The organism is Mesorhizobium sp. M0189, from assembly GCF_040322135.1.
Taxonomy (GTDB): domain Bacteria; phylum Pseudomonadota; class Alphaproteobacteria; order Rhizobiales; family Rhizobiaceae; genus Mesorhizobium.
Genome location: NZ_JAMYSW010000003.1, coordinates 109131 through 165693, shown reverse-complemented (window position 1 = coordinate 165693; position 56563 = coordinate 109131). Strand labels below are relative to the sequence as shown.

General features: G+C 63.6%; 51 protein-coding genes, 1 tRNA gene and 3 pseudogenes (1 of these 55 running past the window's edge). 18 read left to right on the top strand and 37 right to left on the bottom strand.

Annotated features, from left to right (window positions below):
- Positions 1 to 77 precede the first annotated feature (77 nt).
- Positions 78 to 479 (top strand): annotated as a pseudogene (locus tag NKJ09_RS06530) (hypothetical protein); the annotation flags it as partial.
- Positions 480 to 577: 98 nt separating this feature from the next.
- Here NKJ09_RS06530 and NKJ09_RS06525 read toward each other — a convergent pair.
- Both NKJ09_RS06525 and NKJ09_RS06520 read right to left on the bottom strand, forming a co-directional pair.
- Entirely contained in the window at positions 578 to 2665 is a 2088-nt protein-coding gene (locus tag NKJ09_RS06525; protein WP_031194628.1) for a PAS domain S-box protein, read from the bottom strand.
- 39 nt (positions 2666 to 2704) lie between these two features.
- Positions 2705 to 3484, bottom strand: a complete 780-nt coding sequence (locus NKJ09_RS06520) for a response regulator (RefSeq protein ID WP_352494233.1) — start codon at positions 3482 to 3484, stop codon at positions 2705 to 2707.
- A 46-nt stretch (positions 3485 to 3530) separates the two neighbouring features.
- Here NKJ09_RS06520 and NKJ09_RS06515 point away from each other — a divergent pair, with 46 nt between their 5' ends.
- On the top strand, positions 3531 to 4217 hold the full coding sequence (locus NKJ09_RS06515; protein ID WP_023721317.1) for a response regulator transcription factor: 687 nt from the start codon (positions 3531 to 3533) through the stop codon (positions 4215 to 4217).
- A gap of 78 nt (positions 4218 to 4295) precedes the next feature.
- On the opposite strand, the gene NKJ09_RS06510 is transcribed toward NKJ09_RS06515, so the two are convergent.
- On the bottom strand, positions 4296 to 4463 hold the full coding sequence (locus NKJ09_RS06510; RefSeq protein ID WP_023721318.1) for a hypothetical protein: 168 nt from the start codon (positions 4461 to 4463) through the stop codon (positions 4296 to 4298).
- Positions 4464 to 5065: 602 nt separating this feature from the next.
- Here NKJ09_RS06510 and NKJ09_RS06505 point away from each other — a divergent pair.
- Entirely contained in the window at positions 5066 to 5530 is a 465-nt protein-coding gene (locus NKJ09_RS06505) for a L,D-transpeptidase (protein ID WP_023721319.1), read from the top strand.
- Between the two features lie 70 nt (positions 5531 to 5600).
- Here NKJ09_RS06505 and NKJ09_RS06500 read toward each other — a convergent pair whose 3' ends face one another.
- Both NKJ09_RS06500 and NKJ09_RS06495 read right to left on the bottom strand, forming a co-directional pair.
- Positions 5601 to 8684: an efflux RND transporter permease subunit gene (locus NKJ09_RS06500; protein WP_352480983.1), complete on the bottom strand. Its 3084-nt coding sequence runs from the start codon at positions 8682 to 8684 to the stop codon at positions 5601 to 5603.
- Positions 8681 to 9958, bottom strand: coding sequence for an efflux RND transporter periplasmic adaptor subunit (locus NKJ09_RS06495; protein WP_502895831.1), 1278 nt, complete (start codon positions 9956 to 9958; stop codon positions 8681 to 8683). Before NKJ09_RS06495 ends, NKJ09_RS06500 begins: the two co-directional genes overlap by 4 nt.
- 150 nt (positions 9959 to 10108) lie before the next feature.
- On the opposite strand from NKJ09_RS06495, the gene NKJ09_RS06490 reads away from it, so the two are divergent.
- The 5 genes and pseudogenes from NKJ09_RS06490 to NKJ09_RS06470 all read left to right on the top strand — a co-directional run bounded on the left by NKJ09_RS06490 (position 10109) and on the right by NKJ09_RS06470 (position 14712).
- The gene (locus NKJ09_RS06490; protein ID WP_352494105.1) at positions 10109 to 10645 is read left to right on the top strand and encodes a TetR/AcrR family transcriptional regulator; all 537 of its coding nucleotides are present in this window, start codon (positions 10109 to 10111) and stop codon (positions 10643 to 10645) included.
- A gap of 120 nt (positions 10646 to 10765) precedes the next feature.
- A pseudogene (locus tag NKJ09_RS06485) lies at positions 10766 to 12369 on the top strand (inorganic phosphate transporter).
- An 84-nt stretch (positions 12370 to 12453) separates the two neighbouring features.
- Positions 12454 to 13479: a transporter gene (locus tag NKJ09_RS06480; RefSeq protein WP_352494104.1), complete on the top strand. Its 1026-nt coding sequence runs from the start codon at positions 12454 to 12456 to the stop codon at positions 13477 to 13479.
- A gap of 167 nt (positions 13480 to 13646) precedes the next feature.
- On the top strand, positions 13647 to 14291 hold the full coding sequence (locus NKJ09_RS06475) for a carbonic anhydrase (protein WP_023721324.1): 645 nt from the start codon (positions 13647 to 13649) through the stop codon (positions 14289 to 14291).
- Between the two features lie 10 nt (positions 14292 to 14301).
- Positions 14302 to 14712, top strand: coding sequence for a nuclear transport factor 2 family protein (locus tag NKJ09_RS06470; RefSeq protein WP_352494103.1), 411 nt, complete (start codon positions 14302 to 14304; stop codon positions 14710 to 14712).
- 115 nt (positions 14713 to 14827) lie between these two features.
- On the opposite strand, the gene NKJ09_RS06465 is transcribed toward NKJ09_RS06470, so the two are convergent.
- On the bottom strand, positions 14828 to 15256 hold the full coding sequence (locus tag NKJ09_RS06465) for a hypothetical protein (protein ID WP_352494102.1): 429 nt from the start codon (positions 15254 to 15256) through the stop codon (positions 14828 to 14830).
- Between the two features lie 218 nt (positions 15257 to 15474).
- Here NKJ09_RS06465 and NKJ09_RS06460 point away from each other — a divergent pair, with 218 nt between their 5' ends.
- A complete protein-coding gene (locus tag NKJ09_RS06460) occupies positions 15475 to 17529 on the top strand; it encodes a M3 family metallopeptidase (RefSeq protein ID WP_352494232.1) in 2055 nt (684 codons plus the stop codon).
- Here the strand turns inward: NKJ09_RS06460 and NKJ09_RS06455 are convergent.
- From NKJ09_RS06455 to NKJ09_RS06425, 7 genes are all read right to left on the bottom strand, one after another.
- Complete coding sequence (locus tag NKJ09_RS06455; protein WP_023721327.1) at positions 17526 to 17747, bottom strand: hypothetical protein; 222 nt, start codon at positions 17745 to 17747, stop codon at positions 17526 to 17528. The genes NKJ09_RS06460 and NKJ09_RS06455 overlap by 4 nt on opposite strands.
- On the bottom strand, positions 17744 to 18430 hold the full coding sequence (locus NKJ09_RS06450; RefSeq protein WP_352494101.1) for an LOG family protein: 687 nt from the start codon (positions 18428 to 18430) through the stop codon (positions 17744 to 17746). Before NKJ09_RS06450 ends, NKJ09_RS06455 begins: the two co-directional genes overlap by 4 nt.
- A gap of 51 nt (positions 18431 to 18481) precedes the next feature.
- On the bottom strand, positions 18482 to 18697 hold the full coding sequence (locus tag NKJ09_RS06445) for a hypothetical protein (RefSeq protein WP_352515619.1): 216 nt from the start codon (positions 18695 to 18697) through the stop codon (positions 18482 to 18484).
- Between the two features lie 21 nt (positions 18698 to 18718).
- On the bottom strand, positions 18719 to 19321 hold the full coding sequence (locus NKJ09_RS06440; protein ID WP_352494099.1) for a hypothetical protein: 603 nt from the start codon (positions 19319 to 19321) through the stop codon (positions 18719 to 18721).
- A gap of 65 nt (positions 19322 to 19386) precedes the next feature.
- Positions 19387 to 20016: a LysE/ArgO family amino acid transporter gene (locus NKJ09_RS06435; protein ID WP_352494098.1), complete on the bottom strand. Its 630-nt coding sequence runs from the start codon at positions 20014 to 20016 to the stop codon at positions 19387 to 19389.
- On the bottom strand, positions 20013 to 20912 hold the full coding sequence (locus NKJ09_RS06430) for a DMT family transporter (RefSeq protein WP_352494097.1): 900 nt from the start codon (positions 20910 to 20912) through the stop codon (positions 20013 to 20015). The genes NKJ09_RS06435 and NKJ09_RS06430 overlap by 4 nt, the downstream gene beginning before the upstream one ends.
- 629 nt (positions 20913 to 21541) lie before the next feature.
- A tRNA-Ala gene (locus tag NKJ09_RS06425) sits at positions 21542 to 21617 on the bottom strand.
- A gap of 164 nt (positions 21618 to 21781) precedes the next feature.
- On the opposite strand from NKJ09_RS06425, the gene NKJ09_RS06420 reads away from it, so the two are divergent.
- The 3 genes and pseudogenes from NKJ09_RS06420 (at position 21782) to NKJ09_RS06410 (ending at position 23410) form a co-directional block, all read left to right on the top strand.
- The gene (locus NKJ09_RS06420; protein WP_023678162.1) at positions 21782 to 22072 is read left to right on the top strand and encodes a YggT family protein; all 291 of its coding nucleotides are present in this window, start codon (positions 21782 to 21784) and stop codon (positions 22070 to 22072) included.
- A 13-nt stretch (positions 22073 to 22085) separates the two neighbouring features.
- Positions 22086 to 22407: pseudogene (locus NKJ09_RS06415) on the top strand (DUF167 family protein).
- 289 nt (positions 22408 to 22696) lie between these two features.
- A complete protein-coding gene (locus NKJ09_RS06410; protein ID WP_023721334.1) occupies positions 22697 to 23410 on the top strand; it encodes a haloacid dehalogenase type II in 714 nt (237 codons plus the stop codon).
- Positions 23411 to 23426: 16 nt separating this feature from the next.
- Here the strand turns inward: NKJ09_RS06410 and NKJ09_RS06405 are convergent, their stop codons facing one another.
- From NKJ09_RS06405 to NKJ09_RS06375, 7 genes are all read right to left on the bottom strand, one after another.
- Entirely contained in the window at positions 23427 to 24395 is a 969-nt protein-coding gene (locus tag NKJ09_RS06405) for an ABC transporter ATP-binding protein (protein WP_352494096.1), read from the bottom strand.
- Positions 24395 to 25405: an ABC transporter ATP-binding protein gene (locus NKJ09_RS06400; protein WP_352494231.1), complete on the bottom strand. Its 1011-nt coding sequence runs from the start codon at positions 25403 to 25405 to the stop codon at positions 24395 to 24397. Before NKJ09_RS06400 ends, NKJ09_RS06405 begins: the two co-directional genes overlap by 1 nt.
- Positions 25402 to 26319, bottom strand: coding sequence for a dihydrodipicolinate synthase family protein (locus NKJ09_RS06395; protein ID WP_352494095.1), 918 nt, complete (start codon positions 26317 to 26319; stop codon positions 25402 to 25404). Before NKJ09_RS06395 ends, NKJ09_RS06400 begins: the two co-directional genes overlap by 4 nt.
- A gap of 18 nt (positions 26320 to 26337) precedes the next feature.
- Positions 26338 to 27243, bottom strand: coding sequence for an ABC transporter permease (locus NKJ09_RS06390; RefSeq protein WP_502896308.1), 906 nt, complete (start codon positions 27241 to 27243; stop codon positions 26338 to 26340).
- Positions 27240 to 28199: an ABC transporter permease gene (locus tag NKJ09_RS06385; protein ID WP_352494094.1), complete on the bottom strand. Its 960-nt coding sequence runs from the start codon at positions 28197 to 28199 to the stop codon at positions 27240 to 27242. The genes NKJ09_RS06390 and NKJ09_RS06385 overlap by 4 nt, the downstream gene beginning before the upstream one ends.
- Before the next feature lie 66 nt (positions 28200 to 28265).
- The gene (locus tag NKJ09_RS06380) at positions 28266 to 29846 is read right to left on the bottom strand and encodes an ABC transporter substrate-binding protein (RefSeq protein WP_352494093.1); all 1581 of its coding nucleotides are present in this window, start codon (positions 29844 to 29846) and stop codon (positions 28266 to 28268) included.
- Between the two features lie 32 nt (positions 29847 to 29878).
- Complete coding sequence (locus NKJ09_RS06375) at positions 29879 to 30592, bottom strand: FadR/GntR family transcriptional regulator (RefSeq protein ID WP_031194640.1); 714 nt, start codon at positions 30590 to 30592, stop codon at positions 29879 to 29881.
- A 97-nt stretch (positions 30593 to 30689) separates the two neighbouring features.
- Between NKJ09_RS06375 and NKJ09_RS06370 the strand changes: the two genes are divergently transcribed.
- Genes NKJ09_RS06370 through NKJ09_RS06360 form a run of 3 tightly spaced genes read left to right on the top strand, consistent with a single transcriptional unit; the run spans position 30690 to position 33593 of the window.
- Positions 30690 to 31661, top strand: a complete 972-nt coding sequence (locus tag NKJ09_RS06370) for a Gfo/Idh/MocA family protein (RefSeq protein ID WP_352480996.1) — start codon at positions 30690 to 30692, stop codon at positions 31659 to 31661.
- Positions 31658 to 32653 carry a Gfo/Idh/MocA family protein gene (locus NKJ09_RS06365; protein ID WP_023721344.1) on the top strand — a complete coding sequence of 332 codons (996 nt, stop codon included), beginning with the start codon at positions 31658 to 31660 and terminating at the stop codon, positions 32651 to 32653. Before NKJ09_RS06370 ends, NKJ09_RS06365 begins: the two co-directional genes overlap by 4 nt.
- The gene (locus NKJ09_RS06360; protein ID WP_280940428.1) at positions 32643 to 33593 is read left to right on the top strand and encodes a dihydrodipicolinate synthase family protein; all 951 of its coding nucleotides are present in this window, start codon (positions 32643 to 32645) and stop codon (positions 33591 to 33593) included. Before NKJ09_RS06365 ends, NKJ09_RS06360 begins: the two co-directional genes overlap by 11 nt.
- A 36-nt stretch (positions 33594 to 33629) precedes the next feature.
- Here NKJ09_RS06360 and NKJ09_RS06355 read toward each other — a convergent pair whose 3' ends face one another.
- Together NKJ09_RS06355 and NKJ09_RS06350 are read right to left on the bottom strand one after the other, a co-directional pair.
- Positions 33630 to 34577 carry an LLM class flavin-dependent oxidoreductase gene (locus NKJ09_RS06355; RefSeq protein ID WP_352494092.1) on the bottom strand — a complete coding sequence of 316 codons (948 nt, stop codon included), beginning with the start codon at positions 34575 to 34577 and terminating at the stop codon, positions 33630 to 33632.
- Positions 34578 to 34707: 130 nt separating this feature from the next.
- Positions 34708 to 34863, bottom strand: coding sequence for a hypothetical protein (locus NKJ09_RS06350; RefSeq protein ID WP_023678176.1), 156 nt, complete (start codon positions 34861 to 34863; stop codon positions 34708 to 34710).
- 266 nt (positions 34864 to 35129) lie between these two features.
- Between NKJ09_RS06350 and NKJ09_RS06345 the strand changes: the two genes are divergently transcribed.
- The gene (locus tag NKJ09_RS06345; RefSeq protein ID WP_023721347.1) at positions 35130 to 35897 is read left to right on the top strand and encodes an SDR family NAD(P)-dependent oxidoreductase; all 768 of its coding nucleotides are present in this window, start codon (positions 35130 to 35132) and stop codon (positions 35895 to 35897) included.
- Between the two features lie 14 nt (positions 35898 to 35911).
- Here the strand turns inward: NKJ09_RS06345 and NKJ09_RS06340 are convergent, their stop codons facing one another.
- The 10 genes from NKJ09_RS06340 to NKJ09_RS06295 form a co-directional block, all read right to left on the bottom strand.
- Positions 35912 to 36856 (bottom strand): ABC transporter permease, encoded by a 945-nt coding sequence (locus tag NKJ09_RS06340; protein ID WP_352480999.1) that lies wholly within the window; start codon positions 36854 to 36856, stop codon positions 35912 to 35914.
- Entirely contained in the window at positions 36853 to 37908 is a 1056-nt protein-coding gene (locus NKJ09_RS06335) for an ABC transporter permease (protein ID WP_352494091.1), read from the bottom strand. Before NKJ09_RS06335 ends, NKJ09_RS06340 begins: the two co-directional genes overlap by 4 nt.
- A complete protein-coding gene (locus tag NKJ09_RS06330) occupies positions 37908 to 39413 on the bottom strand; it encodes an ABC transporter ATP-binding protein (protein WP_502901312.1) in 1506 nt (501 codons plus the stop codon). The genes NKJ09_RS06335 and NKJ09_RS06330 overlap by 1 nt, the downstream gene beginning before the upstream one ends.
- A 183-nt stretch (positions 39414 to 39596) precedes the next feature.
- A complete protein-coding gene (locus NKJ09_RS06325; protein ID WP_023721351.1) occupies positions 39597 to 40628 on the bottom strand; it encodes a BMP family protein in 1032 nt (343 codons plus the stop codon).
- Positions 40629 to 40795: 167 nt separating this feature from the next.
- Positions 40796 to 42001, bottom strand: a complete 1206-nt coding sequence (gene pcaF, locus NKJ09_RS06320; RefSeq protein ID WP_352494090.1) for a 3-oxoadipyl-CoA thiolase — start codon at positions 41999 to 42001, stop codon at positions 40796 to 40798.
- Between the two features lie 140 nt (positions 42002 to 42141).
- The gene (locus NKJ09_RS06315; protein WP_023721353.1) at positions 42142 to 42903 is read right to left on the bottom strand and encodes an SDR family NAD(P)-dependent oxidoreductase; all 762 of its coding nucleotides are present in this window, start codon (positions 42901 to 42903) and stop codon (positions 42142 to 42144) included.
- Positions 42904 to 42914: 11 nt separating this feature from the next.
- Entirely contained in the window at positions 42915 to 43727 is an 813-nt protein-coding gene (locus NKJ09_RS06310) for an ABC transporter permease (protein ID WP_023721354.1), read from the bottom strand.
- On the bottom strand, positions 43727 to 44590 hold the full coding sequence (locus NKJ09_RS06305; protein WP_352481004.1) for an ABC transporter permease: 864 nt from the start codon (positions 44588 to 44590) through the stop codon (positions 43727 to 43729). Before NKJ09_RS06305 ends, NKJ09_RS06310 begins: the two co-directional genes overlap by 1 nt.
- Positions 44591 to 44666: 76 nt before the next feature.
- Positions 44667 to 45830 carry an ABC transporter substrate-binding protein gene (locus NKJ09_RS06300; protein ID WP_023721356.1) on the bottom strand — a complete coding sequence of 388 codons (1164 nt, stop codon included), beginning with the start codon at positions 45828 to 45830 and terminating at the stop codon, positions 44667 to 44669.
- Complete coding sequence (locus NKJ09_RS06295) at positions 45811 to 46941, bottom strand: ABC transporter ATP-binding protein (RefSeq protein WP_023721357.1); 1131 nt, start codon at positions 46939 to 46941, stop codon at positions 45811 to 45813. Before NKJ09_RS06295 ends, NKJ09_RS06300 begins: the two co-directional genes overlap by 20 nt.
- A 114-nt stretch (positions 46942 to 47055) precedes the next feature.
- On the opposite strand from NKJ09_RS06295, the gene NKJ09_RS06290 reads away from it, so the two are divergent.
- A complete protein-coding gene (locus NKJ09_RS06290) occupies positions 47056 to 47868 on the top strand; it encodes a response regulator transcription factor (protein ID WP_352481005.1) in 813 nt (270 codons plus the stop codon).
- An 8-nt stretch (positions 47869 to 47876) separates the two neighbouring features.
- Here the strand turns inward: NKJ09_RS06290 and NKJ09_RS06285 are convergent, their stop codons facing one another.
- The 5 genes from NKJ09_RS06285 to NKJ09_RS06265 form a co-directional block, all read right to left on the bottom strand.
- On the bottom strand, positions 47877 to 49946 hold the full coding sequence (locus NKJ09_RS06285) for a 3-hydroxyacyl-CoA dehydrogenase NAD-binding domain-containing protein (protein ID WP_023721359.1): 2070 nt from the start codon (positions 49944 to 49946) through the stop codon (positions 47877 to 47879).
- Between the two features lie 120 nt (positions 49947 to 50066).
- Positions 50067 to 51014 (bottom strand): ABC transporter permease, encoded by a 948-nt coding sequence (locus NKJ09_RS06280; protein WP_023721360.1) that lies wholly within the window; start codon positions 51012 to 51014, stop codon positions 50067 to 50069.
- Between the two features lie 2 nt (positions 51015 to 51016).
- Entirely contained in the window at positions 51017 to 51991 is a 975-nt protein-coding gene (locus NKJ09_RS06275) for an ABC transporter permease (protein ID WP_352494089.1), read from the bottom strand.
- A gap of 1 nt (position 51992) precedes the next feature.
- Positions 51993 to 53447 carry a sugar ABC transporter ATP-binding protein gene (locus NKJ09_RS06270; RefSeq protein ID WP_352762488.1) on the bottom strand — a complete coding sequence of 485 codons (1455 nt, stop codon included), beginning with the start codon at positions 53445 to 53447 and terminating at the stop codon, positions 51993 to 51995.
- 113 nt (positions 53448 to 53560) lie between these two features.
- Positions 53561 to 54574 carry an ABC transporter substrate-binding protein gene (locus tag NKJ09_RS06265; protein ID WP_023721363.1) on the bottom strand — a complete coding sequence of 338 codons (1014 nt, stop codon included), beginning with the start codon at positions 54572 to 54574 and terminating at the stop codon, positions 53561 to 53563.
- Between the two features lie 218 nt (positions 54575 to 54792).
- Here NKJ09_RS06265 and NKJ09_RS06260 point away from each other — a divergent pair, with 218 nt between their 5' ends.
- Positions 54793 to 56563 carry the 5' portion of a glucan 1,4-alpha-glucosidase gene (locus NKJ09_RS06260; protein WP_352762486.1) on the top strand. Its footprint extends 668 nt past the window's final position, so only the first 1771 of its 2439 coding nucleotides appear in the window; it begins with the start codon at positions 54793 to 54795; its stop codon lies off the right edge, out of view.

The following is a 56563-nucleotide window of genomic DNA, read 5'->3' as shown; positions in this document are numbered from 1 at the left end:
CCATCATCGTTGGCCCGTTACAAGGTGCGGTTAAGTTCGTTTCAACAGGGAAAAGAAGAACACCGAAGGAAACGACGATGCCTACGAAAACCCAGATCACCGACAACGACCATCGCCTGCAGGGTCCGCAGCGCAACGACCGGCGCCCGAAGCTGGCGCTGCGCCAGCGCGCCAGCGATCACCCGATGGCGATGTTCCTGCTGCTTGCCGCTGCCGCGTTTGCCGGCATGGCGTTCACGCCGACCGTCGGTCCGGCCTTCGCCTCGCTGAACCCGCCGGTCAACCTCATCGACGGCGCGACGACCACGACCAAGACGGCGCGCCTGCCGATCCCGGACATCGATTTTGCCTGCAAGGGTCAGGCCTGGGGCGCCGAGAGCCTGGACTGCCTGCGCGCCATCGCTGCCCAGTCGGGCAAGGCACGGCCCGTCCGCATGATCGCCAACGCCGCCCCGCTGGCCGATACGCCGAACGTTTTTTTTGATCTTTTCGCGAGCGCCCTCCAGCACTCCAGTCAGGCTCCCGCCGCAATGTCGGCTGGGAGCCTTTTTTCTTTCCTTTTTGTCTCTCTGGGAGTCTAGCCGCCCAAAGCGACCTGCTCGGCAATGGCCGAGAGCACGCCGCGCACATCCAGCGTGCTGAACGGCTTTTCGAGGATTGGCGGCCGCTGCGGCGCCGGCAGCGCCTCGATTTCGCCTTTTGCGCCGATCAGATCGCCGGTGACAAGCACGAAACGCCGCGCCAGATCCGGCATTTCGGCAAGCAGCTCGCGATAGGCGGCTATGCCGCTGGTGCCGGGCATGCGCAAATCGGAAAACACGATGTCCGGCGGCATGTGGCCGCTCAGGGTCGCGGCGGCCGAGACCCAGGCCGGCACGATCCGCGACTTGATGCCCATCAACTCCAGAATGTCGGACAGCGACGCCGCGACATCCGGCTCATCGTCTATGATCAGCGCGTGACGCAAGCCGCTCGACCGCGACGGACTGTCGCCGGCGGCGACCGCGCCGGCAGCGATCGCCGGCAACTGCACGACAAAACGCACGCCTCTCGGCGAAACCTCCTCGAACCAGATATTGCCATTGTGCCGCTCGATGATCGATTTGGAAATCGACAGGCCGATACCGGTACCGACGCCGACTGGCTTGGTGGTGAAATAGGATTCGAATATGCGTGAGCGTATCGCTTCCGGCACGCCTGGCCCGTTGTCCTCGACCGAGAACCCGGGATTGCCGCGGTCGCTGCGAAACGTCCGGACCTTGATCCGCCGGTCGCCGGCAATGCCGGCCAAGGCATGCTGGCTGTTGATGAGGAAGTTGGCGGCTACCTGCGTCACGTGGTCGGCATCGGCCATGGCCAGCAGCGGGCCGCCGGCGAAATCGGTGTCGATGATGATGCCGCTTGATCGCGCGCCATAGGCGGTCACTTCGAGTGCCGCGCGGATCACCTGGTTGAGGTCGGTCTCGGCCTGCGCCGTCGGGTGCAGGCGGACCATCGACAGGAAGCTTTTGACGATACGGCCGCAGCGCTCGGCAGCGGCGCGCACCTTTTCGGCGCGTACTTTGGTCTGCGGATCGGCGGCGAATTCATGCAGCAGCGTCGACTGGGCGACGACCACGGCCAGCGGGTTGTTGAGCTCGTGCGAAACGCCCGCAAGCAGCGAGCCCATCGCCGCCATCTTCTCGTTCTGGTGCAGTTTTTCGCGCTGACGGTTGATTTCCTCCTCAGCGCGCAATCTGTCGCGCAGGTCGCGGATGGAGCCGAAGATCAGATGGCGATCGGCGACCCGCATCTCGGTCGCCGTCAGCTCGATCGGAAAAACCTCGCCGGCGGCATTCTGGGTGACCGTTTCGAGCCGCTGGCCGACCATCGGCGCGCCGCGGCCCGACATGTATTCGGCGCCCGACGCATAGCCTTTGCGGTAATATTCCGGCACGACCGTGTCGAGCAGGTCCTTGCCGAGGATATCGCTGCGTCGATAGCCGAACATCTTCTCGGCGGCCGGATTGAATTCGATGATCGAGCCGGTCTCGTCGATGACGATGATGGCGTCGAGCGAGGCCTGCAGCATGGTGCGGCGAATGACGTCACTGGCATGCGCGTCGGAGGGCGACCGTTCGATGGCGTCGCCAATGGCGAGTGCCACCATGTGCAGCGCCGCCTCTTCCTGGTCGGTCCATTCGCGTTCGTTGACGCAGTCGTTGACCGCCAGCGTGCCCCACAAATTGCCGTGCGAAAAGACCGACACCGACAGGAACGACTTGATGTTCTGCTTTTCGAAATCGGTCCGCAGAAAGCCTTCGAGATCGCGTGTGTGCCCGGCGAATATCTTGCCTTGGCGCTCGTCCTCCGCCAGCTGTTCCAGCAATGGGTCCGAATCGACGACCGACTGCATGATGACGGTCGGTGACGCCAGCTCGCCGCCAAACCGGGGGGCGATCCAATAAGCGGCGACCGACTGGGCGAAGCCCTGGCCGGGCAGTTCGCGCAGGCGAAACAGGATGCCGCGGTGACAATCCATGGCTTCGCAAAGCGTTTGGAGGATACCCTCCATCTCGCGCTGCCAGTCGCCGGCTTCGCGCAGCCGGCGAACCACATGCACGGCCGCCATCGCCGCGCCCTGCCTGGCGCCCTGCGAGTCCGCGCGTGCTGTTTCAGCCGTCATGGTCATTTCCTGGCCGTGGCTTGCTCAAGCCGCCAGGCCTCAGTTATTTTCGCCGGCTGGCAGCGAGAAGATATAGCCTTCGCCGCGCACCGTGCGCAGGAATTTCGGATTGGCCGGATCCGCCTCGATCTTCTTTCTCAGCCGCATGATGCGGATGTCGACGGCGCGGGACGATTCCGCGTCCTCGACGAAACCGATCGCCTCGGAGATCGCCGCCCGCGTCAACAGCCGGTTGGCGCGGGTAAGGAACACCTCCAGCACGTCGAACTCGCTCTTGGCCATGTCGATGACCGCACCGTTGGCGCCGGTGACGAGCCTGCCGTCGAGGTCGGCGTGAAAGGCGCCGAAGCTCACGGACCGGCGGCCACCGGATGTTTCAGCCTTGGCTTTTTGTGGTTCGGTCGGCTCCGGAACGCGGCGCAGCACGCTGCGCACCCTGGCCAGCACTTCGCGCAACTCGTAAGGCTTGACGATGTAGTCGTCAGCGCCGAGCTCCAGTCCGACGATGCGGTCGAGCGCGGTACCGGCGGCCGTCGCATAGATGATGCCGATCGGCATTTTCGACCGCATCCAGCGGCCGAGCGACAGGCCGTCCTCGCCCGGCATGGCGATGTCGAGAATGGCCAGATGGAAGGACTGGGCTTCCAACAGGTCGCGCGCCGCCGCCGCACTTTCGGCCGTGGCCACATCATAGCCGCTGGCGCCGAGATACTCGGCGACCGCGTCCCTCAGGTCGGGCTCGTCCTCGACAATGACAATTCGTGGCCGCACGATGCGTTCGCTCCCGCTTTCAGCGGAAAGTAGATTGGGTATAAACATGATGTCCAGCACTCTTCTTGGGTTGCCGTATGCGGGGTAGAAAAACATGGCTGCACGATCCGTCATCGCGCTTGTTTCCGTCGCTGAAGTAATTGCGACCGATCTCGCCGATCATCTCAAGCGACGCGGTCATGACGTCCGCGCCGCGCGACAGCCGTGGGAAGCCGAATCGCTGCTTTCGGAAAAGGGCATCGATGTCGTGGTTGTCGGCGACAGCGTCAGCCAGGCGGAGGGGCGCGACCTGCTCAGGCGACATGGCGGCGAAGGTGGACCGGATTTCATCCTGATCTGCCGCCCGGCCGATCTGGTCGACAAAGTGCTGGCGCTCGAGCTCGGCGCCGCCGACGTCGTCGAAAGCCCGCTCAATGTCAGGGAGCTTGCCGCCCGCGTTGGCGGCCTGCTGGCTCGGCGCGGCAGGAGCGCCGGGGAATTGATCGTGCTGGAGAACGCGACCGTCGATCTCCGGTCGGCCATCGTCATGCACCGCTCGGGCACGGAAGAACAGCTGTCCCCCGGGCAGGTGGCGCTGCTCAGGCTGTTCCTGGCCAGCCCGCGCAAGGTGCTGACGCGCGACGACATCATCGCCGCCGCGCCCGCCGAAAATGCCGAAGCCTTCGACCGGTCGATCGATTCGCGCATCGTGCGGCTGCGCCGCAAGCTCGACACCGAAACCATCACCACCATACGGGGTGCGGGTTACCGGTTCGATCCGCCAACGCAATTCGCCGATTGAATGCAGGACAGCCACCCCTTTTTTTGAGTATCGGATTTTCCCAAAACCGGTTCCCACTTTTGGTCCGATGCTCTTTCCTCAGCGCACCACGAGAAGCGACGGGCCTGACGGCATGTCACTGTTCGTGCTGACCTCGCCGGCATGCGCACGTTCCTTCAGCAGCACGGTTGCGAGGCCGGCAATGCCGAGCAGGCCCTGCACGTAGAGCAGGGCAGAAAGCACGGAAGCGGCGAATTTCGTTTTCATCCTGTTCTTTCCTCAAAATTGGGATTTACGGGCGCTTCAGGGGAACCCCCGAAGCGCCCGCGCCGCCAGCGGAGCCCCCCGTTGCGGCGCGGGCCTTCGGTCCTCTCGGCTGCAAGTTGCCGGAGGCGCCGCGCATCCTCAACGACTCTAAGCCGCCCCCGCCAGAGGGGCTTGAGCCGGTCGACGCGCAGGCTGGAAACTGTCCAGACAATCCAGACCGTAGCGAAAACAGTGTTGGCTTCCGATCGTTCGTTGCCCGCTGTTTTCGTTACGTCAACTTTGCCCGTTCGCTGTATCCGGATCATGCCGCCGAGGCCGCGCTTTGTTGCAGCTCGGTTTCGGAGTCAGGTGGAATTCCTCTCAAACGAAAGACAATCGCGTATTCGTGCCGCGGTTTGGCTGATCCGCTTAGGCAAACACGCCGCCGCTGTCATGACGACGTCCAACAGCTGTAAGCCGCTTTGCACGGCGTTTTCTGTTAACCAGGGGAAACAGAATCGAAACACAAACGAGCATCTAGCGAAATCGACTTGAAACAGGATGCCCCGATAAGCCGGTCATCGAATTGAGCCGGCCCCGACCGGCAGAATAGGGGAGACATCATGTACACCGCCATTTCCGCCAAGCTCATCAACATCGCCGCCGCCGTCATCACCGGTGCTGCCTTGCTTGTCAGTGCCGGCAACAGCGCAGCCCACGCCGCCGCCAACAAGATCGTCGCGCGTGTGTCGCTATCGCAGCAGACCATGGAAATCCTGGTCGACGGCCGGCCGACATTCGCCTGGAAAGTCTCGACCGGCGACAGGACGCACGTCACGCCGACCGGTTCGTTCAAGCCGACCCGCATGCATGAAATGTGGTATTCGAAGAAATACGACAACGCCCCGATGCCGCATTCGGTGTTCTTCAGCGGCGGCTACGCCGTACATGCGACAAGCGCCATCAAGCGCCTCGGCCAGCCGGCCTCGCATGGCTGCGTGCGTCTGCATCCGGACAACGCCGCCGATTTCTATCAGCTCGTCGAGGTCTTCGGCCCGGCCAACACCAGCATCGTCATCGTCAAATGAGCGATGCTTTTCGTAGCTCCCAAGAAAGGCCGGAAATCCGGCCTTCTTTATTGTGCAATGTTAGTACAATCTAATCCGGCATCACCGGCATCAGCTTGGGGTCCGGCTTTTCGGCGTGATGCGGCAGGTCCTTGCTGGCGATAAACGTGTAGAACATCGGCACCACGAACAGCGTGAACATGGTTCCGACCAGGATGCCGGTGAAGATCACCAGGCCCATCGAATAGCGTGCCGCGGCACCAGCGCCGCTGGAGATGATCAGCGGCACCACTCCGAGCGCCATCGCCGCCGTCGTCATCAGGATCGGCCGCAGCCGCACCTTGGCCGACGCGATGATCGCATCGCGCCGCCGCATGCCGTGCATTTCACGCTGCTGGTTGGCGAACTCGACCAGAAGGATGCCGTGCTTGGTGATCAGGCCGATCAGCGTAATCAAGCCGACCTGGGTGTAGATGTTGAGGGTGCCGAGCCCGACATTAAGCGGCACGATCGCGCCGAAGATCGAGAGTGGCACCGCCATCATGATGATCAACGGATCGCGGAAACTTTCGAACTGCGCCGCCAGCACCAGATAGATGACGAGAACGGCTGCCGCGAAGGCGATGATGATCGTGTAGCCCTGTTGCTTCTCCTGCCGCGACTGGCCGGTATAGTCGATGAAGAAAGTGTCGGGCAGGCTCTCCTTGGCGATATCCTCGATCGCTTTCAAACCGTCGCCGGTGGTGACGCCAGGCAGCGGCAGGGCGGAAATCGTTGCGGAATTCAACTGGTTGAACTGCTCGATCGCCGCCGGCGACGCGTTGGTCGAGATCTTCACCACCGCAGAGAGCGGCACCATCTCACCCGAGACGCTGCGCACGAAATACTCCCCCAGTTTTTCGGGATTGTCGCGAAAGCTCTGCGGCACCTGCGGGATGATGTCGTAGCTGTTGGATTCGCGGTCGAATTGCGCCACCTCGGCGCCACCGACCAAGAGGGTCAGCGTCCGGCCGATATCGGCGATCGGCAGGTTGAGTGCCGCGGCGCGGTCGCGGTCGATCGTCACCGTCACTTGCGGCGCATCGTAGGACATCGAATTCTGCACGGCGAGGAAGCGACCGGAGGCCTGCGCCTTGTTCTTGATGTTCTCGGCCGCCTCGTACACTTGGGAGGCCTCGCCGGTCGAGCGCACCACCATCGTGATTGGCAGGCCGCCGCCGGAGCCGGGCAGTGTCGGCGGTGCGAAGACGAAAGCCTCGACGCCCGCCACCTTGGCAAGGCGGGCAGTGATGTCTTCCTGAAGTTCCTTCGAGCTGCGCGCGCGCTCGGCCCAGTCCTTGAACGCAAAGCCGACGAAAGCGCTGTTCGTCGGGCCTTGGAACGCGACGGCGGAGAACCGCGCCCTGGTTTCGGGGATATCATTCACCAGCCCGAGAATCTGGTTCACATAGGTCTCGGTGTAGTCCGACGTCGCATAGCGCGGTGCGTTCACAATAGACAGCAAGAAGCCCTGGTCTTCTTCCGGCGCCAGTTCGCTCGCGGTCTTGGTGAACATGAAGCCGGTCGTGGCGACCAGTGCGATGACGATCATCAGCGTCACCGGGCGATATTTCAGCGAGCCGCTGACCAGCCGCTCATAGACGTTTTCGACGCGCCCGAACGTGTTGTCGACAATGCGCTGGAAGCGGCTGTGCGAGCCGGCCCTCAGGATGCGTGCCGACATCATCGGCGTGACGGTTAGGGCAACGACACCCGAAAGGACCACCGAGCCGGCAAGCGTCACCGCGAATTCGCGAAACAGTGCGCCTGTCAGGCCGCCGGTGAAGGCCAGCGGCGCGAACACGGCGGCCAACGTTATCGTCATGGCGACGACGGCGGAAGAGATCTCCCGCATGCCGTTGAAAGCCGCCTGCATCGGCGACAAGCCGTCTTCCTCCATGTGGCGGTGGATGTTTTCCACCACCACGATGGCATCGTCAACAACCAGTCCGATCGCCAGCACCATGGCCAACAACGACAAAAGGTTGATCGAATAACCCAAAGAAAACAGCAGGAAACAGACGCCGATCAGCGACAGCGGAATGGTCACGATCGGCATCAGCACCGAGCGGAACGAGCCGAGGAAGAGCAGGATGACGACGATGACGATGGCGACCGCCTCGCCGATGGTCTTGAACACCTCCTCGATCGACGCGCTGATCTGCTCGGTCGAGTCATAGACGATCTCGATCGTCATGCCGAGCGGCAGCGTCTCCTGGATCGTCGGCACAATCTTGTGGATCGCCGCCGCGGTGGTCAGTGGATTGGCGGCCGGCGTCGGAAAGATGGCGAGAAAGATGCCGGGCTTGCCGTTGAAGGTGACCCTGGTGTCGGTGTTCACCGCGGCGAGTTCGACGCGGGCCACGTCGCGCAGTCTCACCACATTGCCGTCTTTCGAGCGGAGCGGAAGGGCAGCGAAAGCCTCCGGCGTCTGCAGGGTCGAGCGAACCGTGATCGAGGAAGCCACATATTCGTTTTCGGTATCGCCGGGCGCGGAGAGGAAATTCGATTCGTTAATGGCGGTCAGCACTTCCGCCGCCGTCACACCGCGCGCCGCCAGTTTGATCGGGTCGATCCAGACACGCATCGAATATTCGGCGGCGCCGAAAATCTGCACGTCGGCAACACCTTCGACCGTCGACATACGCGGCCGCACGACGCGCTCGATATATTCGGTGAGCTGTTCCGGCGTCATGTTCGGGTTCTGCATCGAGATGTACATCATCGCGAACTGCTGGCCGGTGCCCTTGACGATCACCGGGTCTTTGGTTTCGTCCGGCAGATCGCCGCGAACGCTCTGAACCTTCGACAGGACTTCGTTCAGCGCAACGTCGGGGTCGGAGCCGAGTTTCATCTGCACTGTCACGGTGCTGGATGACGGCCGGCTCGCCGACGTGACATAATCGATGTTTTCGGTCGAAGCGACAGCACGCGCGATCGGCGCGGAAATGAACCCCTGGATCAGGTCGGCGCTGGCGCCGGGATAGGCCGTGGTGATCGTGATGGCCGTTTCTTCAACCTCTGGATACTGCCGGATCGAAAGGTTGAAGATGCCCTGAAAACCCAGAAGCAGGATCATGCAGGCAAGCACGGTCGAAAGGACCGGGCGGCGGATGAAGAGGTCGGAAAAGCTCATTGCTGGGCTGCCTGCTGGTTCCCCGGCTTGCTCGGATCGATTGTGTTGTCGACGGCAACGGACATGCCGTTGGAGAGCCGGTTCTGGCCGGCGGTAACGACTTCGTCGCCGGGCTGGATGCCTTCCAGGATCTCGACCAGGCCGGCGTTGTGGCGGCCTGGCTTGACGAACACCTGGGCGAGCACGAGCTGCGGCTTCTGTTCTTCCGCTGCCGGTTTGGCTTCCGCTGCCGGTTTGGCTGGGGTAGCGCCCGGCTTTTCTTCGGGTTTTGCCGCGGGTGCTTCGGCAGCGGGCTTGGCAGCATCCGCGGCTGGTTTTTCTTCCGGCTTTGCCTCGGGAGCCGCGCCGTTGACTTCTGCGGATTTGGCCGGGCGCACCACGAAGACGAAGTCACCGTACAGGCTGGAGGTCAGCGCAGTCTGCGGCAGCGCCAGCACGTTGTTCTCCTCCGGCAGTTCGACACGCACCTGGACGAACTGGCCGGGCGTCAGCTTGCCTTCAGGATTGGCGACCTCCGCCCTCACCGTCACCAGCCGGCTCGTCGGGTCGATCTTCGGATCGATACCGCGGATGCTGCCGGCGAACGGCATGTCGCCGCCGCCAATGCCCAGCCGCACCGTCTGTCCGATCTTCAGCAGCGGAAGCTGCTGCTCCGGCACGGTGAAATCGACACGCATCGTGTCCATGTCCTGCAAGGTCACCACGGCGGTGCCGGGTGTGAGATACTGGCCAATGTCGATTTTCGGAATACCGACGGTGCCCTTGAAAGGGGCCGTCAACTGCTTTTGGTCGAGCACCGCTTGCAGCTTGTTTACCTGCGCGGAGGAGACCGATGCTGCCGCCTGCGCCGTGTCCAGCGTAGCGTCGGTGCCGACCCCGCGCTTCTGCAGCTCAAGAGCGCGCATCAGCGTCGTCTGGTCGGATGTGGCTTGCGCCTTCGACGCCACGAGGTCGGCCCGCTCGACGGCATCGTCGAGCTGCAGCAGCACGGCGTTGGCGGCGACCTTCTGATTGGCATGAAACTGGATGTCCTTGACGATACCCGCGGTTTCGACGGTCAGGTCGACGCCGCGCACGGCACTGACAGTACCGATCGCCTCGACGCCGGGCGTCCAGGACATCGGTTTGACGATGACCGTCGACACGGTCGCGGCCGGCGGCTTCATGGTGGCGAAAAACTGTTTGATCGCATTGTCGCGGAACAGGTTGAATCCGACGATGCCGCCGCACACCAGCACGAGCAGAATGAAGGCGATGATGAAGCGCTTGATCACGAACAGTCCCCTCGGCCATGGCCCAGCATAACGGTCGGATGACCGGAACACATACCTGTGACTGGTCCCAATTTCAAATGACGGCAATCTTACTGTACCGTCTGGACGGTCTTGTCAATTCCGCTTAAGCTAATGAATGGGGAACGATTGATGAAGGCCCGCAGAACAAATTCGCGCGAGAAGATCCTCGCCGCCGCCGCCGACGTGGCGCGCGAGACGGGTCCCGGCAGCCTGTCGCTGGATGCGGTCGCCAGCCGTGCCGGCGTGTCGAAGGGTGGTCTTCTCTACAATTTCCCGACCAAGGCGAAATTGATGCAGGCGCTGGTGGAGGATTACCTCAGCGCGTTCCAACAGGCGCTTGAGGCCGCCCGCACCAACGGCGTCAGCGGCGAGAGCCCGCTTGCGGCCTATATCAGGCTTTCGGCCGAGCATGCCGAGGAGTCGAAACCGTCGGCATCCTGGATATTTTCGGCGATTGCCGAGGATCCCGATTTCCTGACGCCGATAAAATCGTTCAGGCGGCAAGTGTTCGAGCGGCTGAAGCAGGAGACGCCGAATCTCAAGGCGCTGCTGGTCTGCTATCTCGCCATCGAAGGGCTTCGCAGCATGAACCTGTTCGGTTCGGACATTCTCTCCGCCGACGAGCGCCGGCTGCTGATATCGACCCTGCTTGAGATCGCGGAATAGATCCGGACCCCCCGTCCAGCACTATCTACTCCAATCTCAAAGTGCCCTGCTGTCACACAGGCTTCATTGTGCCGACCTAGCGTCCTCCCATTCTTTGCTGCAATGCAAGAGGAGGGGGGTATGGTCGATATTGTTTCCAGCGAAGCAGGAATTCCAAGGCCGGAGCATCCGCTCGACCGGCCGAACAGCACCGGCAAATGGTTTCTGCCGGCCTTCGCCGTCATCATCCTGGGCGGCCTTGCCTATGTCGGCTACGCGCTCAGCCAGGACCTGACCAGCACCGTCGCGGTGCCGTGGATCCTGCTTGGCCTGGCGCTGCTGATCGCGCTCGGCTTCGAATTCGTCAACGGTTTTCACGACACCGCCAATGCGGTGGCAACGGTGATCTACACCCATTCCATGCCGGCCGAGCTTGCAGTGATGTGGTCCGGCTTTTTCAACTTCCTCGGCGTGCTCACCGCCACCGGGGCGGTCGCCTTCGGCATCATTTCGCTGTTACCGGTCGAACTGATCCTTCAGGTCGGATCAAGCTCCGGGCTGGCCATGGTCTTCGCGCTGCTGGTCGCAGCGATCATGTGGAACCTCGGAACCTGGTATCTCGGCCTGCCTGCCTCGAGCTCGCACACGCTGATCGGTTCGATCATCGGCGTCGGCCTCGCCAACCAGTTCACGGCGCCGGCCGGTTCCATCACCAGCGGCATCGACTGGTCGCAGGCAAGCAATGTCGGCCTGTCGCTTCTGATCTCGCCGCTGGTCGGGTTTTGCCTGGCTGGGCTGCTGCTTCTGGTGATGAAGCTGCTGGTCAGGAACCGCGAGCTTTACGAGGCGCCGAAGTCGAGCGCTCCGCCGCCGCTGTGGATCCGGGCGCTGCTCATCTTCACCTGCACCGGCGTCAGCTTTGCCCACGGCTCCAATGACGGGCAAAAGGGCATGGGCCTCATCATGCTCATCCTGATCGGCGTGGTGCCGACCGCCTTCGCGCTCAACCGCACACCGGACGTGAACTATCTCGAAGCTTACAAGTCCGCAGCGACGCAGGTCGAAACGGTACTGGGCAAATACGTCAAGCCCGGCGTCGCCGTGACCGACGCGGCAACCGTGGTCGGTGACGCCGTTCGCACCAAGACCTGGAAGGACGAAACCACGCCTGCCCTGCAGAGCTTCATCCACGACACTAGCGCAATGTTGTCGCCCTATCCGTCCGTGGAAAAGCTGCCGACAACGCTGGTCAGCAACGCCCGCAACAACATCTATCTTATCGGTGAAGCGCTGAAACTGATCGACAAGAAGAAGCTGCTGCCGATGGAGGTCGACGACCTGAAGGCGGTGACGACCTATCACAAGGCGGTCGACAACGCGACGAAGTTCATCCCGCTCTGGGTCAAGGTCGCCATCGCGCTGGCGCTCGGCCTCGGCACCATGGTCGGCTGGAAGCGCATCGTCGTCACCGTCGGCGAGAAGATCGGCAAAAGCCATCTGACCTACGGCCAGGGTGCGTCCGCAGAGCTTGTTGCATGGCGACCATCGCATCGGCCGACTATCTCGGCCTGCCGGTCTCGACCACCCATGTGCTGTCGTCGGGCGTTGCCGGCACCATGGCGGCGAACGGCTCGGGCCTGCAATGGTCGACAGTGCGCAACATGCTGATGGCCTGGATACTGACCCTTCCGGTCTCCATCTGTCTTGCCTTCGTGCTGTTCGTCATCTTCCGCCAGATATTCTGAGCGGGGATAGGACTTGGCCAGAATGTCGCGGCGCCGGCTCCGGCGCCGCCCGGATCCTGAACGTGCATTGTCTCGGCGGCGGCCATGAATGACGCATCGCATCTGACATTGCTTGCCGCGGACGACCAGCATCATGCCCCCGGGCTGGTCTGGGCCTATCATGCCGCTCCCGGCAAAGCTCCCGAATCGCTGGCGCCCCGGGACATAGAGGCCGCGCTGGCCTCACTGGACGGCTGGGTCTGGCTGCATGTCGACCTTGTCGACCGGCGCGCCCATTCCTGGGTCAGCCATGCCTGCGCGCTGCCGGCGTCGGCTCATGCAATCCTCGAAGGACATGAGGACAGCCTGGTGCTGGCGCATGAGAATGGCGTCGTCCACGGCATTTCCGCCGACCTGCATGGCGAGATCGCCCATCAGTCGACGACCATCGGCAGATTGCATTTTGCGGTCTCGGAGCGGCTGCTGGTCACCGGCCGGCGCCATCCGCTGGCGGCGGTGGAGGAAGTGCACACCGCCCTTGCCGCAGGGCTGCGGCCCGCCACAGCATTCGAGCTGTTCGAAACGCTGGTCATGGCTTTTTGCAAGACCACCAGCCTGCGGCTCGCCGCGGCGACGAAGCGGCTCGATGCGGTCGAGGACCATCTCGTGACCGAGCGGCTTGCCGACGAAAGACGACAGCTGAAGGATGTGCGCCGCCTTGCCGTATCCTTGCATCGGCCGATCTCGGCCCTGGCAGCACTTTTCCAGGATGAAGACCGTTCCGCCTGGAACCTTTCCGCCGGCGCACATGAAGTTCTGCGCCGGCTTGCTGCCCGCCTGGAACGGCTCGACCGCGAGGTCGTCATGATCAACGACCGGGCAAGGCTGCTGCAGGAGGAGCTTGCGGCCGAGCTTGCCGACGAATCGAACCGCAGCCTCAAGGCGCTGGCAGTGATGAGCGCGCTGCTTTTGCCGGGCACCCTGATCGTCGGCATATTCGGCATGAACACCGGCGGGCTGCCATTCACCGACAGCCCCAGCGGCTTCATCCTGGCGATGCTGCTCGCGGTCGGCGCGACCGGCCTGTTCTACTGGCTTTTGCTGCGCGCCGTCGCCAAACTGCGGTTCTGAGGCCGACTAATGGCGGCGTTCGTTCGCCTGTATGCAAAGTACGGGCTGGCACGTCGAAACCACGCCGTCCCGCCTTCCGAAAATCGGTTCCGATTTTCGGGCCGATGCGCTAGAGCCTTTCGGGATTGAACCGTGCCTTTAACCCGGAAAGGCTCCCGCCGCTGCCCATGCCCCATCTTCCCGAGCATCTTCTCACCGGCTACCGCAATTTCATGAGTGGCCGCTATCTGACCGAAAGCGGGCGTTATCGCGCACTGGCCCGGGAAGGCCAGGCACCGGAAACTATGATCGTCGCGTGCTGCGATTCCCGCGCCGCGCCCGAAGCGATCTTCGATGCTGGGCCGGGCGAACTGTTCGTGCTGCGCAATGTCGGCAATCTGGTGCCGCCCTATGCGCCCGACGATCAGTTCCACTCGACATCGGCAGCGCTCGAATTTGCCGTGCAGAGCCTCAAGGTCAAGAACATCGTGGTGATGGGCCACGGCCGCTGCGGCGGCATCCGCGCGGCACTCGACACCACGGCCGCGCCGTTGTCGCCGGGTGATTTCATCGGCAAATGGATGAGCCTGATCGCGCCGGCGGCCGAGACCGTATCGTCCAGCACCTTCATGACCGCGACCGAGCGCCAGACCGCGCTGGAGCGCATATCGATCCGATATTCCATCGCCAATCTGCGTACCTTCCCTTGCGTCTCGATCCTCGAAGGCAAGGGGCGGCTATCGCTGCACGGCGCCTGGTTCGATATTTCGACCGGTGAGCTTTGGGTGATGAACAAGGAGACCGGCGATTTCGAGCGGCCGGAGACGGAGTAGGAGACAAGGCATGGTGCGAATTCCGGTCGCGTTCGCGGCGGCAGCACTGCTGTGCTCGGTAGATTTCGCCCGCGCCGACGACAGCGCGATCATCGACCGCTGGTATTCGGCACTGCTCGTCGCCGACCGCACCGAATTGTCGGACCTGCTTGCCGACAACGTCCGCATCAAGCTCGACGACCTCGGCGTCGTGCAAAGCAAGCAGGAATTCATCGCCTCGATCGCCGAGTGGCAAGGTGCCGTCGCCGGGGCCGAAATCCGCCACCGGATTGAGAAATCCGAGGGCGGCGTCACCACTGTGATCGCCTGCTATGATTTTCCCAGCAACGACATGCTGATGCAGGAGACCTTTGCGGTCGCCAACGACCAGATCACCGCTAGCTCGCAAGCCGCGATCGCCGAAAACTGCGACGGCTACTGACGGGCTTTTTTCGCCCGCGACTTTTTGGTGACGGTCGCTGGAATTGCCCGCGTTATCACGTCTAAAAAGTGCACTGTTGTCGTAATTCCCGTAATTCCACCCGATATCGAAGTCCCTAAAACGATATAGACGACACGATTGCTTTGGCAACGCCCAATTCTTTCAGACAATCCGTATCATTAGCCATCCCCACGTATGTCATGAATACAACATCATTCCCATTCGACAAATACCAGGCAGATGTCAATTGATCCCCGGTCTCTGACAATACGCCAACAGAGATTATACCGTCAGACTCGATGTTTGTGATATGTCCTACATCTATGGAATTATTGTGACAAAACTGAATCATAAATGTTCTCAGAACGTTAAAGTCTACGTTTGGCTTTTCTCCGCTACGATACTTCGCAATAGAGAATTGAATCGCGCCGCAGCCGTCCGTTTCTTTGGCTAAGGTAGGTGGCGATCCCTCAGGAAGATCGCTGGCTATGTCTACCCATCCAGCAGGCAGGTCGAAGGTGAGACCATAGAATTCTACTCTCATTAAGGTTCCTTTGGATCGGGTGTCAGGATACGAGTGGAAGCCTCAGTCGAAGGAAAATGCAGGTTACAAGATAATATCTTGGTGGGCATAAAATTCGGCTCGAACGATACTCACGGCACCATGTGGGCACGCTTCAGCGCTACCAGGCGCTGTTGCGTGGAACCGGCCGGCGCCTTACATCGGTGACGATCCGCTTCTCCCACCCACTCAGCGAAAGTTTGCCCATGCCGTCCACCGTCGACCTCGCCGCCCATCCGCTGACCGCATGGCAAGGGCCGCTCGGCCTGCCCGATTTCACGCGCATCGGCGACGGCGATTTTTCTCCGGTCTTCGACGCGGCCCTGAAGGCGCATGAGGCCGAGATCGAGGCGATTGCCGGCAACGGCGAGACGCCGACCATCGACAATACACTTGCCGCACTCGAACTCGCCGGCGAGGCTCTCGACCATGTCTCGTCGATCTTCTGGTGCCGCGCCGGCGCCCACACCAATGAGGCGATCCAGGCGCTGGAGCGCGACATCTCGCCAAAAATGTCGCGGCATTTCTCGGCGATTTCGATGAATGAGCGACTGTTTGCCCGCATCGACGATCTCTATCAGCGCCGCGATGCTTTGAAGCTCGATGCCGAAACGCTGCGGGTCTTGGAAAAGACCTGGAAAAACTTCGTCCGCTCTGGCGCCAGGCTCGACGCCGAAGGCAAGAAGCGGCTGGCGTCGATCAACGAGGAATTGTCGTCGCTCGGCACCAATTTCGGCCAGAACCTGCTTGCCGACGAGCGCGACTGGGCGCTGTTCCTCGACGAGGCTGACCTTGCCGGCGTGCCGGAATTCCTGAAAAGCTCGATGGCGGAAGCCGCCGAGATGCGCGGCCAGAAGGGCCGCTACGCCGTCACCTTGTCGCGTTCGATCTACGAGCCGTTCTCGACCTTCTCAGAACGCCGCGACCTGCGCGAGACGGCGTTCCGCGCCTTCACCATGCGTGGCCAGAATGGCGGCGCCACCGACAACACGGACGTAGTGCGCGACATGCTGCGCCTGCGCGCCGAAAAGGCGAAGCTGCTCGGCTACGAATCATATGCCGCGTTGAAGCTCGACGACACAATGGCCAAGACGCCGGAGGCGGTGCATACGCTGCTCGACCCGGTTTGGAAAAAGGCATTGGAGAAGGCCGCCGCCGACCAGGCCGAATTGCAGCGGCTGGCGGCCGAGGCCGGCAGCAATGAAAAATTCGCCGCCTGGGACTGGCGCTTCTATCAGGAGAAGCTGCGCGCCGAGAAATTCGCTTTCGACGAGGCCGAACTGAAGCCGTATCTGCAGCTCGACCGCATCATCGACGCCTGTTTCGACGTGGCGACACGATTGTTCGGCATTTCTTTCGAGGAAAAGAAGGGCATTGCCACCTGGCATCCGGACGCACGTGTTTTCGTCGTGAAGAATGCCGACGGCAGCGAGCGCGGCCTTTTCCTCGCCGATTATTTCGCGCGACCCTCGAAACGCTCCGGCGCTTGGATGAGTGCACTCAAATCCGGCTATAAGCTTGGTCCTGGCTCGAAGCCGGTCATCTACAATATCATGAATTTCGCCAAGCCGCCGGCCGGCGAGGCCGCCTTGCTGTCGGTCGATGAAGCCAAGACGCTGTTCCACGAATTCGGTCATGCCCTGCACGGTATGCTGACCGACGTCACCTGGCCATCGGTCGCTGGCACCTCGGTCAGCCGCGATTTCGTCGAGCTGCCCTCGCAGCTTTACGAGCACTGGCTGACGGTACCGGCGGTGCTGGAAAAACATGCGCTGCATGTCAAGACCGGCAAGCCGATGCCAAAGGCGCTGGTCGACAAGATGCTGGCGGCGCGCACCTTCGGCGCCGGCTTCGCCACGGTCGAGTTCACCGCCTCGGCCTTGGTCGACATGGCCTACCATGCGCGCCCGGAGGCGCCGCAAGAGCCGCTTCGTTTCGAAGCCGAAACGCTCGAAAGGCTCAATATGCCGGACACCATCGCGATGCGTCACCGCACTCCGCATTTCGGCCATATCTTTGCCGGCGATGGCTATTCGGCCGGCTATTATTCCTACATGTGGTCGGAAGTGCTCGACGCCGACGCCTTCGCCGCCTTCGAGGAAGCAGGCGATCCGTTCAACCCGGCGCTGGCCGAGCGGCTGCGCAAGAACATCTACGCCGCCGGCGGCTCGAAGGACCCCGAAGAACTCTACACCGCCTTCCGCGGCAAGATGCCTTCACCGGAAGCAATGATGGCCAAGCGCGGACTGGTCTAAGCCTTGCCCGGCCCTTCTCGGGCCGGCTCGGCCTCACCGGCCGCGGCTGTCTCGTTGAGGAAGCCGGCGATCCGCTCCGCCGTCTTGGTCGTGGCAAAGGAGAGCAATCGGCCGCGATGGACCACGGGCTCGCCGCTCTCATTGTCCCAGATATCGAACCGGCAGCTTGGGTTCGCTATGGCTTCGAAGCGGTCCTTCATATCGACAGCTCCGGTCATGGTGTCGCCACGGGTGCCAGAGATTGAGCGGTGCGCCCGACGGTACTCGCGCCTTGCTGCGTTTGCGTGAAGCAGACGCCGCGCTGCAGCATCGGCAGGATTGCCGCCGGCACGTCGGCAACAAGACATGCCGTCGACACGTGGCCGCTGAGAAACCCCGCCTCCTCGAGATGATCGAGCAGGTCGAGCCAGGGCGACCAGAAACCGAAGAAGTCGGCGACCAGGATCGGCTTGTCGTGCCGGTCGAGCTTGCGCCAGGTCATCACTTCGGCCAGTTCCTCGATGGTGCCGATTCCGCCCGGCAGCGCTACAAATGCATCCGCATAGTCGAACATCAGCCGCTTGCGCATGTGCATGTCCGGAACCGCTATGATTTGGGCGACGCCGCGCGGCATCCGCATCCGCTCCAGAAGGAAGTGCGGCGCAATCGCGATCACCTCGCCGCCGGCGTCTGCCGCCGCGGAAGCCACGGCGCCCATCAACCCTTCACCGCCGCCGCCATAGACGAGGCGGATGCCGGCACTGCCGATTTCGCGGCCCAGCGCCGCGGCCGCTTGCGCGAGGCGCCGGTCGTTGCCGGCGCGGGCGCCGCCGAACACGCAGACGGTGCCGATACGGGTCTGCGTCGGATAGAGCAGCCCCTCCAGGGAAGGCGCATCGTCGTCATTGAAAATTCCGAACATGGCTCTGTCTCCATTTGGCTTCAGTTGAACGATGGTCCTGCGGGCGCGGCTCTAGTCGCCCTGCCCCGCCGCGGCGGAACGGGTTGGTGGGCTTTCGCCGGCGTCGGCAAACAGCAGAAGGTCGGCCCTCGCCCACAGCGCGTAGCAGGCGAGCAATGTCAGCGGCGCGGTGACAAGGGCGGGTGAGGCCCCCGACCACACTTCAGGCACGGCGGAGCCGGCCGAAAGGGCTGCCGCCGATGCCGCAGGCAGGCGGCTGGCCAACACTGCGCTGCGGAACGGATCGGGCTACCTGGCCGGCCAACCGGGCACAATCATGCCGGACACGGCGCTGCCGAATTTTCCCAACGCATGCAGCAGTCCGGCAGTCGCAGCCAGCACCGGTTGGCCGAGCAGGAACAGCGCTACGCCGAGCCCGATCGCGCCGAGCCCCGACAGGAGATCGGCGCGCCGGTTAAGCGCCGGATCGGGGACATCGCGGCCAGCCCAGGCGCGGTGATAGACTTCGCCGCTGCAGAAGAAGATCGACGTCGCCAGCGTCAACGCCACGGCGCTGCCGCTGCCGGCAAAATAGTCGAACAGGGTGCCGGCACCCCATTCAGGGCCGGTGGCGAGCTGCATCGCCACGCCCATTGCCAGCCCCAGCGCGTTGCCAAGATTGTAGTAGCCGCCCGGACCGGAAATGCGCGCCCGGATGGCAGCCGCAAATCGCGACACCGCCCGGGCGGTCCGACTGGGGCCGGCAGATTTCGGTTTTAAGTCGATAATCGACGGCTCGAAGGAGAGGCGATCGACCAGCCCGGAGGCATCACGCCAGCTGGCCGGCGCGTCGTTCCAGATTGAAAGCGCGAAATGCCGGCCGAACGGCGCACGGTCGTTGTCGAATTGCATTGGATCCTCCTTTTCAGCTGCGGTGGCATTTGACGGCACGATGAGCGGGCGTTTGCTACGGGCGGTCATGGCGAGACGAGCCCCACGGCCATGACCAATGCGACGGTGGACAGGATGAGCCCGGAGATGAGATCGAAGATGCGCAGGCTGGCACGGCTGCGCAGCAGCGGCGCCACGAGGCCGCCGCCGAGCGCATAGCCGTAACAGTCGAGCGCCGACATCAGGATCAGCGTCACCATGAATTCGAGCTGCGTACCACTCGCAGCGAAAGACTGGCCGAACGCCGCCGGCACGAACAGCCGCTCGACGTAGGTCAGCGGGTTCATCCCGACCACGCCCATGACGCGGGCTACGCAGGAGCGGCTGGTCTCGGCCTTGCCGGAGCGGTCCTCGGCCTCGCCGACGGCCAATGCTGCACGAAAGGATTTCACCGCAAACCAGGAGACCGCCGCCAGGCCAAGCCAGGAGAGCGCCGTTCCGAGTGAGGGATCGAGGCCGGCGATCGAGCTGCCGAGCATATAGGAGATGGCGATCAGGGCGACATAGGTCGCCCACACCAGGCTCGCCACGAACATCACCCGCCCGCGCAGCAAGCCTTCCCTGATCATCATCAGGTTGTTCGGCCCTATCGAGGCCATCGAGGCCATGCCGAGCGCAAGCCCAGCCTGGAATCCGCTCGCGTCGGCAAAGCTCATGGAGCTCCCTCCAGCGATGATATGACGGGATCGGCCGGATTCGCCGGCCCGGGCGAGGTGACGAGATAGAGGATGGTGCCGAGCATCATCATTGCGCCGAGAGCCCCCATGGGCGAGATCCGCTCACCGAGAAAAAGGGCGGCGCCAGTCGCGCCGAACAGGCTTTCGGCGCTGACGATCACCGCTGCGTGGCTGGCAGAGGTAAAGCGCTGGGCAACGGTCTGGATGCCGAAGCCGGCGGCAGTCGAGAACACGCCGAGCACAAGCAGTTGCGGCCAGGCATCGAGTGCCGTCGCGACCGACAAATTGCCATGCGAGAGGGCTAGCGGCAGGGTGACCGCCGCAGTGCCGAGGAACTGCGCCGCCATGGTGGCAAACGGGCGCCCATGGGTTTGCATGTGGCGGCCGAGCTCGACCGTCCACAATGCATAGCATGCGGCCGACAGCACCACCGTCGTGTCGTTGCCATTGAAGCCGGCGATGCCGCCAGACAATAGCAGCGCGCCGATCAGGGTCATGCCGGCGGCAAACCCGACCGTCGCGGTCAGCCGCTCCCCGACCAGAACCCACGCTGCAACCGGCGTCATCACGGTCGCGGTGCTGATCAGGAAGCTGGCATTGGTGACCGAGGTGCCGAGATAGGCAATCTGCTGCAGAACGATCGAAATGGCGAATAGCGCGCCGACCCTTGCCAAGCTGGCGCGAAAACCTTTGGTCTTCGCTACCCGGCTTTCTCCAATCATCAGCGGCAGCACCAGAAGTCCGGCGATCAGGCAGCGCATGCCGGCCGCGCTCAGCGGGTCGAGATATCCGAGCACAGTCTTCTGCGAGACATTGCCGAAACCCCACAAAGCGGCGGCAAGCAGGAGAAGCAGGTTGGCGTGAAGCTTCGACATCGGCTCTTCCCCCTAGAGCCGATTGCAGGCATGTGCCGATTCAAGCTGTTTGCGAGAGCCTGGCGGGCTTCGGCCGGCACGCCCTGAAGACGCGCTGGAACTGCGCTTGCAGGCTGCCGGTGGTGCTGTGTGCCGGCCGCGCTGAGAACCTTTGGAACCGCTCTGCGCGCTCGGTCCGGCGTCGCGGATTTTGTCTCGAAGTGCTGAAGTAGCCGCCATTTCAAACCCCCGCCGCCTGATCGATGGACACAGGCGAAGGGCCTGCGGCAATCGACTTTTATCGACGGGGTGAGGTTCCGATAACGTGGCTTACGGATGGCTTACGGGGCGTTTTTCGAGGTGGTCATGGTGCCGAAGCGACGCTCAGCGCAGCAAGGTTAGGGGGTCGTTCGGAAGGTTGGAGAAGGAGGCAACGCCCTCTGGCCTGCCGGACGAGCGACCTGAGAGGCTGATCTTTGCCGCCCGATGCCTAACGCGTTCGTAAACGCCGGTCGATGGCCGCAAGTCGCGAGCGGCCTTCTCTCGGCGTCGCGAAATCGCCCCTGCCCGAGTAAGCTTGCGCAAGCGGAACAACGCCCAAGGCCGCTGTCTCCGGCATGCAACCAGGCAAGGGGATTCGAAAAATCCGCTGGTGGAGCTGAGGAGGATCGAACTCCTGACCTCGTCATTGCGAACGACGCGCTCTCCCAGCTGAGCTACAGCCCCGTCCAGCGGATGGGGCTTTTATCGGCCGCTGCGGTTTCCTGTCAAGACTGCGCTTGCTGCCGAAATGCCGTTCGGCCGCTCGTCCGGCTTTGCCATGCGGCGGAAGGCGGCTCTTGCCGCTTTCACCTACAGTGGCTACATGTCGGCAACAATCGGAGACCGGCATGATCGCCCTAATTCAGACCATTGTCATGGCGCTTGACCTTTACTGGTGGATCATCATCGCCTCGGCGATATTTTCCTGGCTCTACGCCTTCAACGTCGTCAACTCGCGCAACCAGTTCGTCGACACCATCAGCAACATGCTCTATCGGCTGACCGAGCCGGCGCTGCGGCCGATCCGCCGCTTCATGCCAGATCTCGGGGGCATCGACATCTCGCCGATCATCCTGCTGCTGATCCTGTTCTTCATCCGGCAGTTCCTGCTCACCACCGTGCTTTCGCTGGTCGTCTGAGTTCAGGCGTCCCATGAGCGCGCCGTTCCGCACGCGCGCCGACGGCACCGACCTGTTCGTCCGGCTGACGCCGAAATCAGCGATGGACAGGCTGGAAGGCATCGAGACATCGGCGGATGGGCGAAGCTATTTAAAAGCCCGCGTCCGCGCCGTGCCGGAAAACGGAGCCGCCAATCGAGCGCTGGAAAAGCTGGTCGGCAAAAGCGCTTGGCGTGCCGGCATCGGGCGTCTCGATCGCCGCCGGCGGCACAGCTCGGCTGAAGACGCTGCGCGTGCTTGGCGATCCCGCGGCGCTGACCAAACGCATCGATACGCTGGGCTCGCCTGCGCCATGATCTCGGCTCGCTCACCTACCCCGCAGAAAAAAGGCCGGGCTGCAAGCCCGGCCAGATGTGAAGGTCGAAAACCTTCAGAGGGGAACGCGCCGGACGAATGGGAGGAAACATCCGACGCCGATTGCATATGGGTTGGCGTCGATGACGTTTCAATGAGGTTGGGGGAACCACCTTCGCAATCAGGCTTTTAAACATTTCGACTATCTGATCAGCAGCTCGACGAGGTCGATCCGTCCTATCGCGACCGATGCGGCCGGACACGCACCGCAACCCCGACCGGAAGCTCAATATGACCACTATTCGAGTCCTATTCTTCGATGTTCTGGGAACCGTCGTTGACTGGCGCAGCGGTATCGCAAGGGAGGCCGGCGCCTTCCTCGCGCGAAATGGTGCACAGCAGGTCGATCCCGGTGAATTCGCCGATGCATGGGCGTTGCGTTATGACGCCTCGACCGAAGCGGTGCGGACAGGGCACCGGCCTTTCGTTTCACTCGACGGGATAAACCGGGAGAATCTGGACGCCGCTCTCGTCCAGTTCGGGCTGACCCCATCCGAGCTGCCGGCCGCCGAAGTTGAGGAACTCAATCTCGCCTGGCATCGGCTGGAGCCGTGGCCCGATTCGCTGAAAGGCCTTGCGAGGCTGAGGGAACGCTTCATCATCGCGCCGTTGTCCGGGGGCAATACCCGGCTGTTACTGGATATTGCCAAGCGCGCCGGCCTGCCTTGGGACACCGTCCTTGGCTCGGATGTGTTCGGCACCTACAAGCCTGCGCCACAGGCTTATCTCCGCGCAGTGGAGATCCTGGGGGTGCGACCTTCGGAGGCCGTGTTAGTCGCCGCGCATAACGACGACCTGGCTGCGGCACGAAGGTGCGGTATCGGAACCGCTTTTGTTGCTCGGCCGAAAGAGCATGGTCCGGCGCAGACGACCGATCTCTCGCCTCTTGAGAGCTGGGACTTTGTGGCCGACGACCTTGTCCATCTCGCCCAAGTTCTCGCGTAGGCACAGGGCAAAAAACCTAAGCGATGTCGTCGCGGATGCAGGCCTTCAGATGACCCTCGGCTGTCGCCCTCAGCGGCGGCACAGCCCCGGCGCAAGCCTCCAGCGCAAACGGGCAACGGGTCCGGAAAACACAGCCCGACGGCGGGTTTGCCGGGCTGGGAATATCGCCCTTAAGCACCTGCCGGCCTTGCCTGGCCAGCGGATCGAGCGACGGAATGGCTGACAGCAGCGCGCGCGTATAGGGATGCTGCGGCCGGGCATAGAGTTCGGCCGCCGGCGCAACCTCCATGATGCGCCCGAGATAGAGCACGATGACCGTGTCGCAGATGTACTCGACCACGGCCAGATCGTGCGAAATGAACAGCATGGTCAGCCCAAGCCGGAGCTGCAGATCGCGCAACAAATTGATGATTTGGGCTTGGATCGAGACGTCGAGCGCCGAGACCGGCTCGTCGGCGACAATGAATTCCGGCTCGAGCGTCAGCGCCCGGGCGATGCCGATGCGCTGGCGCTGGCCGCCCGAGAATTCATGGGCGTAGCGATCATAGGCGTCGACCGGCAACTCGACCGCGGCAAGTGCATTCTCGGCCTTCGCCCGCCGCTCGGATTTCCTGCCAATGCCTTGAATGTCCAAGCCTTCGGTGAGGATCTGCCCGATCGTCATGCGCGGCGACAGGCTGGCGAAGGGATCCTGGAAAATATACTGCATCTTGCGGCGCTGGCGGCGCAACTGGGCGGCACCCAGCCTGGTGATGTCGGTGCCGTCATAGCTGATCTGGCCGGATGTCGGCTCGATCAGACGCAGCACCGAGCGGCCGATAGTGGTCTTGCCGGAGCCGGATTCGCCGACCAGCCCGACCACCTGACCACGCCTGACCTCGAACGAAATATCCTCCAGTGCCCTGACGATGGGGCCGCGCGAAAACGCGGTCGGCGCAAAATGCTTGGTCAGGTTTTTGACCGATAGGAACGGGGCGCCCTCCATCAGAGCTCCTCCCAGCGCAGGCAGCGGCTTTGCTGGGTCGGCGTCGCCGCAAACAATGGCGGCACCGCGGCGCGGCAGGCAGTGATAGCCATCGGGCAGCGCGGCGCGAAGGAACAGCCTTTGGGTAGCAAGGCGAGCGACGGAACATTTCCGGCAATGGTCGGCAGCGGCGTTCCCGCCACCTTCAGCGCCGTGGCCTCGCCGAGCCTCGGCACCGAGCGCATCAACCCCACCGTATAGGGATGACGCGGGCGGGTGAACACTTCGCTCACCGGACCTGTTTCGACGATACGCCCGGCATACATCACCGCTACCCGGTCGGCGATTTCGGCGACGACGCCGAGATTGTGGGTGACGAACAGGATGCCCATGCCGCGCTGCGCCTGCAGCTCGGCCAAAAGATCGAGAATCTGGGCCTGGATTGTGACGTCCAGCGCGGTCGTCGGCTCATCGGCAATCAGCAAGCCTGGATCGCAGGACAGGGCCATGGCGATAGTGGCGCGCTGGCGCATCCCGCCCGAAAGTTCGTGCGGATATTGTCGCGCCCGCCGCTTCGGATCGGGAATGCCGACCTGCTCCAGCAGCCGCACCGCGTCTGCCTCTGCCTCGCGGTGCGATTTGCCGAGATGGATGCGGATCGGCTCGGCGATCTGCTCGCCGATCGTGTAGACCGGGTTGAGGCTGGTCATCGGCTCCTGGAACACCATGCCGATCTCGTTGCCACGTATCTTGCGCAGCGACTCGGCATCGAGGCCGGTCAACTCGGTGACCGTGCCGTTCTTGCGCCGCAGCGCGATCGACCCCTCGGCAATATGTCCGACCCTCTTTGGCAACAGGCCGATGATCGACAGGCTGGTGACGGATTTGCCGGATCCGGATTCGCCGACGAGCGCCACCGTCTCGCCGGCGCCGATCGTCAGGTCGACATCCCTTACCGCCGCGATGTCGCGCCCCGCAATGCGGAACACCGCGCGCAGGCCGGAAATCGAGAGGATCGGCGCGACACTCAGCGGAGCAGCCCCACATCGCGAAGGATCATATCGATCTTCGCGGTTTCCTCCTGGTTCAGGCTGCGTTGCGGCCGCGCCATGGTGTTCGAGGCGATGATGCCGAGGCTCTTCATCGCTGCCTTGAAGGCGCCGACGCCGGCCGAGCCGGCACTTGTCCTGCCAAGCGATATCCAGACGATCTCGAACAGCTTCAACAACCGCTCCTGCTCCAGGCGAGCTTCGGCATGCTGGCCGGCCTGCATCAGCTTCCACAGCCTGACATAGCCGTGCGGATCGACATTGGCGAGGCCCGGCACGACGCCATGCGCGCCCATGGCCAGCACACTGTCGACCAGGATCTCGGAGCCGGTCATGCCGAAGAAACCCGGATCGTCGGCCATATCCTTGAGCACGTAACGCAGATTGCCGTCATCGCCGCTGGAATCCTTGATGCCCGCGATGGCGCCTTCCCTGGCGAGGCCGACCGTGGTCTTGCGCTCCAGCTTGACGTGAACGCAGACCGGGATGTCGTAGGCGATGACGGGAATGTCGATCGCATCCTTGATATAGCGGAAGTGGTCGCCGATCTCCGGCTGGCTGGTGCGGGTATAAAACGGCGCGGTGACAACAATAGCGTCGACGCCGGCCGATCTGGCGATGCGTGCGTGGTTGATGACACGATCGGTCGTCGGGTCGATGACCCCAGCGAAGATCGGAACCCGGCCGTTATTGACCTTGACTGCATGCTCGAGGATGGCCCTGCGGCCTGCCTCGTCGTGGAAGACCACCTCGCTGGTCGAGCCGAGCACGAACAGCCCGTGGACACCGCCGTCGAGCAGGTTCTCGATGGTGCGGGTGAACGACGGGAAGTCGATGCTGAAATCGGCATTGAGCGGGGTGACGACAGGTGGCACGACGCCGGTAAACAGGGGCATTTTGATGAACCTTTGAGGTCAGTTGAGATCGGAGCGAGGATCGAATGCATCGCGCAAGCCGTCGCCGATGAAATTGATGGCGAGGACGGTGAGCACCAGTGCGGCGCCCGGGAACATCCATTGCCACGGGTAATTTTCCAGCACGACGGTGGAGCGGGCGAGATTGAGCATGTTGCCCCAGCTGGCTTCTGGCGGTGCGATGCCAAGGCCGAGAAAGGACAGGCCGGCTTCGAGCAGGATAGCGTTGGCGATCTGCAAGGTGGCGTAGACGACCAGGATATCGATGCAGTTGGGCAGGCCATGCCGGAACAGCAGATGCGGCAGCCCCGCGCCCATGCCCCGGGCCGCAACGACGAAATCGCGCTCGCGCAGTTCGAGCAGCCGGGCGCGCACCATGCGCGACAGCACTGGCCAGGAGAGCAGCGAGATCACCAGGATGGTCGGGGCGATGCCGGTGCCGGCAATCGAAGCCAGCACCAGCAGGAAGATCACCGGCGGCAGCGTCATCGCCAGATCGACCAGGCGCATCACCGTTCCGTCGACGAGACGCCCGCCAAAGCTGGCGACGGCGCCGATCAGGAAGCCGATGACGGTCGAGATGGCAACCGAACAGATAGCAACCAGCAGTGAGATCCGCCCGCCTTGCAGCAACCGTGCCATGACATCACGCCCAACGCCATCGCTGCCCAGCCAATGAATGGCGGACGGCGCCTTGTTCATCGCCCTGAGGTCGATGGCGTTCGGGCCGAACGGCCACCACAGAGGATAGGTCGAAACCGCCAACAGGATCGGGATGACGATCAAAAGCCCGGCGCGTGCCGCTCGGTTTTCAAAAAAGCGGTCGAACGCGCGGCGAAGCGGGCCTTTGGTTTGCGGCACGGCTGTCGGGTCAACTGTAGGATCTGGCGCGGTGATTGCCATCATGCCACCTGAATGCGCGGGTCGACGACGGCATAGACGACGTCGGTCAAGAGGTTGACCAGGATGACGCAAACGCCGATCACCAGGGTAGCGCCCATGATCACCGGGTAATCGCGGGTGCCGACGGCGTTGACCAGAAGCAGTCCCATGCCCGGCCAGTTGAACACGCTTTCCAGGAAGATGGCGCCGCCGACGGCGATGCCGACGGTCGAGCCGATCAGGGTGATGACCGGCAAGAGCGCATTGCGGGTGGCGTGCTTGATGATCACCCAGAACTCGCGCACGCCCTTGGCGCGCGCCGTCCGCACGTAGTCCTGGTTGAGCACTTCCAGCAGCGAAGCGCGCATGTAGCGCATGATCAGCGCGGCATGGCCGATGGACAGCAGGCAGGCGGGCAGGATGAGGTGCGCTAGCACATCCGTCATCGAGAACGGCGCGCCGGCCGTGTGCATGCCGCCGGACGGCGCCCAGCGCAGCAGCACTGAGAAGAAATAGAGACCGAGCAGCGCCGTCAGGAAAGCCGGGCTGGAGATACCGATAAACGACAGCACCGACAGCGCGATGTCGGACGGTTCGTTACGGCGCACCGCGCTGAAAATGCCGGCGGAAATGCCGAGCACGATGGCGATCGCCAGGCCCGTGCCCATCAGCAGCGCCGTCGGGCCGATGCGTTCCATGACCAGTGGCAGCACGGCAACGCCGCTGCGCTGGATCGAATAGCCGAAGTCACCGCTCAGCGCCGCGCGCAGCCAGGCGAGATATTGCACGGGAAGCGGCCGATCGAGCCCGAGCCGTTCGCGCAGGCCCTCGAGGTCGGAAGCCGACATGGGGACCGACGGGTTGATATAGGCGTCGATCGGATCGCCCGGCGCCAGCCGCAGCAGGATGAAGATGAGGACGCTGAGCGCGACCAGCATCAGCAGTCCTGTGGCGCTGCGGCGGGCGATGAAGCTCAACATGGGCTTTCCGTGGCCGTGGCAGGCGGCGCCAAAGTGGTTCCGCCTGCTCGCTTGGTTGCGGAGTTCTTACTGGATGTCCCAGCGCTCGGGGTGAGCTGCATAAGGACCGCCGCCCGGCGCCGGCGTCCAGACGAAGTCACGCAGCTTGTTGGAGGCCACGCCATAGCGGTTGGCCACCCACAACGTCGCCCAGGGTAGCTCCTTGTTCATGACCTTGCAGACCTCCTGCCAGGATTGATCGAGCTTGGCCGGATCTGTTTGGCCGAGCGCGGCGTCCAACGCGGTGCTCAGGTCGTCGAACTCGATGCGCATGGTGTTGAAGCCTGCCGGCGGAATCTGCGACTTGTTGAGGCCGGGATTGAGGCCGGCCGGGTTGGGGCCGTTCTGCAGGCCGGCATAAACCATCGGAAATGCATTCCAGTCCGGCGTGCCTTGCTTGTAGACGATGCCATTGTAGGTCGGCGTATCGACGACGCGCGGCACCACATTGATGCCGACCTCGGCCAGCATCGACTGGACAGCGGCCATCACGTTGGCGGCTTGCGGCGAGCCGTAATAGGTCAGCAAGGTGATCGGCTTGTCGCCATTGATCTTGTCCCAGCCCGCCTCGGTCAGCAGCGCCTTGGCCTTTGCCGGATCGTAGGCATAGGGTTCGAGGTCTGCCGGAACGAGATGCGGCGCGACATAGCCGCAATTGGCTGGCTTGGCGGCACCGCCGTAGAGGCTGTCGATGATGGCGTTGCGATCGATCGCATACATAATCGCCTGGCGGACACGGATATCCCTAAACAGGTCGACCTTCTGGTTCAGGCCGATATAGTTGACCACGTACGAGGCACCTTCGATCACCTTGAAATTGCTGTCGCTCTTGAAGGATGCCGCATCGTCGGGCTCGACATAGGTGAACTGGATCTCGCCGGCGCGGAGCGCGGCGACGGCCGCCGCCGGCGACTCGAAATAGCGGTTGATGAGCACGTCTACCTTCGGCTTGCCGCTGCGATAGTCGTCATCGGCTGCCAGTTCGACATATTGGTCGGTCACGTAGCGCTTGAACTTGAACGGGCCGGTGCCAACCGGAGCGGTCGACCACCAGGTGCTTGTCGCCAGTGATTCCGGCGGCAGAGCGGCCAGGGCATGCTCCGGCAGGATCATTAGCTGCGAGAGGATGGATAGAAACGAGCCGTTCGGTTTCGATAGCTTCACCACTGCGGTGTGGTCATCCGGTGCATCGACCGAGGCGATGTTGGCGAGGCGGGCGGCAAACAGGCTGCCGGAGGCCTTGTTCTTGGCAAGCTCGAGGGTGAACTTGACGTCCTTCGAGGTGAACGGTTTGCCGTCATGCCAGGTCTCGTTGACCAGGTTGAACGTATAGCTCAGCTGGTCGTCGCTGATCTTGTAGTCCTTGGCGAGGTCGCCTTCGATCTCGGTCAGCCCGGCATTGAAGATGACCAGCGGTTCGAAATAGGTGCTGAGCCAGGTGTAGCCGCCGGTCGCGACCAGCGGGTTGAAGTTCTTGGGAAAACCGCCCGGGCCGACGTCGAAGCCGCCCGCAATGGTCTTGGCGCTTTGTGCCTGGACATTGGTCAATGGGGCAATGCTGGCGAGCAGCAGCCCGGCGACTGAGAATGCGATGGTCCTGATGCGCATGGTTTCCTCCCTTGGCATATTCAGGTTGTTCTTCAGCTTGCTCGGTTTTTGGCGATAACCTGCTGGATCCCCCGGTAATGGTCGTCGAGCCGCCGACGCGCCTGGTCGACATCCTTGGCGGCGACAGCCTCGACGATCTCGTGATGGTCGCGCCATGTCGCCAGCGGCGTCGGATTATCGAGATTGGTGAAATTCGAGGCCTTGTCGAACGCCGTCCAGAAGATGTCGATCAGTGCGCTCAGCATGTGATTGTTCTGGCAGCGGAACAGCAGCTGGTGGAATTGCTGGTCCTCTTCGGCGAAGCTCTCATGGCGCTCGGCACGTTGCCGCATGCGCTCGGTCAACTGGCGCAGCGCCTCGATATCCTCGGCACTGATCATCTCGATCGTCTTGGCGATGAGGCCGGTTTCCAGCACGCGGCGGATTTCGCGCAGCTCTTCGACATCGCGCAGCGAATCCTGCAAGCCGTATGCCAGGTTATCCAGCAGCGGCTTGAACGAGAACTCCTTGACGAAGACGCCGATGCCGCGCCGCGTCTCCAGGATGCCGATCGATTCCAGCGCCTTGATGGCTTCCCGCACGGAGTTGCGGCCGACGCCGAGCCGCTGCGCCAGGAACGTTTCCGGCGGCAAGGGATCGCCTGCCTTGAGCTGGTTGCTTTCGATATAGGCCCTGAGGCTTTCCTGCACGGTGACGTGAAGAAGCGGCGGTCTGCTCAACGGTTCGATCGACTTCAGTTCCGCCATCCCACTGCTTTCATCATCCGCCGGATTAGCCTGCCCGCTTGTCGTATAGCTACTTGTAGGATATCCTGCAAGCCCATAACAAACCTGCTGCCTTCGAATGAAGATTACCCTCGCCGGCTCGAGCCACTGGCACGCCGAAATGCACCTCGACGCCGCACGCTTTTACGGTGCGGAGATCGCCGGCATCTGGGACGAGGATCCTGGCCAAGCGCATGGGTTCGCCGCGCACCACGATCTGCCGTTTATCAAAGATTTCACGGAGATACTCTCCAGCCCGCCGGATGCGATCCTGTTGATGGGGCACCCTTCGAGGGTGCCGGCGCGGGCACGCGCGATCATCGCGGCAGGGATACCGTTGATCCTGGAGAAGCCGGCGGCCAGCCATACGAGGGAACTGATGGCGCTGCGCGAGCTTGCCAGGCAGCACCAGGCTTTTGTCGCTGTTCCCCTGCCCAACCGTTTCGGGCCGGCCGTTGCCGGCTTTGAACGGCTGCGCCGGCAAGGTCGCGCCGGGCCGGTGGCGCATTGCCAGTTCCGGCTGGTCAACGGCCCGCCGCAACGCTACATCGCCGACGGTGTCGCCTGGGTCGTCGATCCGGCGGTTGGCGGCGGGGGTGCGTTGAGGAATCTCGGCATACACGGCGTCGACGCGGCACTCAGCCTCGCAACCGGCAAGCTCGGCCTGAAAAGCGTTTCGATCGCGAACCGCATTCATCCCGGCCCGGTCGAGGACCATGCGCTGCTGGTGCTGGAAGACGAGGCCGGCGCGGTGTTCATCGTCGAGGCCGGTTACACCTTTGCCTCGATGCGCCCCGGCGGTGACTTCGAGTGGCGTATCGTCAGTGCCAATGCCACCCTCATCGATCATGGCGACCATGCCACCTGCGCAACGCTCGACGATGCGGCCGTTGCCGATTTGCCGGTCGAACTGCCGGCAACGCGCTATCGTCTGTTCATGCGCGATACGCTTGACCGGCTGGCCAGAAAGGCGCCTCCGCCGGTGTCCATCGAGGATTATGTTGCGGCGATGTCTCTGATCGACGCCGCTTATGAAAAGGCAGGATCATGATTGGGATAGGAATTATCGGCGCCGGCGATTTCGGCGCAGCCCATGCGCGGGCAATCCGTGAGGTGGGAGGCATTCGTCTCGTCGCCGCCTCTCGTGGAAATGCCGATGCGCTGCAGCGCTTCACCGCCGAATATGGCGGCTGCGGCTACACTGATTGGCGCAAGCTGCTGGACGACAAGGAGGTCGACGCGGTCCTCATTGCCACCCCGCACCATCTCCATGCCGAAATGGCCATCGGCGCAGCAAACGCCGGCAAGCACATCCTGCTCGAAAAGCCGATGGCGCCGACGGCGGCTGCCTGCGACGCGATCAACGCCGCCGTAACCGATAGCGGCGTCAAGCTGATGGTCGCCCATCTCATGCATTTCGCCCTGCCCTGCATGGCAGCCAGGCAGAAGCTGGAGCAAGGAGAGCTCGGCCGGCCGCTCATCGGATCGAGCTGGATCATCAAGCTATGGATGGAGCACAATCGCCGCGACTGGCATCTGCGCAAGTCGACCGGCGGCGGCATGCTGCTGACGGCCGGCATCCACGCGCTCGACCGCCTGGTCTGGCTGATGGATGACGATGTCGTGTCGGTGAGCGGCATGCTCGGCGCCAAGTTCCATGACCAGGAAGCAGACGACAGCGCCTTGCTTGGGCTGCGCTTCGCCGGCGGCGGCATCGGCCAGGTGCAGAGCATCGGCTATCGCACCGGCGCTACCACCTACGCCATGGATCTGGTCTGCGAGCAGGGAACGCTGCGCATCGACATGGATCGCGGCACGATGCTTGGACGCGATACGGTCTGGACCGAGTTGCCCGGTTCATTCGAACCGAACTGGATGCACAACGCGCTGGTGCGCGAATGGAGCGCGATGCGCGATGCCATTGCCGACGACACGCCGGTGCCGGTCGACGGTCTCTATGCACGCAAGATCATCGGCATTATCGAGGCTGCCTTCGCGTCGAACGAAACCCGCCACGAACACGAGATCGCCGGTGCACGCTGACCTCGACGACCATCTGGCCCGCTTGCCCGCACACGCACCGCGCGGCGTCTGGGGCGCGGTGATGCTGGCCATCGACGATCGCGGAGCGATCGACTGGCAGGCGACGGAAGAGACGATCGCGCGGCTTTGCGCGTCAGGCGTCGACGGCGTCTATTCCAATGGCACGGCCTGCGAATTCCATTGCCAGACCGAGCCCGAATTCGACCGGCTTTGTGGGCTGGTCGCCGCAACAGCCGGCGGCGCGCGCCTTCCTTTCCAGATCGGCATCAGCCAGTCCAATCCGCGCGTCGCACTGGAGCGGCTGACGCGGGTCTCGGCGTTTGGCCCGGCGGCGGTGCAATTCACACTGCCCGACTGGTGGCCGCCCAGCGACGACGAGGTCATGCGTTTTGTCGGCCGCCTCTGCGAGGCCGCGCCCGAAACGCCGCTGGTGCTCTACAACCCGCCGCACGCCAAGCGTCGCCTGACACTCGAAGGCATCGCCCGGCTGCGCGCGGCCGTGCCGTCGCTGGTCGGCGCCAAACTGCCGGGCGGTGACGCCGACTGGTATGCCGATATGCGCCACAAACTGGACGGATTCTCCGTCTTCGTCCCCGGCCACACGCTGGCGACAGGCTATGCTGGGGGAGCCCATGGCAGCTATTCCAACGTTGCCTGCCTCAACCCGAAGGGTGCGGTACAGTGGTGGCAGATGATCCGCACCGACATGGCCGCCGCTGCCGAGGTCGAGGCCCGCATACAGGCCTTCCTCGCCGCACATGTCCTACCGTTTCGCACCCGTTACAATGTCAGCGATGCAGCGCTCGACAAGGCGATGGCGGCGGCCGGCGGCTGGGCGCCACTCGGCCCGCGACTGCTCTGGCCCTACAGCTCCGTTCCCGATCAGGAAATCCCGACGCTGGCCAGGGCCGCTCACGCGGCTTTCCCGGAATGGTGGTAGGATCCGTCAGCCAAGGTGCGTGACGACGGCGGCTCTTCAGCACTCGGCTCGCAGGCCCGGTATCGCGCGTGACACAAACGTCCCCGATGCAGGGGCATCCGCCTCGCGCCGTGCCAGTGAGTTGCGCAGCAGTGCGATCGCCTCGCGGCCGGCAGTCGCAATCTCGCGCGGCCTGTCGACGCCGACGATCATGAACTCCTTGATCCCCAAAGCGGCGTAGGAAAGCAGCGACAGCGCGACCTGCGCCGGCGGCCCGGCAAGTTCGACCGCCTTCTGGCAGGAAGCGGCAGGTTTGTCTGCCGAACGGATTCGGACGGGAAGCGCGAAACGCAGCTTGCCGGCCCGACCGTGTTCGGCGGCAGCGCCGCGCACGCACTCCATTGACTGTCGGATTTCTGCAAGCGAGCCGGGCGCCAGCTCGAACACATCCGCATGCCTGCCCGCGACCCTGAGCGCTGTGCCCGACTGTCCGCCCATGCGGATGGTCACGTCGGCACCATGCAGCCCCTTGCGCGGCACATAGCCGCCGTTGACGCTGTAAAAGGCGCCTTCATGGTCGAACGGCCTGTCGTTCGACCACAACCGCTTCAGCAGCACCAGATATTCGTCGATGCGTTGCCAGACCACCGTATGGCCGGCCGGACGTGCCTCGGCATCGTCGTCGTTCAGCGGCTCGCTGAGCATCCTGAGCGACAGCCGGCCACGGCTTCTCGCGTCGAGGGCAGCGAGCTGCCGCGCCGCCACGGTTGGTTCGATCACGCCTGCCCAATGGGTGAGCACGACCTCGAGGGAGGAGGTCCGGTCCAGCGTCTGGGCGGCAAGGTCCATATTGGTCAGCAGCCCGGCCTGGTCGTCGATGACGATCTTCTGGAATCCGGCATCCTCGATCAGCGACAGCTTCGTCGCGGTCTCGACAAAGTCGTAGAAAAAGCTGGCGTCGGCAGCGTGGATCTTACCGGGAACATGCGTGAACTCGATCGGCATTGCCATCTCCTCCATCACGTTGAATCAGGGCACGCAAAAGCGCACCGGCATTCGGTTCATTCAACTCCGGAATTTCTGCAAACGGCAGGCCGCTATCCCGAGCAAGCCTCGACGATCAGAGCCTTACTAATCAGGGGATCAGCCCCAGTACCACTGCCCCGGTGAATACGAACGCAAGGGCAAAGACGAGATAGGCGAAAGCGCCGGCATAGGCCGGCCGCCACACCTGGTCGGAACCCAGCCTTTGGCCTTTGCGGGCAGTCTGAGCGTTCTGGCTATAGGACATATCGACCTCCGTCTCGGCGCTTAATCTATAAAATCAGTAGACTTTGTCGAGTGCTATTTTCGCGCGATCTTTAGAACAATTTTCCCCAAACCGCAGACAAATTGGTGTTTTTGCTGCTTAGCGCTGGCTTTTGGGCGTGCCGGGGAAGACGGCAGAAAACGTCAGGTCCATGTGTGTGTGGCTCCTTGGCCATCCAATGGATGCGGGATAGCATCGCTGCTTGAGCGGAAGCCGCGACGTCACGGCAAGGCAGCAGGGAGCAAAACATGGGCACAAGACTGGCCGGCAAGGTCGCCATCATTTCGGGCGGCGCGACGGGAATGGGCGGTGCGGCCTCGGAGCTTTTCGCGGCCGAGGGCGCCAAGGTGGCGATCGTCGACCGCAACGGCGAAGCGGCGGCTGCCACCGCAGCGGCAATCAGGCAACGCGGCCATATCGCCGAGCACTGGGTCGCCGACGTATCGGACGAGCGGCAGGTCGAAGCGGCGGTGAAGGGCGTGATGGAAAAATTCGGCCCGGTTACGGTTCTGTTCAACCATGCCGGCACCATCGTCATCAAACCCTTCCTGGAGACCACGCTGCAGGAATGGGACTGGCTGCATGCCGTCAATGTGCGTTCGATGTTCCTGATGACGCGCGCCGTGCTGCCCGGCATGATCGCCGCCGGCGGCGGTTCCATCGTCTGCACCTCGTCGATCTCGGCGGTGGCGGCGACGCCGATGGAGGTGCTTTACGACACCACCAAGGGTGCCTGCCACATGTTCGCGCGTGCCATTGCCGTCGAATTCCGCGACCGCAACGTCCGCTGCAATGCGGTCTGCCCCGGCTTCATCAGGACACCGCATGGCCTGCGCGAGGTCGCCGATCTCGACAAACTTGGCGTCGATGTTTCAGACGCGGCAATGGCCGCGCAGCAAGGCCGGATCGGCGAGCCGGAAGAGGTGGCGAGGGCAGCCCTGTTCCTGGCCAGCGACGAGGCCAGCTTCGTCAACGGCGCCCATCTGTTCGTGGATAACGGCTTTACCGCGATGTGAACGACGGCGCGCCGCTACCGCTCTTCGCGCCGGAACGGCTTGAGCAGTGCCGAAGGAGCCACCGCATTGCGCGACATCACCGCCATGGCGACGATGGTGAAGATGAAGGGCAGCATCAGGAACGCCTCATAAGGAATGTGGCCGAGCCCACTTGCCTGCATGCGCAATTGCAGCGCGTCGACGAAGGCGAACAGCAGTGCGGCGCCTGCCGAGCGCCATGGATCCCAGCGGCCGAAGACGACGAGTGCGATCGCCACCCAGCCACGCCCGGAAACCACGCCGAAGGTGAAAGCGTTGAATTGCGCCATCGACAGGAAGGCGCCTGCAAGCCCCATCAAGGCGCCGCCGAGGATCACCGCCTGGGAGCGCGTCGCGATGACGCTGACGCCTGCCGAATCGGCGGCGCGCGGGTTTTCACCGACCATGCGGACCGACAGGCCCCATGGCGTGCGGTAGAGCACGAAGGCGGCCAGGGGAATAGACAGCATTGCCATGTAGACCAGCGAAAACTGGTTGAACACCGCCGGCCCAAGCACCGGAATACCGGATAATATCGGGATCGGCAGCGTCTCGAACCCCTTGATGTTCGGCGGTACCGATTGCTGGCCGAAGATCAGCCTGTAGAGGAAATAGGCAAGGCCTGAACTGAACAGCGTCACGCCGATGCCGCAGACATGCTGGCTGAGGCCGAGCGCCACCGTGAACAGCGCATGCACGGCGCCCATCAGCGCGCCGGTCAGCACGGCTGCGAGCACGCCAAGCCAAAGGCTGCCGCTGAGGCTCGCCGCGGTGAAGCCGGTCATTGCCGACAACAGCATGATGCCTTCGATGCCGAGATTGAGCACGCCGGCGCGCTCGGAAAACATCTCGCCCAGCGTCGCGAAGGCAAGCGGCGTGGCGATGCGGATGATGGCGGCCAGGAAGCCGACCTGGAATATCTGCTCCAGCACCACGCTCATTTGGCTATTCCCACGCGACGGATGCGATAGGCGGTGAACAGCAGCGCCACCAGCATGGCGAGCAGCGCCGTTCCCTGGATGACATCGCTGAGGAAGGCCGGAACGCCGGTCGCCCGCGACATCGCCTCGGCGCCGGTCATGACGGCAGCAAGGAAGATCGCCGCCGGCACGATGCCGAGCGGATTGAGCCTCGCCAGCATGGCGACGACGATGCCGGAATAGCCATAGCCCGGCGAGATGTCGCTCATCACCTGGAAATGCACGCCGCCGACCTCGCCGACGCCGGCAAGGCCGGCCAGCGCGCCTGATAGCAGCGCCGTCGAAATCAGCACCCGCTCGACATTGATGCCGCCATAGCGCGCGGCTTCCGGGTTCTCGCCGGTGACCCTGATGCGGAAACCAAGCGTCGTGCGCGCGACCACGAACCAGATGACCGGTGCGGCGACCAGCGCCGCGACGACGCCGAGATGCAGTCGCGTGCCTTCGAGCAGCACTGGGAAATTCGCTGAATCCTCGATCGGCGGCGAGATCGGGTAGCCGCTGAAACTATCCTTCCATGGGCCCTCGATCAGCGCCATCAGCGCGTAGAAAATGACCGAATTGAGCAGCAGCGAGCTGACCACGTCATCGACCCTGAATTTTACCCGCAGTGTGGCAGGGATCAGGGCGACGGCCGCGCCGGCGGCGGCGCCCGCCAGCGCCATCAGCAACATGGCGAGCGGCCCCGGCATCGGGATGGCGCCGACGGCACAGCTCGCCACCGCACCGGCCAGCAATTGCCCTTCGGCGCCGATGTTCCAGAATTTGGCGCGGAAAGCGACCGCCACGGCAAGACCGGTGAAGATCATCGGCGCGGCACGCACCAGCGTTTCGGTGATGGCGTAGCTGTCGCCCAACGACGCCGAAAACATCACGCCATATGCCTCGACGACGCCGGCGCCGGCCAATGCAATGAGGCCGCTGCACAGGATCAGCGTCGCGCCGATGGCGAGCAGCGGCAGCGCCAGATTGAACCAGGCGGGCGTTGAGGTGCGGGCCTCGAGACGGAACATCAGGCCTCCGCCCCGGTCATCATCAACCCGAGTCTGGCGACGCTGGCATCGGCGCTGTTCAGCGTGCCGACGATGCGGCCCTCATACATCACGGCAATGCGGTCGCAGAGCATCAGCAACTCTTCCAGGTCCTCGCCGATAACGATAATGCCGCAGCCCTTGGCGCGCATGTCGAGGAATTTTTCGTGGATGAAGCGCGCGGCACCAATATCGAGGCCGCGTGTCGGCTGCGAAACGATCAGCACCTTTGGGTCGAAGGCGAGTTCGCGCGCCAAAAGCGCCTTCTGCAGATTGCCGCCGGACAGCGCCCCGGCGCGCGTCATCGGCCCGGGGCAACGTATATCGTAGGCCTTGATCTGCCCCTCGGCGAAGGTGCGGATCGCATCCTGTCTGAGCAGGCCGTTGCGGCTGAACGCCACCGTGCCGATGCGCGGCAGCACCATCGAATCGGCAAGCGGCAGATTGGTGACCAGCCCGGTCGTCATACGGTCTTCCGGGATGCGGCCAAGGCCGAGCGCCTGCACTGCGCTCGGCGAGAACCGCGAAACGGCTTTGCCGGCTATCGTCATGCGGCCGGCATCGGGCGCTCGCACGCCGGAGATGACCTCGGCAAGCGCCCGCTGGCCGTTGCCGGAGACGCCGGCAATGCCGAGGATCTCGCCGCCGCGTACCGACAGCGACACATCGCGCAGCGCCATGCCGGAATGATGCGATGTCGAGATACCATCGAGGGTCAGCACCGCCGGACCCGGTGTCGACGGTCCCCTGGCCGGAGGCACGATCTCGTGGCCGCACATCAGCCGCGCCATCTCCGAAGATATCGTGCTGGCCGGCGTATCGACGCGGCCGGCAACGCGCCCGTGCCTGAGCACGACGCAGCGATGCGTCAGCGCCCGCACCTCGTTGAGCTTGTGCGAGATGAAGATGATGCCGAGCCCCTGTGCCGCCATCGAGCGCAGCGCCGAAAACAGTCCGTCGACCTCGGTTGGCGCCAGCACCGCCGTCGGCTCGTCGAGGATCAGCAGCCTTGCGCCGCGAAACAATGCCTTGACGATTTCGAGCAGCTGTTGCTCGCCGACCGACAGCGCCGAAACGGGAAGGTCCGGGTCGAGCGCCAGCCCATGCTGGCGGCCGATCTCGGCGAGCCGCGCCAGCCCCCCGGCGCGGTCGATCCGGCCCGATCTGCCGGGAATGCCGATCAAGAGGTTCTCCAGCACCGAAAGTCGCGGTGCGAGATGAAAATGCTGGTGCACCATGCCGATGCCGGCGGCCAGCGCATCGGCCGAGCTGTTGATCGCCACTGGCCGGTCCTGCACCAGGATCTCGCCGGCGTCGGGCGCATAGGCGCCGAACAGCACGTTCATCAGCGTCGTCTTGCCGGCGCCGTTTTCGCCGAGCAACCCGAGGATTTCACCCGGCGCGACGCTGAGATCGACGGCCTCGTTCGCCTTGACGGCGCCGAAGCTCTTGGTGATGCCGCGCATTTCGATGAGAGGGGCGGGCAAGGGCACTCCTGGTGAGAGATGGCGCGGATACCCTTCCCCCTTGCGGGGAGGTACCGAGCGAAGCGAGGCGGGAGGGGTCGCCTCAACCGCCTCGACTTTTGACTTAAGAGACGGAGCGCGTCGCGGAGGACCCCACCCGGCCCTGCGGGCCACCCTCCCCTCAAGGGGGAGGGGCGGGCGCACTCAGTCCGAGACCGGCGTATTCTCGTCCACGTCGACTCGGAAATTGCCGTCGAGGATCTCGGCCTTCTTCCTCTCGACCAATTCCTTGACCTCGGCCGGCAGCGTCTTGTCGAATTTATGGTACGGCGCGAGGTAGGAGCCGCCCTTGGCCATGCGCGAGAAATCGCCGTAATCCTGCGCGGTGAAGACCCCGGCCTTGACCAGCTTGATCGCCTGCTCGACGGTCGGATACATGTCCCAGACCGGCCCGGTGATCACCGTGTCGGGGCCGAGGCTCGACTGGTCCGACATGTTGGAGATGGCGAGGATCTTCTTCTCCGCCGCCGCTTCGATGACGCCGAAGCGCTCGGCATAGATGACGTCGACGCCAGCGTCGATCTGGGCAACAGCCGCTTCCTTTGCCTTTGGCGGATCGAAGAACGAGCCGATGAAGGCGACCTTCTTCTTGATGTTGGGATTGACCTCCCTGGCGCCGGCAAAGAAGGCGTTGACCAGCCGGTTCACTTCCGGAATGCCCATAGCCGCGACCGCGCCGATCGTGCCCGATTTCGACATCTTTCCGGCGATCATGCCGGACAGATAGGCCGGCTCGTGAATCCAGTTGTCGAAAACGCCGAAGTTCGGCTCGGCCGGCCCGGCGCCGGAGCCGAACAGGAAGGCGGTCTTCGGGAACTGCTTGGCGGTCCTGCGGGATTCGCGCTCGGCGGCGAAGGCATCGCCCAGCACCAGCTCATAGCCGCCTTGCGCATATTCGCGCATGACACGGCTGAAATCGGCGGTCTGCACCTTCTCCGACCATTTGTACTCGATGCCGAGTTCCTTCTCGGCCTTCTGCAGGGCGACGTGGATCTGGTTGTCCCACGGCTCCTCGATCGGCGTGGCGAAGATCGCCGCCACTTTCAGCTTCTTGGTCTTAGCAAAGGCGCTGCCCGGCAGCATCGCCGCCGCAAGGCCGAGCGCGCCCAGCTCCAGCACGTTGCGTCGCGAAAGCCCTTCGCGTTTCGATTGGATTCTGCTCTTCCCGTTGTCCATTGCATGCCCCTCTGATTGGCGCCGTGTCGAGCCGGCTCTCTTCTCTGGAATATCAGCGAAGGAACTATGGAACGGTGCCCGGCTTTTGTCCACATGGTCAAATTTGAAGGGCGGAACGACGTGGGAATTCGCGCAGCCGCACCTTCAGAACGGCCGGAGTTGCTCGCTCACAATCTCTCCAGCGCCACCGCTATGCCCTGGCCGACACCGATGCACATGGTCGCGAGGCCGTAGCGGCCGCCGCGTTCGCGCAGTTCCAATGCCGCCGTGCCGGTGATGCGCGCCCCGGACATGCCGAGCGGATGGCCGAGCGCGATGGCGCCGCCATTCGGGTTGACGTGCTCCGCATCCTCGGCAATGCCGAGTTGGCGCAGCACGGCGATGCCTTGCGAGGCGAAGGCCTCGTTGAGCTCGATGACATCGAATTGTTGCGGCTCCAGGCCGAGCCGGGCGCATAGCTTCTGCGTGGCCGGCACCGGACCAATGCCCATGATGCGCGGCGCCACGCCGGCGGTGGCACCGCCGAGGATGCGGGCGATCGGCGTCAACCCGTATCTTTTCACGGCGGTTTCCGAGGCGACGATCAGCGCCGCGGCACCATCGTTAACGCCCGACGCGTTGCCGGCCGTAACCGTGCCGCCTTGCCGGAACGGCGTCGGCAATTTGGCCAGCGCCTCGATCGTGGTACCCGAGCGCGGATGTTCGTCCTTCGAGACGACGATCGGGTCACCCTTGCGCTGCGCGATCGTCACCGGCGTGATTTCCTTTGCCAGCCGGCCATTGGCTTGTGCGGCGACCGCCTTGTCCTGGCTGCGCACGGCAAACGCATCCTGGTCGGCGCGAGAGACGGCGAACTCTTCCGCCACGTTCTCGCCCGTCTCCGGCATCGAATCGACGCCGTATTGCTTCTTCATCAGTGGATTGACGAAGCGCCAGCCGATCGTGGTATCGTGAACTTCGGCATTGCGCGAAAACGCGGTCTCGGCCTTCGGCAGCACGAACGGTGCGCGCGACATCGATTCGACGCCGCCGGATATCATCAGCTCCGCCTCGCCGGCCTTGATCGCGCGCGCTGCGATGATGACGGCATCCATGCCCGAACCGCAGAGGCGATTGACGGTCGAGCCGGAAATCTCCTTCGGCAGGCCGGCCAGCAGCAGTACCATGCGCGCCACATTGCGATTGTCCTCACCGGCCTGATTGGCGCAGCCATAGACGACGTCGTCGATGGCAGCCCAGTCGATGCCGGGATTGCGCTCGACCAGCGCCCTCAGCGGGATTGCGCCGAGATCGTCGGCACGCACCGCCGACAACGAACCGCCGAAGCGGCCGATCGGCGTGCGGATATAGTCGCAGATATAGGCCTCGGCCATTATGCAGCTTCCCTTTGCGCTGACGATTTCTGCTCCCGGCCCAGCCATGTTGGCCGCATTCTCCTTGAGACGAAAGCACATCTTGCCGCCGGCCGTTAGGCCAAAGGGAATTTCAGCTCCCGCCCGCCGGGAGCTGCGGATCAGCCGATGCTTTCACCGCCGTCGATCACCAACGCCTGCCCGGTCATGAAGGACGAGCGGTCGGAAACGAGAAACAGGATCGCTTCGGCGATTTCCTGGGCGCTGGCCCAGCGCTGCATGGGGATCTTGGTGCGGACATAGTTTTCGATCGCCGCCCGCCCGCCCATCTGCGCGATAAACGGTTCGTTGAAGGGCGTGTCGACCCAGCCGGGGCACAACGCGTTGACGCGGACATTGTGCCGGGCATAGTCGAGCGACATCTGCCGGGTCATCGCCACCACGGCATGTTTTGAGGTCGCGTAGGCGATCATTTCGCGGTCGTAGAACACACCCGAATTCGAGGCGGTATTCAGGATCACCCCGCCGCCTTGCGCGATCATCGACGGCATGACCAGCCTGGCCGCGAGGAACTGCGCCCGCACATTGATCCGCCAGGAGGCATCCATGCCGTCGGCGCCGACTTCGGTCAGCGTGCCGCCGACCTGGATCCCGGCATGATTGTGCAGGATGTCGATCCGCCGATGCCGGCCCAGCGTTCCTGCGACGAGCTGCTCGACCGCCGCATCGTCGCCGACATCGGTGGCGACGGCTTCGGCCCGACCGCCGGACGCACGAATGTCGGAAGCGGTTGCTTCCCCCGCCGCCTGGTCCCTGTCGGCGATCACCACGAGCGCGCCTTCCCTGGCCATTATCATGGCGCCGGCACGCCCGATCCCCGACCCGGCGCCCGTCACCACGGCGATGCGATCTTTCAGAATCATGTTTTTGTCTTTCAGTGGGATGGTTTTCGCTGGCGCAATTGCCATTGGGCGAGCACCACGAGCAGAACGGAGGCGACGAGCACGATCGTCGCGATGGCATTGATCTCCGGCGTGACCCCGCGCCGGATCGAGGCAAAGACATAGATCGGCAATGTCGTCTGCGCGCCGGCGACGAAAAAAGCGACGATGAAATCGTCGAAGGAGAATGTGAAGGCGAGCAGGAAGCCGGCGACCACCGCCGGCATGATCTGCGGCAACACGATGCTGCGGAACGTCGTCAGCGGGGTGGCGTAAAGATCGCTCGAAGCCTCGACCAGATTGCGGTCGAGGCTGCCGAGGCGCGTGCCGACGATCATCGCCACCAGCGCCATCGAAAACAGCCCGTGCGCGGCGATGATCGAGCCATAGCCGAGCGCCAGGCGCGGTGGCTGATCGTTCGGCCACAGCGAAGCGACAAACGGGTTGACCACCCCGAATAGCTGGACCAGCGCGACCAGCGTCGAGATGCCGATGACGACGCCAGGAACGACGATCGCAGCACCCAAAAGCGCATCGAAGACGGCTCGCGTCCGCGCGCCGACACGCGCCAGGCCAAGCGCCGCCGCGGTGCCGCAGAGTGCCGCGAGCAAGGCGCTGGTCGTGGCGATTAACAGGCTGTTCTTCAGCGCTTCGACCAGGAACGGGTTCGCCAGTGCCTTGCCGTACCATTGCACCGAGAAGCCAGTGAACTCGCTGGCGTGGTGGCCGGCGTTGAACGAGAACAGCACCACCAGCGCGATCGGCAGGTAGAGAAAGGCAAAGACCGCAACGACGAAGGCACGCATCAGATCAGGTCCACCCGGCGGGCACCCGAAAGCCGTGTCGAAATGCGGTTCGCGGCAAGCAGCACGACCACGGAAACCGCTACAAGGGTTATGGCGATTGCCGATCCGAACGGCCAGTTGCGCGATTGCAGGAACAGATCGACCAGCGCGTTGCCGATGAAGAAGACCTTGCCGCCGCCGAGTAGCGTTGGGATCAGATATTCGCCGAGCAACAGGATCATGACCAGCGAGAAGCCGGTCATCACACCTGGCAGCGACAGCCGCAGCGTCACGCCGAGGAATGTCGAGATCGGCGTCGCGCCGAGATCGGCGGAGGCCTCCAGCAGCCGGCGATCGAGCCGCTCGAGGCTGACATAGATCGGCAGGATCATCAGCGGCAGATAACCATAGACGATGCCGAGCAGAACCGCTCCCGGCGTATTGATCAGCCGCACATCCTCCATCCCGACATAGGCCAGCAGAGCTGGGACGCCGCGCCCGCCAAGCACATACATCCAGGCATAAGTCCGCATCAGCAGGCTGGTCCAGAACGGGATGACGACAAGCGCAAGCAGGATCAGCCGCCACCGCTCCGGCGCGCGCAAGGCGAGGTAATAGGCGACCGGATAGGCAACGAGAAGACAGGCCAGTGCACCGGCCGGCGCCAGCACCATGGTGTTCCAGAAGGCGGTCGCCCGCGCCGGAAGATTGGCATACTGCGCCAAGGTGAAAGCGGCCTGATAGCCGCCTTCCGGCGCCCGCTCGCCGACGCTGAAAACGGCGATCGCCACGAACGGCAAAACTAAAAACACCAACAGCCATGCGGTCGCCGGACCGAGCAGCAGGGCGGTCAGGAGATTGTGACGAAGAACATTGCTGCGCATTGAAAAATCGCCCCGATGCCGGCGGACATCTGTCCGCCGGGGGAGTTGCCTGCATCGGACCTTTGGTCCGCCCGGTTCAAGCCGACTTGAAGCGTGCCATCAATTCGGCCCGGCCCGGGTCGGTCAAGGTCGCGGCTGCACCGAATTCGAGTGGCTTGAGCAGATCCGCCGCCGGATAGAGGATCGGATTTTCCAGCACCTCCTTGGGCAGCAGCGCATTGACCCGCGCATCGGTGGAAGGCGCACCGTTGGCCAGGTGCTCCCTGACCGCGACTTTCGGGTTCATCAAATAGTTGAGCAAGGCATAACCCGCAGGCTTGTTGGGCGCATCCTTGGGGATTGCGTAGAAGTCGGTCCAGATCTCGCCGCCTTCCTTGCCAAGCACGTAGGCGATTTCGGGGATGTCGCGGTGGAGCTGCGCCCCGTCATTGGTCCAGCACATCGTCATCCAGGCGTCGCCGGCACGCATCGACGGCTGGTAGTCGCTGGAGACCGCGAACAGATGCGGCTTGACCTTCAGCAGCAATTCCTCCGCCTTGGCGAGTTCGTCCGGCTTCAGCGAGTTGAACGAGAAGCCGAAATATTTCAGCGCGTTGCCGATCGTGGTCAGCTGGTAATCATGAACCATGGTCCGGCCGTCGCCCTCCGCCATCGCCGTGTCCCAGAATTCCTTCCAGCTCGTCATCGGCTTGGCCAGTTTCTTGGTGTTGACGGCAAAGCCGGTGGTGCCCCAATTCTTCGGCACAGCGTAGGTCACGCCGTCGATGGTGCCTTCCCCAGTGAAGCGCGGGTCTTCTTGCGAGCCGTCATAATTGGCAAGCTTGGCCATATCGAGCGCTTCGATGATGCCGAGCTTCTTGTAAGTCGAGATCGTGTAGTTGGTTGGAACGAAAAGGCTCCAGCCCGAGGCGCCGGCCTGCAGCTTGGCCAGCATCTCCTCGTTTGAGCCGAACACATTGACCTCGACGGCAACGCCGGTCTCGGCCTGGAAATTCTCGAACGTCGCCGGGTCGTGATAATTGGGCCAGGTGGCAATCGACATGCGGTCGCCAAGACCTTCCTGGGCGAAAGCCGGCGTCGGCATGATGCCGAGCTCGCGGGCCATCACCGCCGTTGCGATGCCCAGGCCGGTAAGGCCAAGGAACTCGCGGCGGCCGATGGAACCCCGCTTGAGGCGCATCAATTGATCGACGAACTTTTCAGGGCTTATCGGCAGTCCGTCACGATATGATTTCGACATTTTTGTTTTCCCTCTGGTTGGTTCCGTTATTCTCCGGAAACGCCAGCGGCGTTCCGGCTGCAAAGCCGATGGCAACGGGTTCACCCGGCTTGAAGAGATTTCCACCGCCAATCAGATGATCGGCCTTTGCGAGCAGCGTCCCGATGCCCTGGACCTCGATTGCATATTCCGCGGTCGAACCGAGAAAGATCCGGTTGCGGACAAGCCCGTTCAGCCGGCCGCTTCCGGGCGCGCCGAGGCTTAGCGATTCAGGGCGCAGGCTGACCGAAACGGCTTCACCCTGAGCCATCGAAGTCCGCTTGCGCGCGGCAATGACAGTGCCATCGGCAAGCGCCACCTCGACGAGCTTGCCCGAGAGCCCGACGACCTTGCCGCTCAACAGATTGGTCTTGCCGACGAAATCGGCGACAAAGAGGTCGGCGGGTTCGTCGTAGATTTCGCTCGGCTGCCCAAGCTGGACGATACGCCCGCCATTCATGACGCAGACGAAATCGCTCATCGACAGTGCTTCTTCCTGATCGTGGGTGACCAGGACGAAGGTGATGCCGATCTCGCGCTGCAGGTTCTGCAGCTCTATCTGCATGTCGGTGCGCAGCTTCTTGTCGAGCGCCGCCAGGGGCTCGTCGAGCAGCAGCACCGCCGGTTTGTTGACCAGCGCCCGCGCCAGGGCGACACGCTGCTGCTGGCCGCCGGAAAGCTCATGGATCTTGCGGCGTCCATAGCCGGCAAGCCGCACCATGGCGAGCGCCTCGCCTGCTTTCAGGCTGATCTCGCGCGACGACAGGCGCGGCCGCGCCTGGCGCAGGCCATAGGCGATGTTGTCCTCGACATCCAGATGCGGAAACAACGCATATTGCTGGAACACCATGTTGACCGGCCGCCGATAGGGCGGCGTGCCGGCCATGTCGTGGCCACGGATGAATACCGCGCCTTCGCTTGGCTGTTCGAAGCCGCCGATCATGCGCAAACAGGTTGTCTTGCCGCAGCCGGACGGCCCGAGCAAGGCGACAAAGGCAGACGGCGGGATGGCAAGATCGATGCCGCTGACCGCGATCACGCTGCCGTAGCGTTTGGTGACCCCGCGAAACTCGATGTCGGGCACTGCGGTCAAAGCTGCGGGCTCCAGCGGCTAGTTGATCTCGAAACGCTATCAGAGCCAATGGCGGCTAGTATATACCTCCCAGGTGGTATATTTTGTCTATTTTCTCGTCTGGAGGGGTATGAATTGGGCGTTTCGCGCAGCGATGAATACAGCCGGCTCGCTGCGCTCATCGCAGCGACGCGGGAGACCAGCGGCGAGCTTTTCGGCAAGGCAATGGTGGCCTGGCTCCGGCAGCATGTCAGCTTCGATCATTGCGTGATCTTCGGCTATCGCGGCGCCTTACGCCCGCCGCTGCTGTTCGAGACATTCTCGCCGGCCGACAGCCACGTCTTCGTCGCGCTCTATCAGGAAGGGCCTTATCTGCTCGATCCGTTCCACCATGCTGCGGTCGAGCGCAAGGAAGGCTTTTGGCGCATGCGCGAATTGGCGCCGGATCGCTTCTATGCCAGCGAATATTACCGCTCCTATTACAGCCAGACCAGACTTGCGGAGGAGGTCGGCTTTTTTGTGCCGCTGCCGGGAAAGGACGCACTGGTGCTCTCGCTGATGCGATTGCGCGCTTCGGGACCTTTCGGAACCGCCGATGCGAGGTTGCTGCGCGACATGGCGCCTGCGGTGATCAATCTCATCAGGCTGCGCTGGCATGATCTTCCGGCCGACAAACCGGCAGAGACGAAGCAGGACGAAACGATTGCTCCAGTCAGCGAGTTCGAACGTGCTCACATCTGGAAGAGCCTTTCGCTCACGCCGCGCGAACAGCATGTCGTCGACCTGGTGCTTCAGGGCCATTCCACGGAATCAATCGCCAGGGCGATGCGCATCGTGCCGGGAACCGTAAAAGTCCATCGCCGTAACATCTACCGCAAGCTCAAGATCAAATCGCAGGCGGGCCTATTCGCGCGTTTTGTCGAGATCATGGATGCACGGATTCGGTAGTCCCAAGTTCAGCCGGCAGCGCCGTCCCAGGAACCGGTTTCGGCCATTTGCCTGAGCAGAGGTGCCGCCCGGAAGACGTCCTCGCCGGTCTGCTGGTGCCAGTGATCCAACCGCCGGATGATCTTGTCCACGCCTTCGCGGCTTGCCCAGAACATCGGCCCGCCCTTGCCGACCGGGAAGCCATAGCCGTTGACCCAGACGACGTCGATATCGGACGCGCGGGCGGCAATCTGTTCCTCGAGGATTTTGGCGCCCTCGTTGATCATCGGATAGAGCGTGCGCTCGATGATCTCCTCGGCGCCGATTGCCCGCGGTGCAATGCCGCGTTCAGCAGCCTTGTTGTGGATGAGCGCTTCGACCTCCGGATCGGGCAGCGGCGTGCGCGAACCGTTCTCATAGCGATAGAAGCCGCTGCCGGTCTTCTGGCCGAAATGGCCCTGTTCGCACAACGTGTCGGCGATGTCAGCCGTCTGGCCACGCGCCTTGCGGTTGCGCCAGCCTATGTCGAGGCCGGCGAGATCGCTCATCTGGAACGGCCCCATCGGCCAGCCGAAATCGGTGAACACCTGGTCGACCTGGCGCGGCATTGCACCCTCGAGCAGAAGCGCCTCCAGTTCCGCACCCCGCGCCGCCAGCATGCGGTTGCCGACGAAGCCGTGGCAGACGCCGACGACGACCGGCACCTTGCCGATCCGCCGCGCCAGATCGACGATGGTCGTCAGCACGTCCGGCGAGGTCTTGTCGGCGCGGACGATTTCCAGAAGCTTCATGACGTTAGCCGGCGAAAAGAAATGCATGCCAAGGAGATCTTGCGGCCGCGACGTCGAAGCGGCGATCTCGTTGACGTCGAGATAAGAGGTGTTGGTGGCAAGGATCGCGCCCGGTTTGGCCACCGCATCGAGCCTGCCGAATACCTCCTTCTTGACCGCCATTTCCTCGAACACAGCCTCGACGATCAGGTCGCAATCGGCGAGGTCTGCATAGTCGGTGCTGCCCCTGAACAAAGCCAGCCGCTGGCGCTTGGCGTCTTCGCTCAGCGACCCGCGGGTGACGGAAACGGCATAGTTCTTGTCGATCGTCGCCAGCCCGCGTTGCAATGCTTCCTGCGTTGTTTCCAGCAAGGTCACGGGAAGACCGCCATTGGCGAACGCCATGGCGATGCCGCCGCCCATCGTGCCGGCGCCGATGACGCCGACCCGGGCGATCTTGCGCCTGACGACATCCTTGCCGGCAAGCTTTGCCGCCTCACGTTCAGCGAAGAACAAATGCCGCTGCGCGCGTGATTGGTCGCCGGCGACAAGCTTGACGAACAGGTCGCGTTCGGCCGCCAGCGCTTCGTCGAAGGGCAGCGTGAGGGCGTTGCGGACCGACTGCGCACAGGCTATCGGCGCCTCGAGACCGCGCGCTTTGCCCGCAAGCGTTGCCGCCTCCTTGTCGAAGGCCGGCAAGTCGGCCTGGTCGAGGCGATCGTTGCGGTCGCGCACCGGCGTGAACGGACCGCCTTTCGCGGCCGTTTCGCTGGCGAAACTCACCGCTTGCGCGGTCAGGTCGCCATCGAAGACGGCATCCACCAGACCGGCGGCGCGCGCCTCGGCCGCATTGATCGGCGTTCCCGAAACGATCATGCTGAGTGCCTTCAGCGGACCAACCAAGCGCGGCAGGCGAACCGTGCCGCCGCCGCCCGGCAGCAGGCCGAGCTTGACTTCCGGCAGGCCGAGCCTTGCCGCTCGGTCGGCAACACGGAAATGGCAGCCGAGCGCCAGTTCCAGGCCGCCGCCGAGCGCAGTGCCGTGAATGGCGGCGACCGTCGGCTTGGCGATGGTTTCCAGCACGGCGACAATGGCGCGCAATTCCGGCTGCTGCGCCGGTCTGCCGAATTCGGTGATGTCGGCGCCGGCGACGAAGGTCCGCCCGGCGCAGGCTATCACGATTGCTCCCACCGACGGCTCGTCCCGCAGGGAAACGAGCGCCCGCATCAACGGCTCGCGCACATGGAAGCTCAGCGCGTTGACCGGCGGATTGTCGATGGTCACCAGCGCGACGTTGCCGTGCCTTGTAGTGCTGACGAAATCGGGCACGCAAACCTCATACAATGATGTTGGCCAGGAGCCCGACGGGATTTACAGCGCTGGCATGCGGATGGGAACCACATGTTTGCGGGCCGGATCGATATCCTCTCGCCGCCGGGTGGCCTTGCCTTAGCGCAGCGCCTTCTGCCCGCCGGCCGCGGTGATGACGCCGACGATGATCAGCCCGGTCAGCACCAGGCGCACGCCGACGCTTACGCCGAACGTGTTGAGCATGGTCAACAGCAGCACGAGGAACAGCGCCGCGCCCCAGACCCCCGGCACATTGGCCTTGCCGCCGGCTACCGACGTGCCACCGATGACGACGACCGCGATCGACGCCAGCAGATACTCATTGCCGATATCGACATTGGCGCCGCGGAAATAACCGGCGAGCAGTGCACCGTCGAGGCCGCCGAGCGCGCCCGACAGCGTGTAGGTGAGGAAGCGGGTGCGGCCGACATTGACGCCTGCCAGCCAGGCGGCGCGGATGTTCTGGCCGATCGCCAGCACCGAGCGTCCGTAGATCATGCGCTGCAAAACGATGCCGGCGCCGATGGTGAACAGCACGGTCAGGATCGCCAGCACCGGGATGCCGAACACCTGCCAGTTGGTGAAATCGGCAAAGCCCGGCGGCGGCTTGATCTGCAAGCCGCGCCCATAGCTGATGTCGACCGACTGGATGACGAAGCTGGCCGACAGCGTCGCGATGATCGGCGGAATGCGCAGCGCCCATATCAGAAGGTAGTTGACGGCACCGATCGCCATGCCGCAGGCAAGCGCGGCCAGCAGCCCGACCGCGATCATCGCATCATTGCCGTCCATGACCTTCATGGCGACAGCACTGGCAAGGCCGATATTGGCCGGCAGCGACAGGTCGACATTGCCCGGCCCGAGCGTGATGACGAACATCTGGCCGACGCCGACGATGACGGTGAAGACGGCAAGCGACAGCGCCGCCGTGATCATCCCGCCTCCGCCATAGCCGCCGGTGAAGGCGATCGTCGCCAGCCACACCAGCAGCGCCCCGAAGAACGACCAGATCCAGGGTCTGGCGAGCAGTGTCCGCAGCGAGACCATGCTCACCTCTCCCTGCGGCTGATCAGCACCCGGGCCGCCAGCACGATGATCAGGATGGCGCCATTGGCGGCAACCTGCCAGTCGGGCGGAATGTGCATGAACGTCAGCAGTGGCGATGCGGCCAGCGCCAGCGTCAACGCGCCGATGACGGCGCCGATCGGCGACACCCGGCCGCCGACGAACTCGCCGCCGCCGAGGATGACGCCGGCGATCGAAAGCAACGTGTAGCCATTGCCGATATTGGCATCGGCCGAGGTGGTGATGCCGATCAGCGCCATGCCGGACAAAACGCCGAACAGGCCGGTCAGCGCAAACAGCGCGATTTTGGTACGGAGCAGCGACCAGCCGGCGCGCTTGAGTGCGGCTGAATTGCCGCCCGATCCACGCAGGATGACACCATAGGAGGTGCGCATCAGGCCAAAGTGGACGACCGCCGCGATCAGCAATGCCGCGATGATCGGGAACGGAATGACGGGTGGCTTGAAGGCCATCAGCGCCAGCAGCCAGTCCGGCGCCTTGCCGCCGGGCTTTGGCAGGATCAGGATGGCCAGGCCCTGCCAGACGAAGCTCATGCCGAGCGTCACCACGATCGAGGGCAGGTTGCGCAGATGGATCAGCGCGCCGAGCAGCGCGTAGACACCGATCGACCCGAGCAGGATGACGACGCCGAGCAACGGCGCGTCCTTCAGCCATGTCGCCGTGACGCAGCCGACGAAGCCGACAAAGGTGCCGATTGACAAATCGAGCTCGTTGCCGGCGATGACGAACATCTGCGCGATCGTCGCCAGCGCGATCGGGATCGCCAGATTGAGCATCAGGCTGAAGCCGAAATAGCTGATGGCGCGCGGGTTGAGCCAGGCGATAGCGATGAGCACCAGCGCCAACGACAGTGCCGGCAGCAGGCTGCGCAGCATGCGCGCCCGCCTCGTGGCGCGAGCCGACGATTTTAGCCCATTCTCGATGGATGCCGCCGTCATCTCAGGCCGCGTCGCCAAACGAGGACTGGATGATCTTTTCCTCCGTCAGTTCGTCGCGACGAAGGTTGGCGACGATCCGGCCGTTCTTGAACACATAGATGTGGTCGCAATTGTCGAGCTCTTCGGTTTCGGTGGTGTACCAGAGGAATGTGCGGCCATGGCGAGCTTCTTCGCGCACGAGATCGTAGACTTCGAGCTTGGTTCCGATATCGACGCCGCGCATCGGATCGTCCATCAGCACGATCTTGGCGTCGGAGCCGAGCGCCCGCGCGAACAAGGCCTTCTGCTGGTTGCCGCCGGACAGCGAGAAGATGTTGTTGTTCATGTCGGGCGTGCGGATGCCGATTTTCCGCTGCCACAGCTGGGCGAGCTCGGCTTCGCGCTGCGGCGAGATCAAGAGGCCGTTGCGCAATCGCGCCAGCGAACGGATGCCGATGTTCTCGGCGATCGACCATTGCGGAAAAATCCCGTCCGACTGGCGGTCGCCGGCAACCAGCGCCACCGGCGCGGTGACCTCGATGCCGGTCTTGGCGCGGGAAGCCGCGGCAAAGATCGCCAGCAACAGGTCGGTCTGGCCATGCCCGGCAAGTCCGGCAAGGCCGATGATCTCACCGGCACGGGCGATGAGCTCATTGCCGTCCTGCTGTCGCGCCGGCCGCGCCCGGACCCGCAGCGGACCGGGCTCCGGCTTGCCGCTCGCAATCTCTGCGGCGGCCTTCTCGCGCGCCTCCGCTCCGCCCATCGCCGTCACCAGCCTGTCGCGGTCGAAGGCGTCGGCCTGCCCGGCGGCGACCACCTTGCCGTCGCGCATCACCACGATGCGATCGGCATTTCCGAGCACTTCGCCCAGCACATGCGAGATCAGGATGCAGCTCTTGCCGGCGGCGATGAAGCGGCGCACGAACGCCAGCAGCTGGCCGGCGGTATGCGCATCGAGCGAGGATGTCGGCTCGTCGAGGATGACCAGTTCGAGCGGCTCCTGCGTGACCGTGAAGGCGCGCGCCACCTCCACCATCTGCCGGCTGGTGATGGAAAGATCGCCGACGATGTCGGATGCCGAGATGCTGTGGCCGGGGAATATCTCGTCGAGCTTGGCGGCAATCAGATGGGCGGCCTTGCGCCGCCAGCCGAAGCCATTAAGCGAGGCGTGGTTGATCCGCGTATTCTCGGCGACGCTGAGGTTCGGGCAGAGCGACAGTTCCTGGAAAACGCAACGTATGCCGAGCTGCTGTGCGCGCGGCACCGAATAACTTGCCTCGACGCCGCCGCGGACCGCGATCTGCCCGCTGTCGGGGGTAAGCGTGCCGGCCACCATATGCATGAGCGTCGACTTTCCGGCGCCGTTATGGCCGACGAGACCGACGCATTCTCCGGCACGAACGCTGAAATCGACACCGTCGAGCGCCCTGACGGCACCGAAATGTTTTTGGGCGCCGCCCAGTCTTATGATGTCCATACTGACGGCACCGAAATGTTTTTCGGCGCCGTCAGGCCTGATGATGTCTGCACTGGCCTCGGGCATCCCTCAACGATACCCGGTTATCTGTGGCGGCAACAATAGTGCCATGCTCACTTGATGTTGGCCTTGATCGCCGCGACGGCGTCTTCCTGCGTGTATTCGTGGCTGGCGACGCCGCCCTTCGGAATCTTCGGCAACGCTGCCTCGAAATCGTCCTGTGTGAAGGCGAGATAAGGAACCAGCAGGTCGTGCGGCACGTCGGTGCGGCCGTCGAGCACTTGCTGCGCCACCCAGAAGGCAAGCGTCGATACGCCTGGCGCGATCGAAGCCGACCAGGTCTGGTAACCGTCCTTTTCCTTCTGCTCTTTCCACCATTGCAACTCGTCCTGGCGATTGCCCATGATGATGGTCGGGCGCGGCTTGCCGGCGGCGGCAAAGGCCTGCGCCGCGCCGTAGCCGTCACCGCCCTGGTCGACGACACCGACCACATCCGGCAGCGACGGCAGGATCGTCGCTACGGCCTTCTGTGCCGTGGTCTGGTCCCAGTCGCCGGTCACCGAGCCGACGATCTTGAACTCGGGATGGGCGGCGACACCTTCGAGGATGCCGGCATGGATGGCATCGTCGATCGAAGTGCCGGCAAGGCCACGGATTTCCAGCAGATTGCCACCCTTGGGCTGGAACTTGGCCATCTGCTCGACTTCCTGCTTGCCCATGTCCTTGAAGTCGACGACGACGCGGTAGGCGCAGGGTTCGGTGACGATGCCATCGAAGGAGACGACGACAATGCCGGCGTCGCAGGCCTGCTTGATGGCGCCGTTGAGGGCATCCGGAGATGCCGCGTTGATGACGATCGCGTCATACCCCTGCAGGATCAGGTTCTGCACCTGGGCTGCCTGCGTCGGCACTTCCTTGTCGGCCGTCGTGAAGACGTCGGCGGCGCCGACCACCTTGTCGGCGACTGCCTTCTTGGTGACGATGCCGTAGCTGTCCAGCATCGCCTGCCGCCACGAATTGCCGGCGTAATTGTTGGAGAAAGCGATCTTCTTGCCGCTGGTATCGGCAAGCGCGGTGCCTGCGGCAAGCATCGCTGCAAGGGCTCCCAAAACGAATATTTTCTTCATGTCATACTCCTCCCGTGAGTTGCTGTCTTACTGGTGGCTAATGGCTGGCTGGTGGCTAATGGCTGATACGCTCACAATGCTGTTTTTTATCTATTATCAGACAAATGCAGATAGCCAGCAAGCTGTCAACATCAATCCATGGCCGACGATCAACTTGCGGTGCAATCATTGAAACCGGTTCGACTCCTGGTCTAGGGATGGCGATGGAGACCGATTAAATGGCAGTGAACCTTGCCCCGGGTGCACCCGGCATTCCGGCGCGCTGGACGTCGAGCGCCAAGAGCGGCGTCGGCACCGCGCTGTCGCCGGCCTGCCCGATCTGGTTCACCATCAGCCACGGTATCCTCAACGAGATCTACTATTCCCGCCTCGACAGCGCCTGCACCCGCGATCTGGGGCTGATCGTCACCGGACCCGACGGCTATTTCTCCGAAGAGAAGCGCGACGCCGAACATCGCATCGAACCCCTCGAGGACGGGGTGCCTGCCTATCGGCTGGTCAACACCGCAGCCGATGGAAGCTACCGGATCGAGAAGCGCGTCCTCACCGATCCGGAACGTCCCGTCTTGCTGCAGGAGATCATGTTCACGTCGCTCAAGGGTGCCGCCAGCGACTACCGCGTCTACGCGCTGCTGGCGCCGCACCTCGTCAATGCCGGCATGGGCAACACTGCCTGGATCGACGACTATGAAGGACAGCCTGTTCTGTTTGCATCGGGACGCGGCGTCTGCCTGGCGCTCGCCTCGTCGCGGCCGTGGAAGGCGTGCGCGGCCGGCTATGTCGGCGTCTCCGACGGCTGGCAGCAGCTTCGTCAAAGCGGCCGGCTCGATCCGGCCTGCCGCAGGGCCGAGGACGGCAATGTCGCGCTGACCGGTGAGATCGCCTTTTCGGCTGCGAACCCAAAAATGTTGCTGGCGCTGGGCTTCGGCACGACGCCGCAACAGGCGGCGGAAACTGCTTTCGCCAGCCTGAACCAAGGTTTTGGGCCCGCAGCCGGATCCTACGTCGACAAATGGCGCCAATGGCAGGCCGGATTGCTGCCGCTGGACCGGCATGCGGTGTCCGCCCTCAATCCCTACCGCCTCAGCACGGCGGTGCTGGCGACACACCGCTCGTCGACCGGAGCAGCCGTGGCCAGCCTGTCGATCCCGTGGGGCTTCAACAAGGGCGACGACGATCTCGGCGGCTATCACCTGGTCTGGCCGCGCGATCTGGTCGAAACCGCCGGCGGATTCCTCGCCGCCGGCGACCCGGCGGAAGCCTTGCGCATCCTTGGCTATCTGCGCTCGATCCAGCAGCCGGACGGCCATTGGCCGCAGAACGCCTGGCTCGACGGGTCGGTCTATTGGCCGGGCATCCAGATGGACGAGTGCGCCTTTCCGCTGCTGCTCGCCGACGCGCTGCGCCGCGCCGGGCATTTGCCGCCTGCGGTACTCTCCTCCTTCATGCCGATGATCGAGCGCGCTGCCGCCTATGTCGTACGCAACGGCCCCGTCACCGGCGAGGACCGCTGGGAGGAAGACGCCGGCTACAGCCCGTTCACGCTTGCCGTCGAGATCGCCGCGCTGCTTGCGGCTGCGGACATGTTCGATGCCGCCGGCAAAACAGAGCCGGCAAACTATCTGCGCGAAACCGCCGATATCTGGAACGATCAGATCGAGCGCTGGACCTACGTCGCCGGCACCGCCGCATGCGACGAAGCCGGCGTCGAAGGCTACTATGTCCGCATCGCCCCGCCCGACACCGCCGGCGCCGCATCGCCGAAGGACGGCTTTGTGCCGATCAAGAACCGCCCGCCCGGTGATGCGGACCGCCCAGCCGAAGCGATCGTCAGCCCGGATGCGCTGGCGCTGGTCCGCTTCGGCCTGAGGGCAGCCGACGATCCGCGCATCCTCGACACGGTCAAGGTCATCGACGCGCAATTACGCTGCGAACTGCCGCAGGGGCCGCTCTGGTACCGCTACAATGGCGACGGCTATGGCGAGCATG

What these genes read in the sequence shown, in the direction of transcription:
- NKJ09_RS06355 (WP_352494092.1), bottom strand. Translation starts at nt 34,577, where the DNA reads ATGCCGATCGAGTTCACGCATGTTCCCGGTAAGATCCACGCTGCCGAC.
- NKJ09_RS06505 (WP_023721319.1), top strand. Translation starts at nt 5,066, where the DNA reads ATGTACACCGCCATTTCCGCCAAGCTCATCAACATCGCCGCCGCCGTC.
- NKJ09_RS06515 (WP_023721317.1), top strand. Translation starts at nt 3,531, where the DNA reads ATGGCTGCACGATCCGTCATCGCGCTTGTTTCCGTCGCTGAAGTAATT.
- NKJ09_RS06270 (WP_352762488.1), bottom strand. Translation starts at nt 53,447, where the DNA reads ATGGACATCATAAGACTGGGCGGCGCCCAAAAACATTTCGGTGCCGTC.
- NKJ09_RS06405 (WP_352494096.1), bottom strand. Translation starts at nt 24,395, where the DNA reads ATGGAGGGCGCCCCGTTCCTATCGGTCAAAAACCTGACCAAGCATTTT.
- NKJ09_RS06380 (WP_352494093.1), bottom strand. Translation starts at nt 29,846, where the DNA reads ATGCGCATCAGGACCATCGCATTCTCAGTCGCCGGGCTGCTGCTCGCC.
- NKJ09_RS06435 (WP_352494098.1), bottom strand. Translation starts at nt 20,016, where the DNA reads ATGAGCTTTGCCGACGCGAGCGGATTCCAGGCTGGGCTTGCGCTCGGC.
- NKJ09_RS06350 (WP_023678176.1), bottom strand. Translation starts at nt 34,863, where the DNA reads ATGTCCTATAGCCAGAACGCTCAGACTGCCCGCAAAGGCCAAAGGCTG.
- NKJ09_RS06345 (WP_023721347.1), top strand. Translation starts at nt 35,130, where the DNA reads ATGGGCACAAGACTGGCCGGCAAGGTCGCCATCATTTCGGGCGGCGCG.
- NKJ09_RS06475 (WP_023721324.1), top strand. Translation starts at nt 13,647, where the DNA reads ATGCCCCATCTTCCCGAGCATCTTCTCACCGGCTACCGCAATTTCATG.
- NKJ09_RS06470 (WP_352494103.1), top strand. Translation starts at nt 14,302, where the DNA reads ATGGTGCGAATTCCGGTCGCGTTCGCGGCGGCAGCACTGCTGTGCTCG.
- NKJ09_RS06385 (WP_352494094.1), bottom strand. Translation starts at nt 28,199, where the DNA reads ATGTTGAGCTTCATCGCCCGCCGCAGCGCCACAGGACTGCTGATGCTG.
- NKJ09_RS06310 (WP_023721354.1), bottom strand. Translation starts at nt 43,727, where the DNA reads ATGCGTGCCTTCGTCGTTGCGGTCTTTGCCTTTCTCTACCTGCCGATC.
- NKJ09_RS06325 (WP_023721351.1), bottom strand. Translation starts at nt 40,628, where the DNA reads ATGGACAACGGGAAGAGCAGAATCCAATCGAAACGCGAAGGGCTTTCG.
- NKJ09_RS06455 (WP_023721327.1), bottom strand. Translation starts at nt 17,747, where the DNA reads ATGACCGGAGCTGTCGATATGAAGGACCGCTTCGAAGCCATAGCGAAC.
- NKJ09_RS06300 (WP_023721356.1), bottom strand. Translation starts at nt 45,830, where the DNA reads ATGTCGAAATCATATCGTGACGGACTGCCGATAAGCCCTGAAAAGTTC.
- NKJ09_RS06480 (WP_352494104.1), top strand. Translation starts at nt 12,454, where the DNA reads ATGAATGACGCATCGCATCTGACATTGCTTGCCGCGGACGACCAGCAT.
- NKJ09_RS06370 (WP_352480996.1), top strand. Translation starts at nt 30,690, where the DNA reads ATGAAGATTACCCTCGCCGGCTCGAGCCACTGGCACGCCGAAATGCAC.
- NKJ09_RS06510 (WP_023721318.1), bottom strand. Translation starts at nt 4,463, where the DNA reads ATGAAAACGAAATTCGCCGCTTCCGTGCTTTCTGCCCTGCTCTACGTG.
- NKJ09_RS06305 (WP_352481004.1), bottom strand. Translation starts at nt 44,590, where the DNA reads ATGCGCAGCAATGTTCTTCGTCACAATCTCCTGACCGCCCTGCTGCTC.
- NKJ09_RS06375 (WP_031194640.1), bottom strand. Translation starts at nt 30,592, where the DNA reads ATGGCGGAACTGAAGTCGATCGAACCGTTGAGCAGACCGCCGCTTCTT.
- pcaF (WP_352494090.1), bottom strand. Translation starts at nt 42,001, where the DNA reads ATGGCCGAGGCCTATATCTGCGACTATATCCGCACGCCGATCGGCCGC.
- NKJ09_RS06395 (WP_352494095.1), bottom strand. Translation starts at nt 26,319, where the DNA reads ATGCCCCTGTTTACCGGCGTCGTGCCACCTGTCGTCACCCCGCTCAAT.
- NKJ09_RS06430 (WP_352494097.1), bottom strand. Translation starts at nt 20,912, where the DNA reads ATGTCGAAGCTTCACGCCAACCTGCTTCTCCTGCTTGCCGCCGCTTTG.
- NKJ09_RS06390 (WP_502896308.1), bottom strand. Translation starts at nt 27,243, where the DNA reads ATGATGGCAATCACCGCGCCAGATCCTACAGTTGACCCGACAGCCGTG.
- NKJ09_RS06315 (WP_023721353.1), bottom strand. Translation starts at nt 42,903, where the DNA reads ATGATTCTGAAAGATCGCATCGCCGTGGTGACGGGCGCCGGGTCGGGG.
- NKJ09_RS06335 (WP_352494091.1), bottom strand. Translation starts at nt 37,908, where the DNA reads ATGTTCCGTCTCGAGGCCCGCACCTCAACGCCCGCCTGGTTCAATCTG.
- NKJ09_RS06340 (WP_352480999.1), bottom strand. Translation starts at nt 36,856, where the DNA reads ATGAGCGTGGTGCTGGAGCAGATATTCCAGGTCGGCTTCCTGGCCGCC.
- NKJ09_RS06440 (WP_352494099.1), bottom strand. Translation starts at nt 19,321, where the DNA reads ATGCAATTCGACAACGACCGTGCGCCGTTCGGCCGGCATTTCGCGCTT.
- NKJ09_RS06500 (WP_352480983.1), bottom strand. Translation starts at nt 8,684, where the DNA reads ATGAGCTTTTCCGACCTCTTCATCCGCCGCCCGGTCCTTTCGACCGTG.
- NKJ09_RS06410 (WP_023721334.1), top strand. Translation starts at nt 22,697, where the DNA reads ATGACCACTATTCGAGTCCTATTCTTCGATGTTCTGGGAACCGTCGTT.
- NKJ09_RS06525 (WP_031194628.1), bottom strand. Translation starts at nt 2,665, where the DNA reads ATGACGGCTGAAACAGCACGCGCGGACTCGCAGGGCGCCAGGCAGGGC.
- NKJ09_RS06275 (WP_352494089.1), bottom strand. Translation starts at nt 51,991, where the DNA reads ATGACGGCGGCATCCATCGAGAATGGGCTAAAATCGTCGGCTCGCGCC.
- NKJ09_RS06490 (WP_352494105.1), top strand. Translation starts at nt 10,109, where the DNA reads ATGAAGGCCCGCAGAACAAATTCGCGCGAGAAGATCCTCGCCGCCGCC.
- NKJ09_RS06420 (WP_023678162.1), top strand. Translation starts at nt 21,782, where the DNA reads ATGATCGCCCTAATTCAGACCATTGTCATGGCGCTTGACCTTTACTGG.
- NKJ09_RS06365 (WP_023721344.1), top strand. Translation starts at nt 31,658, where the DNA reads ATGATTGGGATAGGAATTATCGGCGCCGGCGATTTCGGCGCAGCCCAT.
- NKJ09_RS06280 (WP_023721360.1), bottom strand. Translation starts at nt 51,014, where the DNA reads ATGGTCTCGCTGCGGACACTGCTCGCCAGACCCTGGATCTGGTCGTTC.
- NKJ09_RS06520 (WP_352494233.1), bottom strand. Translation starts at nt 3,484, where the DNA reads ATGTTTATACCCAATCTACTTTCCGCTGAAAGCGGGAGCGAACGCATC.
- NKJ09_RS06465 (WP_352494102.1), bottom strand. Translation starts at nt 15,256, where the DNA reads ATGAGAGTAGAATTCTATGGTCTCACCTTCGACCTGCCTGCTGGATGG.
- NKJ09_RS06265 (WP_023721363.1), bottom strand. Translation starts at nt 54,574, where the DNA reads ATGAAGAAAATATTCGTTTTGGGAGCCCTTGCAGCGATGCTTGCCGCA.
- NKJ09_RS06450 (WP_352494101.1), bottom strand. Translation starts at nt 18,430, where the DNA reads ATGTTCGGAATTTTCAATGACGACGATGCGCCTTCCCTGGAGGGGCTG.